Origin of the sequence: Streptomyces sp. NPDC057280, assembly GCF_042668605.1 — a bacterium.
Taxonomy (GTDB): domain Bacteria; phylum Actinomycetota; class Actinomycetes; order Streptomycetales; family Streptomycetaceae; genus Streptomyces.
In genome coordinates this window covers 224,587-280,180 of the sequence record NZ_JBHUYR010000009.1, presented here as the reverse complement: position 1 = coordinate 280,180, position 55,594 = coordinate 224,587, and the positions used below count along the sequence as shown (strand labels likewise).

At 70.6% G+C, this 55,594-nt stretch carries 54 protein-coding genes and 7 tRNA genes (2 of these 61 running past the window's edge); 20 read left to right on the top strand and 41 right to left on the bottom strand.

The features are described from left to right. Positions 1-74, bottom strand: the beginning of a protein-coding gene (locus ACFUO4_RS37530) for a vitamin K epoxide reductase family protein (protein WP_079311910.1). The gene continues 583 nt to the left of window position 1, outside the view; the window shows 74 of its 657 coding nt (coding positions 1-74); the start codon lies at positions 72-74; its stop codon lies beyond the left edge, outside the window. A gap of 146 nt (positions 75-220) precedes the next feature. Here ACFUO4_RS37530 and ACFUO4_RS37525 point away from each other — a divergent pair, with 146 nt between their 5' ends. From ACFUO4_RS37525 to ACFUO4_RS37510, 4 genes are read left to right on the top strand one after another with little or no spacing between them, the layout of a single operon-like run. Next, entirely contained in the window at positions 221-1,087 is an 867-nt protein-coding gene (locus ACFUO4_RS37525; RefSeq protein WP_383493372.1) for an ABC transporter ATP-binding protein, read from the top strand. Further along, positions 1,084-1,929, top strand: coding sequence for an ABC transporter permease (locus ACFUO4_RS37520; RefSeq protein WP_079311912.1), 846 nt, complete (start codon positions 1,084-1,086; stop codon positions 1,927-1,929). The genes ACFUO4_RS37525 and ACFUO4_RS37520 overlap by 4 nt, the downstream gene beginning before the upstream one ends. Next, positions 1,926-3,119 carry a sensor histidine kinase gene (locus ACFUO4_RS37515; protein ID WP_383493369.1) on the top strand — a complete coding sequence of 398 codons (1,194 nt, stop codon included), beginning with the start codon at positions 1,926-1,928 and terminating at the stop codon, positions 3,117-3,119. Before ACFUO4_RS37520 ends, ACFUO4_RS37515 begins: the two co-directional genes overlap by 4 nt. Next, complete coding sequence (locus ACFUO4_RS37510; protein ID WP_383493366.1) at positions 3,116-3,742, top strand: response regulator; 627 nt, start codon at positions 3,116-3,118, stop codon at positions 3,740-3,742. The genes ACFUO4_RS37515 and ACFUO4_RS37510 overlap by 4 nt, the downstream gene beginning before the upstream one ends. A 62-nt stretch (positions 3,743-3,804) precedes the next feature. On the opposite strand, the gene hisS is transcribed toward ACFUO4_RS37510, so the two are convergent. Together hisS and ACFUO4_RS37500 are read right to left on the bottom strand one after the other, a co-directional pair. Then, positions 3,805-5,067, bottom strand: coding sequence for a histidine--tRNA ligase (hisS, locus tag ACFUO4_RS37505; protein WP_383493363.1), 1,263 nt, complete (start codon positions 5,065-5,067; stop codon positions 3,805-3,807). An 11-nt stretch (positions 5,068-5,078) separates the two neighbouring features. Then, complete coding sequence (locus ACFUO4_RS37500; protein ID WP_079311915.1) at positions 5,079-5,789, bottom strand: MBL fold metallo-hydrolase; 711 nt, start codon at positions 5,787-5,789, stop codon at positions 5,079-5,081. Positions 5,790-5,989: 200 nt separating this feature from the next. Here ACFUO4_RS37500 and ACFUO4_RS37495 point away from each other — a divergent pair, with 200 nt between their 5' ends. Both ACFUO4_RS37495 and ACFUO4_RS37490 read left to right on the top strand, forming a co-directional pair. Further along, the gene (locus tag ACFUO4_RS37495; protein WP_383493359.1) at positions 5,990-6,823 is read left to right on the top strand and encodes a peptidylprolyl isomerase; all 834 of its coding nucleotides are present in this window, start codon (positions 5,990-5,992) and stop codon (positions 6,821-6,823) included. 135 nt (positions 6,824-6,958) lie between these two features. Beyond that, positions 6,959-8,188: a DUF349 domain-containing protein gene (locus ACFUO4_RS37490; protein WP_383493356.1), complete on the top strand. Its 1,230-nt coding sequence runs from the start codon at positions 6,959-6,961 to the stop codon at positions 8,186-8,188. Between the two features lie 90 nt (positions 8,189-8,278). Here the strand turns inward: ACFUO4_RS37490 and ACFUO4_RS37485 are convergent, their stop codons facing one another. The 15 genes from ACFUO4_RS37485 to pgsA all read right to left on the bottom strand — a co-directional run bounded on the left by ACFUO4_RS37485 (position 8,279) and on the right by pgsA (position 23,882). Next, positions 8,279-10,813: a RelA/SpoT family protein gene (locus ACFUO4_RS37485; protein ID WP_383493352.1), complete on the bottom strand. Its 2,535-nt coding sequence runs from the start codon at positions 10,811-10,813 to the stop codon at positions 8,279-8,281. Between the two features lie 236 nt (positions 10,814-11,049). Next, positions 11,050-11,589 carry an adenine phosphoribosyltransferase gene (locus ACFUO4_RS37480; protein WP_383493349.1) on the bottom strand — a complete coding sequence of 180 codons (540 nt, stop codon included), beginning with the start codon at positions 11,587-11,589 and terminating at the stop codon, positions 11,050-11,052. After that, positions 11,586-12,671, bottom strand: a complete 1,086-nt coding sequence (gene secF, locus ACFUO4_RS37475) for a protein translocase subunit SecF (protein ID WP_383493346.1) — start codon at positions 12,669-12,671, stop codon at positions 11,586-11,588. Before secF ends, ACFUO4_RS37480 begins: the two co-directional genes overlap by 4 nt. A 2-nt stretch (positions 12,672-12,673) precedes the next feature. Further along, on the bottom strand, positions 12,674-14,437 hold the full coding sequence (secD, locus tag ACFUO4_RS37470) for a protein translocase subunit SecD (protein WP_383493434.1): 1,764 nt from the start codon (positions 14,435-14,437) through the stop codon (positions 12,674-12,676). 129 nt (positions 14,438-14,566) lie between these two features. Continuing rightward, positions 14,567-15,082: a preprotein translocase subunit YajC gene (yajC, locus tag ACFUO4_RS37465; RefSeq protein WP_079311308.1), complete on the bottom strand. Its 516-nt coding sequence runs from the start codon at positions 15,080-15,082 to the stop codon at positions 14,567-14,569. A 198-nt stretch (positions 15,083-15,280) separates the two neighbouring features. Next, complete coding sequence (ruvB, locus tag ACFUO4_RS37460) at positions 15,281-16,354, bottom strand: Holliday junction branch migration DNA helicase RuvB (RefSeq protein WP_383493343.1); 1,074 nt, start codon at positions 16,352-16,354, stop codon at positions 15,281-15,283. 10 nt (positions 16,355-16,364) lie between these two features. Further along, positions 16,365-16,970: a Holliday junction branch migration protein RuvA gene (ruvA, locus tag ACFUO4_RS37455; protein ID WP_383493340.1), complete on the bottom strand. Its 606-nt coding sequence runs from the start codon at positions 16,968-16,970 to the stop codon at positions 16,365-16,367. After that, positions 16,967-17,533: a crossover junction endodeoxyribonuclease RuvC gene (gene ruvC, locus ACFUO4_RS37450; RefSeq protein ID WP_079311314.1), complete on the bottom strand. Its 567-nt coding sequence runs from the start codon at positions 17,531-17,533 to the stop codon at positions 16,967-16,969. The genes ruvA and ruvC overlap by 4 nt, the downstream gene beginning before the upstream one ends. A gap of 111 nt (positions 17,534-17,644) precedes the next feature. Beyond that, complete coding sequence (locus ACFUO4_RS37445; protein ID WP_079311305.1) at positions 17,645-18,397, bottom strand: YebC/PmpR family DNA-binding transcriptional regulator; 753 nt, start codon at positions 18,395-18,397, stop codon at positions 17,645-17,647. A 48-nt stretch (positions 18,398-18,445) separates the two neighbouring features. After that, positions 18,446-19,051, bottom strand: a complete 606-nt coding sequence (gene pdxT / locus ACFUO4_RS37440) for a pyridoxal 5'-phosphate synthase glutaminase subunit PdxT (RefSeq protein WP_383493336.1) — start codon at positions 19,049-19,051, stop codon at positions 18,446-18,448. Then, positions 19,051-19,899, bottom strand: coding sequence for a pyridoxal 5'-phosphate synthase lyase subunit PdxS (gene pdxS, locus ACFUO4_RS37435; RefSeq protein WP_228048579.1), 849 nt, complete (start codon positions 19,897-19,899; stop codon positions 19,051-19,053). Before pdxS ends, pdxT begins: the two co-directional genes overlap by 1 nt. 183 nt (positions 19,900-20,082) lie before the next feature. After that, positions 20,083-20,625 (bottom strand): hypothetical protein, encoded by a 543-nt coding sequence (locus ACFUO4_RS37430; RefSeq protein ID WP_079311313.1) that lies wholly within the window; start codon positions 20,623-20,625, stop codon positions 20,083-20,085. A 469-nt stretch (positions 20,626-21,094) separates the two neighbouring features. Continuing rightward, positions 21,095-22,264 (bottom strand): glycosyltransferase family 4 protein, encoded by a 1,170-nt coding sequence (locus ACFUO4_RS37425; protein WP_383493333.1) that lies wholly within the window; start codon positions 22,262-22,264, stop codon positions 21,095-21,097. After that, a complete protein-coding gene (locus ACFUO4_RS37420) occupies positions 22,261-23,169 on the bottom strand; it encodes a phosphatidylinositol mannoside acyltransferase (RefSeq protein WP_383493330.1) in 909 nt (302 codons plus the stop codon). Before ACFUO4_RS37420 ends, ACFUO4_RS37425 begins: the two co-directional genes overlap by 4 nt. Beyond that, positions 23,166-23,882 (bottom strand): phosphatidylinositol phosphate synthase, encoded by a 717-nt coding sequence (gene pgsA / locus ACFUO4_RS37415; RefSeq protein WP_079311302.1) that lies wholly within the window; start codon positions 23,880-23,882, stop codon positions 23,166-23,168. Before pgsA ends, ACFUO4_RS37420 begins: the two co-directional genes overlap by 4 nt. 216 nt (positions 23,883-24,098) lie before the next feature. Here pgsA and ACFUO4_RS37410 point away from each other — a divergent pair, with 216 nt between their 5' ends. Together ACFUO4_RS37410 and ACFUO4_RS37405 are read left to right on the top strand one after the other, a co-directional pair. Beyond that, entirely contained in the window at positions 24,099-26,294 is a 2,196-nt protein-coding gene (locus ACFUO4_RS37410) for an elongation factor G-like protein EF-G2 (RefSeq protein WP_383493327.1), read from the top strand. A 210-nt stretch (positions 26,295-26,504) separates the two neighbouring features. Then, positions 26,505-28,172 carry a hypothetical protein gene (locus ACFUO4_RS37405; RefSeq protein ID WP_079311300.1) on the top strand — a complete coding sequence of 556 codons (1,668 nt, stop codon included), beginning with the start codon at positions 26,505-26,507 and terminating at the stop codon, positions 28,170-28,172. 4 nt (positions 28,173-28,176) lie between these two features. On the opposite strand, the gene ACFUO4_RS37400 is transcribed toward ACFUO4_RS37405, so the two are convergent. Beyond that, complete coding sequence (locus ACFUO4_RS37400; RefSeq protein ID WP_059196410.1) at positions 28,177-28,740, bottom strand: HIT domain-containing protein; 564 nt, start codon at positions 28,738-28,740, stop codon at positions 28,177-28,179. A gap of 460 nt (positions 28,741-29,200) precedes the next feature. On the opposite strand from ACFUO4_RS37400, the gene ACFUO4_RS37395 reads away from it, so the two are divergent. Continuing rightward, positions 29,201-29,812: a potassium channel family protein gene (locus ACFUO4_RS37395; RefSeq protein WP_079311312.1), complete on the top strand. Its 612-nt coding sequence runs from the start codon at positions 29,201-29,203 to the stop codon at positions 29,810-29,812. Between the two features lie 33 nt (positions 29,813-29,845). On the opposite strand, the gene thrS is transcribed toward ACFUO4_RS37395, so the two are convergent. The 3 genes from thrS to ACFUO4_RS37380 form a co-directional block, all read right to left on the bottom strand. Then, positions 29,846-31,822, bottom strand: coding sequence for a threonine--tRNA ligase (gene thrS, locus ACFUO4_RS37390; RefSeq protein ID WP_079311299.1), 1,977 nt, complete (start codon positions 31,820-31,822; stop codon positions 29,846-29,848). A gap of 90 nt (positions 31,823-31,912) precedes the next feature. Then, a complete protein-coding gene (locus ACFUO4_RS37385) occupies positions 31,913-33,142 on the bottom strand; it encodes a hypothetical protein (RefSeq protein ID WP_383493323.1) in 1,230 nt (409 codons plus the stop codon). A 16-nt stretch (positions 33,143-33,158) separates the two neighbouring features. Beyond that, on the bottom strand, positions 33,159-33,725 hold the full coding sequence (locus ACFUO4_RS37380) for a DUF4365 domain-containing protein (RefSeq protein WP_383493320.1): 567 nt from the start codon (positions 33,723-33,725) through the stop codon (positions 33,159-33,161). 168 nt (positions 33,726-33,893) lie between these two features. Here ACFUO4_RS37380 and ACFUO4_RS37375 point away from each other — a divergent pair, with 168 nt between their 5' ends. Next, entirely contained in the window at positions 33,894-34,622 is a 729-nt protein-coding gene (locus ACFUO4_RS37375) for a 3'-5' exonuclease (RefSeq protein ID WP_383493317.1), read from the top strand. A 73-nt stretch (positions 34,623-34,695) separates the two neighbouring features. Here ACFUO4_RS37375 and ACFUO4_RS37370 read toward each other — a convergent pair. Then, positions 34,696-34,767 (bottom strand) — tRNA-Val (locus ACFUO4_RS37370). 39 nt (positions 34,768-34,806) lie between these two features. After that, positions 34,807-35,253: an SRPBCC family protein gene (locus ACFUO4_RS37365; protein WP_383493314.1), complete on the bottom strand. Its 447-nt coding sequence runs from the start codon at positions 35,251-35,253 to the stop codon at positions 34,807-34,809. An 86-nt stretch (positions 35,254-35,339) separates the two neighbouring features. On the opposite strand from ACFUO4_RS37365, the gene ACFUO4_RS37360 reads away from it, so the two are divergent. Next, positions 35,340-37,727, top strand: a complete 2,388-nt coding sequence (locus ACFUO4_RS37360; protein ID WP_383493312.1) for an SCO7613 C-terminal domain-containing membrane protein — start codon at positions 35,340-35,342, stop codon at positions 37,725-37,727. A gap of 63 nt (positions 37,728-37,790) precedes the next feature. Here ACFUO4_RS37360 and ACFUO4_RS37355 read toward each other — a convergent pair whose 3' ends face one another. The 7 genes from ACFUO4_RS37355 to ACFUO4_RS37325 all read right to left on the bottom strand — a co-directional run bounded on the left by ACFUO4_RS37355 (position 37,791) and on the right by ACFUO4_RS37325 (position 45,280). Then, positions 37,791-40,526 (bottom strand): Tat pathway signal sequence domain protein, encoded by a 2,736-nt coding sequence (locus tag ACFUO4_RS37355; protein WP_383493309.1) that lies wholly within the window; start codon positions 40,524-40,526, stop codon positions 37,791-37,793. Between the two features lie 107 nt (positions 40,527-40,633). Further along, on the bottom strand, positions 40,634-41,224 hold the full coding sequence (locus ACFUO4_RS37350; protein ID WP_383493306.1) for a hypothetical protein: 591 nt from the start codon (positions 41,222-41,224) through the stop codon (positions 40,634-40,636). 10 nt (positions 41,225-41,234) lie between these two features. Further along, positions 41,235-42,110, bottom strand: coding sequence for a carbohydrate ABC transporter permease (locus ACFUO4_RS37345; protein WP_383493303.1), 876 nt, complete (start codon positions 42,108-42,110; stop codon positions 41,235-41,237). Next, positions 42,107-43,063, bottom strand: coding sequence for a carbohydrate ABC transporter permease (locus ACFUO4_RS37340; RefSeq protein ID WP_383493300.1), 957 nt, complete (start codon positions 43,061-43,063; stop codon positions 42,107-42,109). Before ACFUO4_RS37340 ends, ACFUO4_RS37345 begins: the two co-directional genes overlap by 4 nt. 14 nt (positions 43,064-43,077) lie before the next feature. After that, complete coding sequence (locus ACFUO4_RS37335; protein WP_383493297.1) at positions 43,078-44,367, bottom strand: extracellular solute-binding protein; 1,290 nt, start codon at positions 44,365-44,367, stop codon at positions 43,078-43,080. A 325-nt stretch (positions 44,368-44,692) separates the two neighbouring features. Beyond that, a tRNA-Val gene (locus tag ACFUO4_RS37330) sits at positions 44,693-44,764 on the bottom strand. A gap of 63 nt (positions 44,765-44,827) precedes the next feature. Next, on the bottom strand, positions 44,828-45,280 hold the full coding sequence (locus ACFUO4_RS37325; protein ID WP_079311291.1) for a TIGR02611 family protein: 453 nt from the start codon (positions 45,278-45,280) through the stop codon (positions 44,828-44,830). Positions 45,281-45,471: 191 nt separating this feature from the next. Between ACFUO4_RS37325 and ACFUO4_RS37320 the strand changes: the two genes are divergently transcribed. Both ACFUO4_RS37320 and ACFUO4_RS37315 read left to right on the top strand, forming a co-directional pair. Beyond that, positions 45,472-45,885: an SsgA family sporulation/cell division regulator gene (locus tag ACFUO4_RS37320; protein WP_004002642.1), complete on the top strand. Its 414-nt coding sequence runs from the start codon at positions 45,472-45,474 to the stop codon at positions 45,883-45,885. A 254-nt stretch (positions 45,886-46,139) separates the two neighbouring features. Next, on the top strand, positions 46,140-46,700 hold the full coding sequence (locus ACFUO4_RS37315; protein ID WP_383493292.1) for a CGNR zinc finger domain-containing protein: 561 nt from the start codon (positions 46,140-46,142) through the stop codon (positions 46,698-46,700). A gap of 68 nt (positions 46,701-46,768) precedes the next feature. Here the strand turns inward: ACFUO4_RS37315 and ACFUO4_RS37310 are convergent, their stop codons facing one another. Both ACFUO4_RS37310 and ACFUO4_RS37305 read right to left on the bottom strand, forming a co-directional pair. Beyond that, positions 46,769-46,921 (bottom strand): hypothetical protein, encoded by a 153-nt coding sequence (locus ACFUO4_RS37310; protein ID WP_020138043.1) that lies wholly within the window; start codon positions 46,919-46,921, stop codon positions 46,769-46,771. A gap of 154 nt (positions 46,922-47,075) precedes the next feature. Then, complete coding sequence (locus tag ACFUO4_RS37305) at positions 47,076-47,519, bottom strand: hypothetical protein (protein WP_383493288.1); 444 nt, start codon at positions 47,517-47,519, stop codon at positions 47,076-47,078. Positions 47,520-47,740: 221 nt separating this feature from the next. On the opposite strand from ACFUO4_RS37305, the gene ACFUO4_RS37300 reads away from it, so the two are divergent. Then, positions 47,741-48,262, top strand: coding sequence for a DsbA family protein (locus ACFUO4_RS37300; protein WP_383493285.1), 522 nt, complete (start codon positions 47,741-47,743; stop codon positions 48,260-48,262). A gap of 32 nt (positions 48,263-48,294) precedes the next feature. On the opposite strand, the gene ACFUO4_RS37295 is transcribed toward ACFUO4_RS37300, so the two are convergent. From ACFUO4_RS37295 to ACFUO4_RS37285, 3 genes are all read right to left on the bottom strand, one after another. Next, entirely contained in the window at positions 48,295-49,119 is an 825-nt protein-coding gene (locus ACFUO4_RS37295; protein WP_383493283.1) for a GNAT family N-acetyltransferase, read from the bottom strand. 71 nt (positions 49,120-49,190) lie between these two features. After that, a complete protein-coding gene (locus ACFUO4_RS37290; protein ID WP_383493280.1) occupies positions 49,191-50,012 on the bottom strand; it encodes an aminotransferase class IV in 822 nt (273 codons plus the stop codon). Further along, on the bottom strand, positions 50,009-51,055 hold the full coding sequence (locus ACFUO4_RS37285) for a chorismate-binding protein (protein WP_383493277.1): 1,047 nt from the start codon (positions 51,053-51,055) through the stop codon (positions 50,009-50,011). The genes ACFUO4_RS37290 and ACFUO4_RS37285 overlap by 4 nt, the downstream gene beginning before the upstream one ends. A gap of 177 nt (positions 51,056-51,232) precedes the next feature. On the opposite strand from ACFUO4_RS37285, the gene ACFUO4_RS37280 reads away from it, so the two are divergent. The 5 genes from ACFUO4_RS37280 (at position 51,233) to ACFUO4_RS37260 (ending at position 51,700) form a co-directional block, all read left to right on the top strand. Next, positions 51,233-51,305, top strand: a tRNA-Gly gene (locus tag ACFUO4_RS37280). A gap of 41 nt (positions 51,306-51,346) precedes the next feature. After that, positions 51,347-51,420: transfer RNA gene (locus ACFUO4_RS37275), tRNA-Cys, on the top strand. Position 51,421: 1 nt separating this feature from the next. After that, positions 51,422-51,493: transfer RNA gene (locus tag ACFUO4_RS37270), tRNA-Val, on the top strand. Positions 51,494-51,524: 31 nt separating this feature from the next. Continuing rightward, a tRNA-Val gene (locus ACFUO4_RS37265) sits at positions 51,525-51,596 on the top strand. A 32-nt stretch (positions 51,597-51,628) separates the two neighbouring features. Beyond that, positions 51,629-51,700 (top strand) — tRNA-Val (locus ACFUO4_RS37260). Positions 51,701-51,762: 62 nt separating this feature from the next. Here ACFUO4_RS37260 and ACFUO4_RS37255 read toward each other — a convergent pair. The 4 genes from ACFUO4_RS37255 to ACFUO4_RS37240 all read right to left on the bottom strand — a co-directional run bounded on the left by ACFUO4_RS37255 (position 51,763) and on the right by ACFUO4_RS37240 (position 53,972). Beyond that, a complete protein-coding gene (locus ACFUO4_RS37255; RefSeq protein WP_126270797.1) occupies positions 51,763-52,056 on the bottom strand; it encodes a zf-TFIIB domain-containing protein in 294 nt (97 codons plus the stop codon). An 80-nt stretch (positions 52,057-52,136) separates the two neighbouring features. After that, positions 52,137-53,072 (bottom strand): phosphotransferase family protein, encoded by a 936-nt coding sequence (locus ACFUO4_RS37250; RefSeq protein WP_383493273.1) that lies wholly within the window; start codon positions 53,070-53,072, stop codon positions 52,137-52,139. A 229-nt stretch (positions 53,073-53,301) separates the two neighbouring features. Continuing rightward, positions 53,302-53,499 (bottom strand): hypothetical protein, encoded by a 198-nt coding sequence (locus ACFUO4_RS37245; RefSeq protein ID WP_383493270.1) that lies wholly within the window; start codon positions 53,497-53,499, stop codon positions 53,302-53,304. Positions 53,500-53,696: 197 nt separating this feature from the next. After that, a complete protein-coding gene (locus ACFUO4_RS37240) occupies positions 53,697-53,972 on the bottom strand; it encodes a hypothetical protein (protein WP_383493267.1) in 276 nt (91 codons plus the stop codon). 196 nt (positions 53,973-54,168) lie between these two features. Here ACFUO4_RS37240 and ACFUO4_RS37235 point away from each other — a divergent pair, with 196 nt between their 5' ends. Continuing rightward, entirely contained in the window at positions 54,169-55,575 is a 1,407-nt protein-coding gene (locus ACFUO4_RS37235; protein WP_383493429.1) for a protein kinase, read from the top strand. A gap of 9 nt (positions 55,576-55,584) precedes the next feature. On the opposite strand, the gene ACFUO4_RS37230 is transcribed toward ACFUO4_RS37235, so the two are convergent. After that, a protein-coding gene (locus tag ACFUO4_RS37230) for a TrmH family RNA methyltransferase (protein WP_383493264.1) crosses the window boundary here: on the bottom strand, positions 55,585-55,594 show its 3' end. 809 nt of this gene lie beyond the right edge of the window; only the last 10 of its 819 coding nucleotides appear in the window; the start codon falls outside the window, past its right edge; it ends in the stop codon at positions 55,585-55,587.

Sequence of the window (55,594 nt, the reverse complement as noted above, 5' to 3'; positions counted from 1 at the left end):
AGCGACCGTGGCCCGTCGGCCGCGCGGTCGGGCTCTGGCACGGTGGAGACGCTCTTGACTGTGGTCTTGCTCATCACGCCGATTCCGTCTGCTTGAGAGTTGGACCTTCTTCGGGCAGGGGCCATTGTGCCGTACACGAGCCCTTGTCCACCGTTCGGTGGACATAAGGAAGTACGCACGGTCGTCCCTGAACGTTCGGTTCCGGCCGAGCCTCGAAAACATGACAGCACACGCGAACGAACTCGCGGTCGACGTACGGGGGCTGCGCAAGCGGTACGGCGACGTGACCGCGGTCGACGGCATCGATCTCGGTATCGCCAGGGGCGAGGTGTTCGGCCTGCTGGGGCCCAATGGCGCGGGCAAGAGCACGACGGTGGAGATCCTCCAGGGCCATCGCGGCCGGGACGCGGGCGAGGTGTCCGTGCTCGGCACGGACCCCGCGAACGGCACGCGCGCGTGGGGGTCCCGGGTGGGAATCGTCTGGCAGGACGAATCGGCGCCCGCCGAGTTGACGGTCCGCGAGACCGTCCGTCATTTCGCCCGCTACTACCCGCGGCCACGCGACCCGGAGGAGGTCATCGGCCTGGTGGGTCTGGAGGCGAAGGCGGGCAGCCGCATCAAGGCCCTGTCGGGCGGCCAGCGCCGCCGTCTCGACGTGGCCCTGGGTGTGATCGGCGGCCCCGAACTCCTGCTCCTGGACGAGCCGACGACCGGCTTCGACCCGGCGGCCCGCCGCCAGTTCTGGGACCTGATCCGCACCCTCGCCGAGGAGGGCACGACGATCCTCCTCACCACGCACTACCTGCAGGAGGCCGAGGCCCTGGCCGACCGGCTGGCCGTGGTGACCGCGGGCCGGATCGTCGCCGAGGGCCCCCCGGCCGCCCTGCGGGAGCGGTACGGCACCGAGGCCACCGTCGAGTGGACCGAGCCGGACGGCACCCCGTGCAGCGAGCGCACGGACACCCCGACCCGCGCCGTCGCCGCGCTCATACGGCGCTTCGACGGCGAGATCCCGGGGCTGCGGGTGAGCCGCCCCACGCTGGAGGACGTCTACCTCCGGCTGATCGGCCAGGAGGACGCGCGATGACCACGACTGTCGTACGGACCCGCGCGGACGCGGTCGCCGAGCGGCTGCCCGGCGCCTTCGGCATCGGCGTCCAAAGGGGCGCCCTCGAACTCAAGCAGTTCTTCCGCCAGCGCGACCAGGTGGTGTTCACCTTCGCCTTCCCGGTGGTCTTCCTGTTCCTGTTCGCGTCGATCTTCAAGGACGACGTGGAGGGCGCCGGCATCACCGCCTCGCAGCTCTACGTCCCGGCGATGATGGCCGCGGGCATCATGTCGACCAGCTTCCAGTCCCTCGGCATCTCGATCGCCATCGAGCGCGACGAGAAGGTCCTGCGCCGGCTGCGCGGCACACCGATGCCCCCCGCCTCGTACTTCCTCGGCAAGATCTGGCTGGTTCTGGTCACCGGCCTGATGGAGACGGCGATCCTGCTCCTCGTCGGCACCACGCTGTACGACGTCGACCTGCCCTCGGACGCGGCCCACTGGTTCCGCTTCGCCTGGATCTTCGTCCTCGGTCTGACGGCGTGCGCGCTGCTCGGCATCGCGATCAGCTCGGTCCCGAAGTCGGGCAAGAGCGCCACCTCGGTCGTCGTCCTGCCCTTCCTGGTCCTGCAGTTCATCTCCGGGGTGTACATCGCGATCGACACCATTCCGGGCTGGATGCTGAACATCGGCGCCCTGTTCCCGCTGAAGTGGATGTGCCAGGGGCTGCGCGGGGTGTTCCTGCCGGACTCCGCCCGGGTCCTGGAACAGGCGGGCGACTGGGAGTTCGGGCGTATCGCCCTGGTCCTGGGCGCCTGGTGCGTCGGAGGATTGGCGCTGTGTCTGCTGACCTTCCGCTGGAAGAACCGGCGCGACGGATGAGGATCCCCGCGGGGCTCACCGGCGCGTACACCTGGGACCGGTCGTTCCGGCTCTGGGACACGTACTTCGCGCTCATCTGGTCGGCCACCCTGGTGTTCGCGCTCGTCGCGCGCTCCCCGGGGTGGCCGGTCCGGCTCACGGCCGCGGCGCTGCTCGTGCCCCTGATCCCGCTGTACGTCCTGGTCGGCCGCCCCGTTCTGTGCGGCAACCCGCCGGACGAACGGCGGGCGCTCGGCTATCTGGCGGCGGCACTGGCGCTGTTCCTGCCGTCGGCGGTGCTGGCCAGTGAGACGCAGCTCATCGCCTTCGCCCTGGTCCCCCAGTGCTTCATGACGCTGCGGCTGCGGTGGGCGCTCGTGGCGGTGGCCGTGATCAACCTGGCGCCGGTGCTCGGCTGGGCGCTGCTGTGGCGGCCCGGGGAGGAGGCGGTGTTCTACAACTCGGTGTTCTCGGTGGTCACCTTCGTCTTCTCCGTCGCCATCGGCAGCTGGATCATCCGGATCATCGAGCAGAGCCAGGAGCGGGCCGAACTGATCGCGGAGCTGGACGCGAGCCGGCACGAGGTGTCGCGGCTGTCGGCGGCGCACGGGGCACTGGCGGAGCGGGAACGGATGGCACGGGAGATCCACGACACCCTCGCCCAGGGCTTCACGAGCCTGCTGATGCTGACCCAGGCGGTGGAGGCCGAGCTGGAGACCGATGTCGCGCAGGCCCGCCGTCATCTGTCCCTGATGGACGAGACGGCCCGGCAGAACCTCGCCGAGGCGCGGGCGCTGGTCGCCGGCGGCGCCCCCGCCGACCTGGACGGCGCCTCATTGCCGGACGCGCTGCGCAGGCTGGCCGCCCGCCATGACGCCGCCCTGGAGGTGACCGGTCCCGTGCGTGCGCTGCCGGCCGGCCCCGAGGTCGTGGCCCTGCGCGCCTGCCAGGAGGCCCTGTCCAACGCCCGCAAGCACGCCGGGAGTTCGGCGGCGGCGGACATCGTGGTGACGTACGCCGAGGAGTCGCTCACCATATCCGTTCAGGACGACGGCGACGGCTTCGATCCGGCGTCCGTGAGCTACGGCTACGGTCTGGTGGGGCTGCGTGCGCGGGCCGCCGAGGTGGGCGGCACGACCGAGATACGCAGCGCGCCGGGCGCGGGCACCACGGTGACCGTCCGGCTGCCGGTCCTTGGGAGCACTTCATGATCCGGATCATCCTGGCCGACGACCATCCCGTCGTACGGGAGGGCCTGCGGGCGATGCTGAGCGCCGAACCGGACCTGGCCGTGGTCGCCGAGGCGGCCAGCGGTCCGCAGGCCGAGGCGCTGGCGGCGGAGCTCCGCCCGGACGTCGTGCTGATGGACCTGCGGATGCCGGGCGGCGGTGGCGTGGACTCGATCGAGCGGATGACGGCAGCCGGACTGCCCTGCCGGGTGCTCGTCCTGACGACGTACGAGACGGACCGGGACATCCTGCGGGCCGTCGAGGCGGGGGCGGCGGGCTATCTGCTCAAGGACCTGCCGCGCGGAGAACTGGCGGAGGCGGTACGAGCCGCGGCGCGGGGCGAGACGGTACTGGCCCCGTCGGTGGCGGCCCGCCTGGTCGACCGACTCCGCACCAAGCCGGAACGCCCCCGCCTGTCGGAGCGCGAGACGGCGGTGCTGCGCCTGGTGGCGGAGGGCTGCACGAACGCGGAGATCGGGCGCCGACTGTTCATAGGGGAGTCGACCGTGAAGACGCATCTGCTGCGCGTCTTCGGCAAGCTGGGCGTCGACGACCGGACGGCCGCCGTGACGAGCGCGATGCGGCAAGGGTTGCTGGACCCCTGAGAGGCGGGTCGCTGGCCCCATGGAAAAGGGCGCCGGGTCTCCCCGGCGCCCTCGCGTCTCGCTCAGCCCAGTCGGGACTCCAGCTCCGCCACGATCTCGTTCACGCCGATCGCCGTCTGCTCGCCGGACTCCATGTCCTTGAGCTGGACGACGCCCTCGGCGAGATCGCGCTCACCGGCGACGACCGTGTAGCGGGCGCCGCTGCGGTTGGCGTTCTTCATCGCGCCCTTGAGACCCTTCGCGCCGTACGAGAAGTCCGCCGCGATGCCCACCTTGCGCAGCTCGGTCACCTTGGCGAAGAGCACCCGGCGGGCATCCTCGCCGAGCGGCACCGCGAACACGCTGGTCGTGGAGGGGAGTTCGAGCTCGACGCCCTCCGCCTCCAGGGCGAGGACCGTGCGATCGACGCCGAGGGCCCAGCCCACGGACGGGAGCGCGGGTCCGCCGATCATCTCCGACAGGCCGTCGTAGCGCCCGCCGCCGCCCACCGCGGACTGCGAGCCCAGACCGTCGTGGACGAACTCGAAGGTCGTCCGCGTGTAGTAGTCCAGGCCGCGGACCAGCTTCGGGTCGTCCTCGAAGGCGACACCGGCGGCCGTGATCAGCTCGCGGACCTCCTCGTGGTACGCCTTGCAGGCGTCGCAGAGGTAGTCGCGCAGCAGCGGGGCGTCGCCGAGCTGCTTCTGCACGTCCGGACGCTTGTCGTCGAGGACGCGCAGCGGGTTGATGTCGGCCCGGCGCAGCGTCTCCTCGTCGAGGTCGAGGCCGCGCAGGAAGGTCTGCAGCGCCTCCCGGTACACCGGCCGGCACTCCTTGTCGCCCAGGCTGTTGAGGAGGATGCGGAAATTACGCAGCCCCAGGGAGCGGTACGCCTGGTCGGCCAGGATGATCAGCTCGGCGTCCAGCGCCGCGTCCTCGGCACCGATCGCCTCGGCGCCCACCTGGGAGAAGTGCCGGTAACGGCCCTTCTGCGGGCGCTCGTAGCGGTAGTACGAGCCCGAGTACCAGAGCTTGACGGGGAGGTTGCCCGCCTTGTGCAGGTTGGCCTCAAGGGCGGCGCGCAGGACAGAGGCCGTTCCCTCGGGGCGCAGGGCGAGCCGGTCCCCGCCCTTGGTCTCGAAGGCGTACATCTCCTTGGTCACGATGTCGGTGGACTCGCCGACACCGCGCGCGAAGAGCTCCACGTTCTCGAAGCCGGGCGTCTCGATGTAGCCGTAGCCGGAGTTGCGCAGCGGGGCGGCGATGGCCTCGCGGACCGCCAGGAACTTGGCGCTCTCCGGCGGGATCAGGTCGTACGTGCCCTTGGGGGCCTTGAAGGTGCTCACGGAAAGTCTCGTCACATTCCTCGTCGGGGAGCGTCGACATCCGCTCCCAGGCCGGCTGCCACCTGCCGCAGATACGGGTTGGTGGCACGCTCACGGCCGATGGTCGTCTGCTCGTTGTGGCCGGGCAGCACCACGGTCGAGTCGTCGAGCGGCAGGACCACGCGGGCCAGGGACTCGAGCATCTCGTCCATGGAGCCACCGGGGAAATCGGTGCGTCCGATGGAGCCGGCGAACAGCAGGTCGCCCGAGAAGAGGATCGGCGGGATGTCCGCCGCCTCGGGCAGGCCGAAGGTCACCGACCCCTTGGTATGGCCCGGCGCGTGCGAGACGGTGAGCTCGAGGCCCGCCAGCTCCAGCTTCGCCCCGTCCGTCAGCTCCTTGACGTCGTCGGGCTCCCCCACGGTCAGCTCGCCCAGGAGCGGCATCCCGATGGTGCGGCCGAGCGCCTTCTCGGGGTCGCTCATCATGAACCGGTCCTCAGGGTGGATCCACGCCGGCACGTCGTGCGCGCCGCAGACCGGGACGACCGAGGCCACATGGTCGATGTGGCCGTGGGTGAGGACGACCGCGACGGGCTTGAGCCGATGCTTCTTCAGCGTCTCCTCGACTCCCTGGGCGGCCTGGTGGCCCGGGTCGATGATCACGCACTCCTCACCGGCGGCGGGGGCGACGAGAAAACAGTTCGTCCCCCAGGCCCCGGCGGGGAACCCGGCAATGAGCACGATCGTCCTTCGTTGTGTCGATAAGTGCGGACTCTACGGACTGAGGGCGGGCTTAAAAAACAGCTGCGCCTGTGGTCAGAGCCTACCGGCGCTGCCGTTTCCTCAGCGAACCCATATACGGTACGGGGCACACGCAGGCGGTCGGCTCACAAGACGCACGCGTCCCAGTCGACGTACGAGACGCATGAGGAGAGAACCCGGTGGTCACCCAGGAACAGCGGAAGCGGCAGCTCGCCCGGGAGAAGTTTCTGCGGCAGCAGCAGCGGCGTACCGCCGCGCGGCGCAAGGCCCGCATGCGCAACTCCGTGATCGCGTCGGTGCTCGGCGTGATCCTGGTGGGCAGCCTGGCGCTCTACACGACCGGGGTCCTCAAGGACGACGGCGACGACAAGGCCAACGCGAGCGCGTCGGCGGACCCGACCCCCAGCGCGGTCTCCGACCCGTGCAAGAAGCCCGCCGAGGGCAAGGTCAAGACGGCGACCTGGAAGAAGGAGCCGGCCATGACGATCGACAAGTCGGCCAAGTACACGATGAAGCTGGCGACGACCTGCGGCGACATCGACATAGCGCTCAAGGCGTCCGCGGCCCCGCACACCGTCAACTCGTTCAATTTCCTGGCGTCGAAGGGCTACTTCGACCACACCAAGTGCCACCGGCTCACCACCAACGGCATCTACGTGCTCCAGTGCGGCGACCCGACGGCCGCCGGCACCGGCGGACCGGGCTACACGATCCCGGACGAGAACCTGAAGGACAAGTCGCTCAAGGGCCAGACCTACCCGGCCGGCACGGTCGCCATGGCGAACCAGTACAACGCCCAGACGGGCGAGGGCAAGAACAGCGGCGGCAGCCAGTTCTTCCTCGTGTACCAGGACAGTCCACTGCCGGCCAACTACACACCGTTCGGTACCGTGTCCGAATCCGGCATGACCGTCCTGAAGAAGATCGCCGCCGCAGGTGAGAACACCGGCCAGGGCGACGGCGCTCCGAACGCGACGGTCGTGATCAACAAGGCGACTGTCACCAAATCCTGACCGCCAACTGCGAAATTTCGGTCGCGCGGGATGCGGACAGGCAACCCGCCGGTCGCCTATGTTGGCCGTGACGAAACTGTGGACGATGCCCGGGGGAGCACAAGCCCCTCGCAGGCATCATGTGGAGGAGGCGCTGTGAGCAGCGACCCGTGGGGCCGCGTCGACGAGACGGGGACCGTGTACGTGCGTACGGCCGACGGCGAGCAGGTCGTCGGTTCCTGGCAGGCGGGCTCCCCTGAGGAGGCGCTGGCCTATTTCGAGCGCAAGTACGAGGGCCTGGTTGTCGAGATCGGCCTCCTCGAGAAGCGAGTGAAGACCACCGATCTGTCGGCGAAGGACGCGCAGGTCGCCATCGACCACATCCGCGAGCAGGTCGACGCCCACCACGCGGTCGGCGACCTGGACGCGCTGCGGACTCGGCTGGACAAGCTCGTGGAGACCGTCGACAAGCGCCGCGAGGAGCGCAAGCAGCAGCGCGCGAAGCAGTCCGACGAGGCGCGGCACGCCAAGGAGGCGCTGGTCGTCGAGGCGGAGGAGCTGGCCCAGTCCGACCAGTGGCGGGCGGCCGGTGAGCGGCTGCGGGCCCTGGTGGACACCTGGAAGGGTCTGCCGCGTCTGGACCGCAAGTCCGACGACGAACTGTGGCACCGCTTCTCGCACGCCCGGTCGGCGTTCTCCAAGCGTCGCAAGGCGCACTTCGCGTCGCTGGACGCGCAGCGCGAGGAGGCCCGCAAGACCAAGGAGCGGCTGGTCTCCGAGGCCGAGGCGCTGTCCAACTCCACCGACTGGGGTCCGACGGCCGCCCGCTACCGCGAGCTGATGGCGGAGTGGAAGGCCGCGGGCCGTGCCCAGCGCGAGCACGAGGACGACCTGTGGAACCGCTTCCGCGGCGCCCAGGACGTCTTCTTCGCCGCCCGCAGCTCGGTCTTCGCCGAGCGCGACGCCGAGCAGTCGGAGAACCTGAAGCTCAAGGAGGAGCTGGCCGAGGAGGCCGAGAAGATCCTCCCGGTCACCGACCTCAAGGCGGCGCGCGCCGCGTTCCGCTCGATCAACGAGCGCTGGGAGGCCATCGGCCACGTCCCGCGCGACGCCCGGCCGAAGGTCGAGGGCCGAATGCACGCGGTCGAGCGGGCCATCCAGGAGGCCGAGGAGGCCGAGTGGCGCCGCACCAACCCGGAGGCACGCGCGCGTGCCGCGGGTCTGACGGGCCAGCTCCAGGCCGCCGTGGACAAGCTCAAGGGCCAGATCGAGCAGGCGCGCGCGCAGGGCAACAACGCGCGCGCCGACAAGCTGGAGCGCGAGCTGGAAGGCCGCCAGGCGCTCCTGGACCAGGCCCTGAAGGGTCTGCAGGAGTTCGGCGGCTGACAGCCGGATGAGCTGATACGACGAGAAGGGCCCCGTACCTCGCGTACGGGGCCCTTCTCGTCGTCTGTGCTGTCTCGTCGTCAGTGCCGGCTACGAGCGGCTGCGCGCCGACGTCACGCGGTACACGTCGTAGACGCCCTCCACTCCCCTGACCGCCTTCAGGACGTGCCCGAGGTGCTTGGGGTCGCCCATCTCGAAGGTGAAGCGGGAGGTGGCGACGCGGTCGCGGGAGGTCTGGACGGCCGCGGAGAGGATGTTGACGTGCTGGTCGGACAGGACGCGGGTGACATCGGACAGGAGCCGGGAGCGGTCCAGGGCCTCGACCTGGATGGCGACCAGGAAGACCGAGGACTGGGTGGGCGCCCACTCGACGTCGAGGATGCGCTCGGGTTCGCGGGACAGTGACTCCACGTTGACGCAGTCGCTGCGGTGAACCGATACTCCGCTACCGCGCGTGACGAAACCGATGATGGGGTCGCCGGGTACCGGGGTGCAGCAGCGGGCGAGCTTGACCCACACGTCATCGACGCCCTTGACGACGACGCCCGGGTCGGCGCTGGAGCGGCGCTTGCGGCCGCGGGTGCGGGTCGGCGGGACCGACTCGTCGATCTCCTCGGTGGCCGCCTCCTCGCCGCCGAGCGCGGAGACGAGCTTCTGGACGACGTTCTGCGCGGAGACATGGCCCTCGCCGATCGCCGCGTACAGCGCGGAGATGTCGGGGTAGCGCATCTCGTGCGCGAGTGTGACGAGGGAGTCGCCGGTGAGGATGCGCTGGATCGGCAGGTTCTGCTTGCGCATCGCGCGGACGATGGCGTCCTTGCCCTGCTCGATCGCCTCGTCGCGGCGCTCCTTGGAGAACCAGGCACGGATCTTGTTGCGGGCCCGCGGCGACTTGACGAAGCCGAGCCAGTCACGGGAGGGGCCCGCGCCGGGTGCCTTGGAGGTGAAGACCTCGACCAGGTCGCCGTTGTCCAGGGTGGACTCGAGCGGGACGAGGCGACCGTTGACCCGTGCGCCTATCGTCCGGTGGCCGACCTCGGTGTGGACGGCGTACGAGAAGTCCACGGGCGTGGCGCCGGCGGGCAGCGCTATCACGTCGCCCTTGGGCGTGAAGACGAAGACCTCGTTGCGCGAGAGGTCGAAGCGCAGGGACTCCAGGAACTCGCCGGGGTCCTCGGTCTCCTTCTGCCAGTCGAGCAACTGGCGCAGCCACGCCATGTCGTTGAGGTGGTCGTCCTTGCCGGTGGACCGGGGCTGGTCCGAGCGCACCTTGGAGGCGCCGGCGACGGCCTCCTGCTTGTACTTCCAGTGCGCGGCGATGCCGTACTCGGCGCGGCGGTGCATGTCGAAGGTGCGGATCTGGAGCTCGACCGGCTTGCCGTTGGGCCCGATGACCGTGGTGTGCAGCGACTGGTACATGTTGAACTTGGGCATCGCGATGTAGTCCTTGAACCGCCCCGGAACCGGGTTCCAGCGGGCGTGGACGGTGCCCAGGGCCGCGTAGCAGTCCCGGACCGTGTCCACGAGGACTCGGATGCCGACCAGGTCGTAGATCTCCGCGAAGTCACGGCCGCGGACGATCATCTTCTGGTAGACGCTGTAGTAGTGCTTCGGGCGGCCGGTGACGGTCGCCTTGATGCGGGCCGCGCGCAGGTCCTGCTGCACCTCGTCGGTCACTATGGCGAGGTACTCGTCGCGCTTCGGCGCCCGCTCGGCCACCAGACGCACGATCTCGTCGTACATCTTGGGGTAGAGGATCGCGAAGGCGAGGTCCTCCAGCTCCCACTTGATGGTGTTCATGCCCAGGCGGTGGGCGAGCGGCGCGTAGATCTCGAGGGTCTCGCGCGCCTTCTTCTCCTGCTTCTCGCGCTTGAGATAGCGCATCGTGCGCATGTTGTGCAGGCGGTCGGCGAGCTTGATGACCAGGACGCGGGGGTCCTTGGCCATCGCGACGACCATCTTGCGCACGGTCTCGGCCTGGGCGGCCTCACCGAACTTGACCTTGTCGAGCTTGGTGACGCCGTCGACGAGCAGGGCGACGGAGTCGCCGAAGTCGCGGCGGAGCTGGTCGAGGCCGTACTCGGTGTCCTCGACGGTGTCGTGGAGGAGGCCCGCCATGAGGGTGGCCGGGTCCATGCCGAGCTCGGCGAGGATCGTGGTCACCGCGAGGGGGTGGGTGATGTACGGGTCGCCGCTCTTGCGCTTCTGGCCGCGGTGCCAGCGCTCGGCGACCTGGTAGGCCTTCTCGACCTGGCGGAGCGTCGCGGTCTCGATCTTCGGGTCGTTGCTGCGCACTATCCGCAGCAGGGGCTCCAGGACCGGGTTGTACGGGTTGGAGCGCTGGACGCCGAGACGTGCGAGGCGGGCGCGGACGCGGTTGGAGGAGCCGGAGCGGGCGGGCTGGCCGGCGGGCGGGCGGACCGCGGGGGGCGTGGACGCGGGCGCGGAGCGCTCGGGCGGGGCCGGCTTGGGGCGGGGCTCCTCGGCCGACTTGTCGACGGGCGCGGACTGGGCGTGCTCGACCGAGCCCTGCGCGGCGTTGTTCGCGCTCGGCGCGGGGGTGGCCGCGGGGGCCGAGGCGGACTCGGGCTTGGCGGCGGTCAGTGGCTGGGCCTCGTCTGGCAAGAGGACTCCTCGTGCGCGATCCGGGTCCCCCGGTCAGGCTCCGGAAACCCCATGGTAGCGATCCTGCGGCTCAGGATCGCCTTCAGGCCGATGTGAGGACCGTCTACCGGTGAAACGTGAGGGGTTGCCTTCGGCATTCCGGGACCGGTCCAGGGGCCCCCGCAGAGCGCGAAACGGCCGCCCCGGCTCTGACCAGGACGGCCGTTTCAACAAGCTGTCTCGAGCTGTATACGGTCTCAGACCACCAGCAGCGCTTCCAGCGGAGCGCCGTCCAGCGCCGATTCCAGGCGCGGGCGGCCCGCCAGGAAGCCGAGCTCCATGAGGACCGCGAGGCCGGACACCTGGGCTCCCGCCCTGCGGATCAGCTGGATCGCGGCTTCCGCCGTGCCACCCGTCGCCAGGACGTCGTCGACGATCAGGACGCGGTCGTCGGCGGACAGGTCCTCGGCGTGGACCTCGATCTCCGCCGAGCCGTACTCCAGGTCGTACGTCTGCCCCAGCGTCGCCCCGGGGAGCTTGCCCGCCTTGCGCACCGGGATGAAACCGAGCCCCGCGCGGACGGCGACCGGGGCGCCCAGGATGAAGCCGCGGGCCTCCAGGCCGACGACCTTGGTGGCGCCCGCGCGCTCCGCGATCTCCGCCAGCGCGTCCGTCAGCGCCGTGAACGCCGCCGGGTCCGCCAGGAGCGGGGTGATGTCCTTGAACATCACGCCCGGCTCCGGGTAGTCGGCCACATCACGGATGCGGCTGAGCAGCAGCTCCCTGATGTCGGTCATCGCCGCTTCCCCGAGGGGCGGCGCCGGGTGGCGCGCGGTCCGACGACGGCCGGGGTGGCGTCCTCGGGACCGTCCGCGGCGGTGCCGCGGGCCTCAGCCAGCTCTTCCTCGGCGGCGGCCTGGGCGCGCTTGGCCAGGACCCGCTTCCTGAGGGCCTTCATCTGCGGCTCGCGCTCCTTGAGGTCGGCGACGAGCGGCGTGGCGATGAAGATCGAGGAGTACGCACCGGCCGCGAGGCCGACGAACAGCGACAGCGAGATGTCGTTGAGCGTGCCCGCGCCGAGGAAGCCGCCACCGATGAACAGCAGGCCCGCGACGGGCAGCAGCGCGACCACCGTGGTGTTGATGGAGCGGACCAGTGTGCCGTTGATGGAGCGGTTGGCGATGTCGCTGTAGGTCCAGCGGGTCTGCTTGGTGATGTCCTTCGTCTGCTCCTTGAGGGAGTCGAAGACGACCACCGTGTCGTAGAGCGAGTAACCGAGGATCGTCAGCAGACCGATCACCGTGCCCGGCGTGACCTCGAAGCCGACGAGGGCGTAGATGCCGACGGTGATGGTGATGTCGTGGATCAGGGCGACGAGCGCCGCGATGGCCATGCGCCATTCGAAGGCGATCGCCAGATAGATCACGACGAGGACCATGAAGATCGCCAGACCCTGCCAGGCCTTGTTGGCGATCTGGTCACCCCAGCTGGGGCCGACGAGGTCGGCGCCGATCTTCTCCGGGTCGACCTTGAAGTCCGCGGCGAGCTTGTCCTTGATCTCGTCGGACTGCTGGGTGTCCATGCCGGCGATCTGGATGCGCAGCGTGCCGTTGCCGAGCTTCTGCACGACGGCCGTGTGGCCCGAGGCCTCTTCCGCGTAGGTCTCGGCCTGGGAGACGGAGACGGAGGTCTTCTCGGTGGTGAAGACCGCGCCGCCCTGGAAGTCGATGCCCATGTTCAGGCCGCGGACCGCGAGCCCCACGATCGCCGTGATGGTGATCAGGATCGAGATGCCGTACCAGATCTTGCGGTGACCGATGAAGTCGTAGCTGATCTCGCCACGGTGCAGTCGGGCGCCGAGGTTGCCGAGTTTCGACATGCTCACGCCTCCTTCGTCTCAACGGGGGCGGCGGGGCGGCGGGTGCGGCGCAGCGGCGGCTTGGCACCCAGGCTCTGCGGGTCGAGGCCGGACCACTTGCTGCCGCTCGCGAAGAACTTGCGGCGGGCCAGCAGCGTCATCAGCGGCTTGGTGAAGAAGAACACCACGACGACGTCGAGGACGGTGGTCAGACCCAGCGTGAACGCGAAGCCCTGGACCTTGCCGACGGTGACGATGAAGAGCACCGCGGCGGCGAGGAACGACACGAAGTCGGAGACCAGGATGGTGCGCCGGGCACGCGGCCAGGCCCGCTCGACGGCGGGGCGCAGGGAGCGGCCCTCGCGGATCTCGTCCCGGATGCGTTCGAAGTACACGATGAACGAGTCCGCGGTGATACCGATGGCGACGATCGCACCGCAGACGGCCGGGAGGTTCAGCGCGAAGCCGATGGCCGGGCCGAGCAGCGCCATGATCACGTAGGTGAGGATGCCGGAGACCAGCAGCGACGCCATGGCGACGACGGACAGACCGCGGTAGTAGAACACCAGGTAGAGGACGACCAGCCCGAGGCCGATCGCACCGGCGAGCAGACCGGCGTGCAGCTGGTCCGTGCCGAGTGCGGCGGTCACGGTGGTGACGCTCTGCTCCTGGAAGGAGAGCGGGAGCGCGCCGTACGACAGCATGTTGGCGAGGCTCTGGGCCTCTTCCTGCGTGAAGCTGCCGGAGATCTGGGCCTGGCCGCCGGAGATGGTCTCGTTGACGGTCGGGCTGGAGACGACCTCGCCGTCGAGGACGATGCCGAACTCGTTCAGCGGCTGGGTGTTCTGGGACAGCTTGGCGGTGACGTCGGCGAACTTCTTGGCACCGGACTTGTTGAAGTCCATCGTGACCTGCCAGCCGGCGGCGGTCTGCGTGTTGTAGACCGCCTTGGCCGTGTCGACCTCGGTGCCGGCGACGGCGGCGGGGCCGAGCAGGTACTTGTACCAGACGCCGCCCATCTCGCCGCAGCCCACGGTCGGGTCCTCCGGCTTGGCGCCCTCGCCGGCCTTGGTGCGGGCCGCCTTCTTGGAGCAGTCGAGGGCCGCGTACTGGGCCTGGAGCTTGGCGTCGGCGGTGTTGCCGGCGTCGCTGCTCGACGAGGCCGAGGGGCTCGGGGAGGACGAGGCGCTCGCGGAGGCCGACGGGCTCGCGTCGGCCTTCAGGGCGTCGGTCACGGCACGGCCCTGCGTGGTGGCAGAGGCGGACGGGGAGGAGGAGGTGGCCTTCTCACCCGAGGCGCCCGACTTGCTCGCGGAGGGGCTCGGCGAGGCGCTGGACGAACCGCTGGCGGACGGGCTCGGCGAGGCGCTCGGAGCGGCCGGGCCGGTGGCGTCCTGGGCCAGGACGGGACGGAAGTACAGCTTGGCGGTGGTGCCGACCTGGTCCCGGGCTTCCTTGGAGTTGGTGCCCTTGGGGATGTTGACGATGATGTTCTTGTCGCCCTGGGTCTGCACCTCCGCCTCGGAGACGCCCAGACCATTGACACGGCGGTTCATGATGTCGACCGCGGTGTCCATGTTGGCCTTGTTGATCGCCGAGCCTTGGTCGGCCTTCGCCTCGAGCGTGATGCTCGTACCGCCGGCCAGGTCGATGCCCAGGCGCGGGGTGGTGTGCCCGGAGAGGAACATTCCCCCGGTGAGCGCCACGATGGCGATCAGGATCAGGGCCAGCGAGCGCCCAGGCTTGCTCTGGGCGCTCGCGCTCCGGCCCTTCTTAGGTGCTGCCACCTTCTCGTACTCCCTCTCGGGCCGCTGCGCGCCGGGTCTGCGGGCGGGCGGCCATGACATGGTGTCGATCCCGTGCGAGCTGCGTACTGCCGAGGGCGCGCGGGTGTGGCCCGCGCGCCTCGGGTACGACTACTTCGCGTCGGAGTCGCCGTCGGTCTTCTTCGGCGCGTCGTCCGTCTTCGCCTCGGCGGCCTCGGAGGTCTCGGCCTCATCGGCGGAGGCGGCCTCGTCGGCGGGCTCGTCCTTCTTGCCGAGGTCGACGGGCTTGTCGTCGGAGGCGGCGGCAGCGTCGGCGGCGGACTCGTCGGTCTCGGTGAGGGAGGAGGCGTCGTCGGGGACGACGTCGGTCTTCAGGTCGTGCTCGATGCCGTGCACGATGCGGTTGTACTCGTCGTCGGAGAGGACGGCACCGATCGCGTTCTTCGCGAAGAGAAGTTCGACGCCGGGGCCGGCGTCGACGAGGACGGTGTCCTCGCCCACTTCCTTGACCGTGGCGTACATCCCCCCGATGGTGCGGATGCCGCTGCCGGGCTGCATCTGGTTCCGCATGTCGGCTGCCTGCTGCTGCTTCTTCTTCGCCGACCGGGTCATCAGGAACATGGCCCCGATGAGCACGATGAACGGGAGGAGGGTCACGAGACTCACGGGTCGGTACTTCCTTCACGCGACCGCGATGCTGAGCGGCCTGATGGTTGGGGGTTTGTGCGCCGCCGACAAAGGCGGCATCGGCGGAGTCTAAGCGAGTCCGCGCGCATGGAACAACGCTCAGCATGGCACCCGGGTTCCTGGCCCGGCCAATGCCCCGCCGTCACAAAGCCATCACGCCCGGCGCCGCGTCAGGCGTCACGTCCCGAACAGGTCCTGTTGTCCGTTTCCTGTGGCCGCCGAGCGCGGCGGGGTGAGGCCGAGATGCGCCCACGCGGCGGGGGTGGCGACCCGGCCGCGCGGGGTGCGGGCGAGCAGTCCCTCCCGGACGAGGAAGGGTTCGGCGACCTCCTCCACGGTCTCGCGCTCCTCCCCCACCGCGACGGCGAGCGTGGACAGGCCGACCGGGCCGCCGCCGAACAGCTTCAGCAGGGCTTCGAGGACGCCCCGGTCGAGCCGGTCGAGCCCGCGGGCGTCGACCTCGTAGACCTGGAGGGCGGCCGCGGCGATCTCGCGGGTGATCATGCCGTCGGCCTTGACCTGCGCGTAGTCCCGTACGCGGCGCAGCAGGCGGTTGGCGATGCGGGGCGTGCCGCGGGAGCGGCCGGCGATCTCGGCGGCGCCGCCGGTGTCGATCTCGACGTCGAGGAGGTTCGCCGAGCGGTGGATGACGCGCTGGAGCTCGGCGGGCTCGTAGAACTCCATGTGCGCGGTGAAACCGAAGCGGTCGCGCAGCGGGGGTGGCAGCAGGCCCGCGCGCGTGGTGGCGCCGACCAGGGTGAAGGGGGGCAGTTCGAGCGGGATCGCGGTGGCGCCCGGGCCCTTGCCGACGATGACGTCGACGCGGAAGTCCTCCATCGCCATGTACAGCATCTCCTCGGCGGGCCGGGACATGCGGTGGATCTCGTCGAGGAAGAGGACCTCGCCCTCCTGGAGGGAGGAGAGGATCGCGGCGAGGTCGCCGGCGTGCTGGATGGCGGGCCCGGACGTGATGCGGATCGGGGCGCCCATCTCGGCGGCGATGATCATCGACAGGGTGGTCTTGCCTAGGCCGGGGGCGCCGGAGAGCAGCACATGGTCGGCGGTGGCGCCCCGCGCGCGGGCGGCGCGCAGGACGAGGTCGAGCTGCTCGCGGACCTTCTCCTGGCCGATGAACTCGCCCAGGTCCTTGGGGCGCAGGGCGGCCTCGACGGCCTGGTCCTCACGGTCGGCGACGGAGGCCACCAGCCGTTCGTCGGCGGCGTCGGTGCCGGTCGTGTCGTCCCAGTTCACTGACGTTCTCCTAGCGGGCGCGGTTCAGGGTCTGCAGGGCGGCCTTCAGCAGCTGGCCCACCTGGGGCGTGCCGCCGGCGGCCTCGGCCTGCGGCGCCACGGCGGACACCGCCTCGTCGGCCTCGCGGGTCGCGTAGCCCAGGCCGATGAGGGCCGCGTGCAGCTGGTCGCGCCAGCCCTGGGTGACCGGGGCGCCGATCGCGGGGGACCCGACCGGTTCGCCGAGGCGGTCCTTCAGCTCCAGCAGCAGTTTCTGGGCGCCCTTCTTGCCGATGCCGGGGACGGCGGTGAGGGCCTTCTCGTCGCCGGTGGAGATCGCGCGGCGCAGGGCGTCCGGGGTGTGGACCGCGAGCATCGCCTGGGCGAGGCGGGGGCCGACGCCGCTCGCGGTCTGGAGCATCTCGAAGACCTGGCGTTCGTCGTCGTCCACGAAGCCGTAGAGGGTGAGCGAGTCCTCGCGGACGACGAGGGAGGTGGCGAGCTTGGCGGGCTTGCCGAGGCGGAGCGTGGACAGCGTGTTCGGCGTGCACTGCACGGCCATGCCGACGCCGCCGACCTCGACGACGGCGGTGTCGGGGGCGAGCGCGGCGACCGTGCCGCTGACGAAGGCGATCATGCCGTACGGCCTTTCGAGGTGACCCGTGCCGTGGGGGCGGCCGGTGCTTTCTTGGCGTGCAGGGCCACGGCCTGCTGGAGTCGGTTCTGGGCGGGGGCCCGCCAGATGTGGCAGATGGCGAGGGCGAGGGCGTCGGCGGCGTCGGCCGGTTTCGGGGGCGCGTCGAGCCGCAGCAGGCGGGTCACCATGGCGCCGACCTGGGCCTTGTCGGCGCGGCCGCTGCCGGTGACGGCGGCCTTGACCTCGCTGGGCGTGTGCAGGGCGACGGGGATGCCGCGGCGGGCGGCGCACAGCATGGCGACGGCACTGGCCTGGGCGGTGCCCATGACCGTACGGACGTTGTGCTGGCTGAACACCCGCTCCACGGCGACGAATTCGGGCCGGTGCTCGTCCAGCCACTGCTCGATGCCCTGCTCGATCGCGACGAGGCGGTGGCCCAACTCGGCGTCCGCGGGCGTCCGTACGACACCGACGCCGACCATCGTCAGCGGCCGCCCGGCGACTCCCTCGACGACACCGACACCGCATCGCGTGAGACCGGGGTCCACCCCGAGTACGCGCACCACGCCCCCTCCCGCTCGATCGCCTGTTTGTGCAGGCTATCGGGTGCCACCGACAATGCGACGGGCCGACGGGGTGTGTCCCGTCGGCCCGTTCGAATCCGGAGCGTCGGCTCAGGCGTCAACCTTTTCCATGACCTCGTCGCTCACGTCGAAGTTGGCGAAGACGTTCTGCACGTCGTCGCTGTCCTCCAGCGCGTCGATCAGCTTGAAGATCTTCTTGGCACCCTCCTCGTCCAGCTCGACCTGCATGGTCGGGACGAAGTTGGCCTCGGCGGAGTCGTAGTCGATGCCCGCGTCCTGGAGGGCGGTGCGGACCGCGACCAGGTCGGTGGCCTCGCTGAGCACCTCGAAGGACTCACCGAGGTCGTTGACCTCCTCGGCGCCCGCGTCGAGGACGACCTCGAGGACGTCGTCCTCGGACAGCTCGCCCTTGGGGACGATCACGACGCCCTTGCGGTTGAAGAGGTACGACACCGAGCCCGGGTCGGCCATGGAGCCGCCGTTGCGGGTCATGGCGACACGGACGTCGGAGGCGGCGCGGTTGCGGTTGTCGGTGAGGCACTCGATGAGCACCGCGACGCCGTTCGGGCCGTAGCCCTCGTACATGATCGTCTCGTAGTCGGCGCCGCCGGCCTCGAGACCGCCGCCGCGCTTGATCGCGGAGTCGATGTTCTTGTTCGGGACCGACTGCTTCTTGGCCTTCTGGACGGCGTCGTAGAGCGTCGGGTTGCCCTCGAGGTCGACGCCGCCCATGCGCGCCGCGACCTCGATGTTCTTGATCAGCTTCGCGAAGAGCTTGCCGCGCTTGGCGTCGATCACGGCCTTCTTGTGCTTCGTCGTAGCCCATTTAGAGTGGCCGGACATCTGCCTGTCTCCTTCGCGTAACCCTCTACATAACGAACGCCAGAGATCCTACAAGGACTCCGCCGTGCGGTTCGCGCGCACCATGTCGACGAACAGGGAGTGCACGCGGTGGTCGCCGGTCAGTTCGGGGTGGAACGACGTGGCGAGCGCGGCGCCCTGGCGGACCGCGACGATGTGGCCGTCGTGCTCGGCGAGCACCTCGACCTCGGCGCCCACGGACTCCACCCACGGGGCGCGGATGAAGACGCCCTCCACAGGATGGCCCGGAACGCCCCGCACGTCGACCTCGGCCTCGAAGGACTCGTTCTGACGTCCGAAGGCGTTGCGGCGCACGATCATGTCGATGCCGCCGATCGTCTCCTGGCCCGAGCGCGGGTCGAGGATCTTGTCGGCGAGCATGATCATGCCCGCACAGGTGCCGTAGACGGGCATACCGGCCCGCACGCGCGCGCGGAGGGGCTCCATCACGCCGAACAGGACGGCCAGCTTGGAGATGGTGGTGGACTCACCGCCGGGGACGACCAGGCCGTCCACCTCGGCGAGTTCCTCGGGGCGCCGGACCGGCCTGGCCACGGCGTCCGCCGCGGCCAGGGCGATCAGGTGCTCCCGTACGTCGCCCTGGAGTGCGAGCACTCCGATGACGGGATCGGTCATTACCAGCCTCGGTTCGCGTAACGCTCGGCCTCGGGGAGGGTGTCGCAGTTGATGCCGACCATGGCCTCGCCCAGGTTGCGGGACGCGTCGGCGATGATCTTCGGGTCGTCGTAGAAGGTGGTGGCCTTCACGATGGCGGCGGCGCGCTTGGCCGGGTCGCCGGACTTGAAGATGCCGGAGCCGACGAAGACGCCCTCGGCGCCGAGCTGGCGCATGAGCGCGGCGTCCGCGGGGGTGGCGACACCGCCGGCGGAGAACAGCACCACGGGGAGCTTGCCGAGCTCGGAGACTTCCTTGACGAGCTCGTACGGGGCGCGCAGCTCCTTGGCGGCGGCGTACAGCTCGTTGTTGTCGAAGCCGCGCAGCTTGGCGATCTCGTTCTTGATCTGGCGCAGGTGGCGGACGGCCTCGACGACGTTGCCGGTGCCGGCCTCGCCCTTGGAGCGGATCATGGCCGCGCCCTCGGCGATGCGGCGCAGGGCCTCACCGAGGTTGGTGGCGCCGCAGACGAAGGGGGTCGTGAAGGCCCACTTGTCGGAGTGGTTGACCTCGTCGGCCGGGGTGAGGACCTCGGACTCGTCGATGTAGTCGACGCCGAGGGACTGCAGGACCTGGGCCTCGACGAAGTGGCCGATGCGGGACTTGGCCATCACGGGGATGGAGACCGCGTCGATGATGCCCTCGATCATGTCCGGGTCGGACATCCGGGCCACGCCGCCGTCCTTGCGGATGTCGGCCGGGACCCGCTCCAGGGCCATGACGGCGACGGCGCCCGCGTCCTCGGCGATCTTCGCCTGCTCCGGGGTCACGACGTCCATGATCACGCCGCCCTTGAGCTGCTCGGCCATGCCGCGCTTCACGCGCGCGGTGCCGGTCTCGGGGGTCTGGTTCTCGGTGCTGGACACGGGTTGACCTCACTGATGTGAAAAGAGGATTTCTGCAGCACCGAGGAAACGTGAAGGGACCAGGCCACAGCAAGGGCCAATAGTCAGGCGGTGGATCGTTTTCCGGCCGGCGAGGGGCCGGAACCGCTATCCGGCCCGGTCCACCAGGGCCGCCGGAGGCTCGTCGTCCATCTCGAACGCCATGGGGAACGGGGCGTGACCGGCCAGCCGGAACCAGCGGACCTTGCGGTGCTCGCGCAGCCGACGGGCCCCGCCCACGGCGTCGTTGTGGAAGCGCCGGGCCATCGGAACCCGGCGTACCGCCTCGGTCAGCTCGTGGATCGCGGCCTCTCCCCCGGGTGCCTCCTTCACCGTCTCCACCTGCGCTGTCTCCGCGAACACGGCCCGCAGCGCCTGGCTCAGCTCGCTCTCGGCGACCTCCCGCTGCTCCTCCTCTGCCTGCCGGGCGGCATGGGCGGCCTCGTAGAGGACGATCGACGCGGCGGGGTCCAGAACGCCGGACGTCGCGAGCTCCTGGGCCACCGACGCACGGCGCAGCAACTGCGCGTCGAGCGCGGCGCGGGCGGCGTCGATCCGGGCGTGCAGACGGTCGAGCCGGCCTGCGGTCCAGCTCAAGTAGAGGCCGATCGCGACGAGAGCGACGAGGATCCAGATGAGGGTTGCGGTCACGGGCGGCAACACTACCGACGCCCACCCACAGCCCTACGCACCCCTCGGCTCACACCACCCCGGCCACACCACCGCCGCCCGCGCCTCAAGCTCACGCCGGCCCCGGTCGCGCCTCAAGCTCACGCCGGCCCCGGTCGCGCCCGAAATCCACGCCACCCCCGGCCGCCGCCCCAGGCCCACGTCGACCCCGGCCACGCCCGATGCTCACGCGCGCCCCAGCCACGCCCCCAAGCCCCCACCAATGCACTCGCGCCCCAAGCCCACGCCGGCCACGCCCGATGCTCACGCCCCCCGACCGCGCCCCCAAGCCCACGTCGGCCCCGGCACGCCCGATCCTCACGCACGCCCCGGCCACGCCCGAGATCCGCGCCCCCATCGCGCCCGAGACCCACGTCACCCCCAGCCGCACCCGAAGTCCACGCCGACCCCGGTCCGCCCAGAGGCCCACCCCGCAGCCCCGTCGGCCCCGTCAGTCCCGCGCCAAGCCCAACCGCGCCCGCAGTCCCGAGGCCCTGTCGTCGTCCGTCGCCGCCACCGCCGCCGCGCCCGCCGTGACCGTCTCGTAGACCGACAGGATGTCCGCCCCGACCGTCGACCAGTCGAAGCGCCGTACGTGCGCGCTGCCGCGCTCGCGCAGTTCCGCGAGCCGTTCCGGGTCCGACAGGAGGCGTACGGCCGCTTCCGCGAGGTCGTCCGCGTCCTCGTTGGTGAAGAGCTCGCCCGCCGCGCCCTGGTCGAGGACCTGGGCGAAGGCGTCGAGGTCGGAGGCGAGCACCGGGGCGCCCGCGGACATGGCCTCCACCAGGATGATGCCGAAGCTCTCGCCGCCGGTGTTGGGGGCGATGTACAGGTCGACGCTGCGCAGGAAGCGCGCCTTGTCCTCGTCGCTGATCATGCCGAGGAACTCGACGCGCGAGCGCAGCTCCGCCGGGAGCGACTCCACCGCCTCCTCCTCGTCACCGCGCCCCGCCACCAGCAGCCGGGTCTGCGGCCGCTCGGCGAGGATCTTCGGCAGGGCCCTCATCAGCACCGGCAGGCCCTTGCGGGGCTCGTCGATGCGGCCGATGAAGCCGATGGTGTCGCCCTGCCACTCGGGCTTGGGCTCGGCCTTGGCGAAGAAGTCGACGTCGACGCCGTTGGGGATCACGACCGCGTCGCCGCCAAGGTGCTCCACCAGCGTGCGCCGGGCGTACTCGCTCACCGCGATGCGCGCGCTGATCTTCTCCAGGGCGGCCTGGAGGATCGAGTACGCGGCGATCATCGCCTTGGAGCGCGGGTTGGAGGTGTGGAACGTGGCGACCAGCGGGCCCTGTGCCGCCCAGCAGGTCAGCAGTCCGAGGGACGGCGAGGACGGCTCGTGGATGTGGACGACGTCGAATTCGCCGTCGTGCAGCCAGCGCCGCACCCGTGCCGCCGACAGGAACCCGAAGTTCAGCCGGGCCACCGAGCCGTTGTACGGCACCGGCACCGCACGGCCCGCCGAGACGACGTACGGCGGCAGCGGGGTGTCGTCGTCGGCCGGCGCGAGGACGGAGACGTCATGGCCGAGGCGGATGAAGTACTCGGCCAGATCACGGATGTGGAACTGGACGCCGCCCGGCACGTCCCAGGAGTACGGGCAGACGATGCCGATCCTCACGAGGGCGCCCTACCGGGGTCGAGATCCTTGAGCCACAACCGCTGCAGCATGTGCCAGTCCTCCGGATGGTCGGCGATGCCCGAGGCGAAGGCATCGGCCAGCGCCTGTGCCATGACAGACGTCTTTTCCGCCCGCGTACCTGACTCGGGCACCTCGATCGGGGGATGCACCCTGCCCTGCATCACCGGCGAGTCGTCGTACCAGAGCGTCACGGGGAGCAGCAGCGCCCCCGTCTGCTGGGCGAGCAGCGCGGGCCCGGCGGGGATGCGGGTCGCCTCGCCGAAGAACTGGACCTCGACGCCGGACGACGACAGGTCGCGTTCGGCCACCAGACAGACCAGGCCGCCGTCGCGCAACCGCCGGGCCAGGGTGCCGAAGGCGGTGCCGCCGCTGTGCGGCAGGACCTCCATGCCGAGGCCCTCGCGATAGGCGACGAAACGGTCGTACAGCGTCTCCGGCTTGAGGCGCTCGGCCACGGTCGTGAAGGGCGTCTCCAGCTTGGTGGTGACCCAGGCGCCGGCGAGGTCCCAGTTGGCCATGTGCGGCAGCGCGAGGATCACGCCCCGGTCGGAGGCGATGCCGTCGGTGAGGTAGTGCACGTCCTTGGGGTCGAAGCCCGTCTTGACGCGCTCGGCGCTCCACGCGGGCAGCCGGAAGGACTCCATCCAGTAGCGCAGGTACGAGCGCATGCCCGCGCGGGACAGCTCGGCGAGCCGCTCGGGGCCCGCGTCGGGCACCACGCGCGCGTAGTTGCTCTCCAGCCGCTGGACGCCCTTGCCGCGCTTCTTCCAGGCGAGGTCGGCGATGGTCTGCCCGAGGCGCACGGCGACCGGCTCGGGGAGCTTCTTGACCGCTCCCCAACCGAGGCCGTACAGGGCGTCGGTCAACCGGTCCCGCGCGCTCACTTCGCCGCCTCCTGCGCGGCCGCCGCCTCATCGGCCTCCGCCGCCTCACGGCGGACCGTGACCACGCGCTGGATGAGCGTCACCAGACTGCCGACCGCGACGATCCACAGGGCGACGGGCAGCAGGTACTGGATGCCTGGCACGCCGAACTTGTGCAGACCCGCGAACCCGGCCGCGACCAGGGAGACGACGAGACGCTCGGCACGCTCCACGAGGCCGTTCACCGCGACCGGCAGCCCGATCGCCTCACCGCGGGCCTTGGTGTACGACACCACCTGGCCGCTCGCCAGGCAGAAGATCGAGACGGCGCACAGCGCGATGTCGTCGCCGCCACCGGCGTACCAGAGGGCGAAGCCGCCGAAGATCGCGCCGTCCGCCACCCGGTCGAGCGTGGAGTCCAGGAAGGCTCCCCAGCGGCTGGAGCGGCCGAGCTGGCGGGCCATGTTGCCGTCGACGAGGTCGGAGAACACGAAGAGCGTGATCACGACCGTGCCCCAGAAGAACTCGCCCATGGGGTAGAAGACCAGCGCGCCCGCGACCACCCCTGCGGTACCGAGGAGGGTCACCGTGTCGGGGCTGACGCCCCTGCGGATCAGAAACGCGGCGAACGGTGTGAGGACACGCGTGAAGAATGCACGCGCGTACTTGTTCAGCATGGCCTTCCCGAGGGTCGGTGTCGCCGCGCGGCCCCTGCTGGCCACCGGCTGGCCCATCGTAGCCACGCGCGCGCGTGTGCGACCGCCGGGCACCCGAGCCCCGTGTCACGTCCCCGTGGCGTACGGGTAACGGCGCGATCGCGTCCGCTGTATGGACGCACCGTGACGGGAGTGGAAAGCTCGAAGGACCGCGGGCGTCACCGGAGCCGCCATCGCACGCGGATCCGCATGTCCGCGCCCACAGTGACCTCACCGTGCACGGGAGGCAGGACCATGGGCGACAAGGCGAACGCACACCCCGGAGCCGCCGGAAGGGCAACAGCGGCCGACCACCCCGCGTCCATACGGAATGTGGTGCTGGTCGGCCACTCCGGATCGGGCAAGACGACACTGGTGGAAGCTCTCGCGCTGACCGCGGGGGCGGTGAACCGGGCGGGCCGTGTGGAGGACGGCGGCACCGTCTCCGACTACGACGAGATCGAGCACCGGCAGAATCGTTCGGTGCAGCTCTCCCTGGTGCCGGTCGAATGGGACGGCATCAAGGTCAATCTTCTGGACACCCCCGGATACGCCGACTTCGTCGGGGAACTCAGGGCCGGTCTGCGAGCCGCGGACGCGGCCCTTTTCGTCGTCTCCGCCTCGGACGGCGTGGACGGCTCGACCCGCATGGTGTGGGAGGAGTGCGCGGCCGTCGGCATGCCGCGCGCGATCGTGATCACACACCTGGAGGCCGCCCGCGCCGACTTCGAGGAGATGACCCGCACCTGCGCGGAGGCCTTCGGCGGCGACGACCCCGACGCCGTGCTGCCGCTCTATCTGCCGCTGCGCGGCCCCGAGGGCCCCGACGGGCACGCGCCCGTGACCGGTCTGACCGGACTGCTGTCGCAGAAGCTGTTCGACTACTCCTCCGGCGAGCGCAAGGAGTCCGAACCGGGCGAGGACCAGCTCCCGGAGCTGGAGGAGGCCCGCAACCGGCTGATCGAGGGGATCATCTCCGAGAGCGAGGACGAGACCCTCATGGACCGCTATCTCGGCGGTGAGCAGGTCGACGTCAAGACCCTGATCGAGGATCTCGAACGGGCCGTCGCGCGCGGGGTGTTCCACCCGGTGCTGGCCGCCGCTCCCGCCGCCGACGGCGGCAAACAGGGGCTCGGCACGGTCGAGGTGCTGGAGCTGATCACGCGCGGCTTCCCGACGCCGTTCGAGCACCCCACGCCCGGCGTCACGACCATCGACGGCAAGCCGCGCGAGATCAAGGCCTGCGACACCGAGGGCCCGCTGGTCGCGGAGGTCGTCAAGACGTCCTCCGACCCCTACGTGGGGCGGGTCTCCCTGGTCCGCGTCTTCTCCGGCACCCTGCGCCCCGACGAGACGGTCCACGTCTCCGGGCACGGGCTGGCCGACCGCGGCCACGAGGACCACGACGTCGACGAACGCGTCGGCGCCCTGTCCACGCCCTTCGGCAAGCAGCAGCGCCCGGTGACGCACGCCATCGCCGGCGACCTGGTGTGCGTGGCGAAGCTCAGCCGCGCGGAGACCGGCGACACCCTCTCGGCCAAGGACGACCCGCTGCTGATGGAGCCCTGGCAGATGCCCGACCCGCTGCTGCCGCTCGCCATCCAGGCGCACAGCAAGGCGGACGAGGACAAGCTCTCGCAGGGGCTGTCGCGGCTGGTCGCCGAGGACCCGACCATGCGCCTGGAGCAGAACCAGGACACCCACCAGGTGGTGCTGTGGTGCCTCGGCGAGGCCCACGCCGACGTCGCGCTGGAGCGGCTGCGCAGCCGCTACGGCGTCCAGGTCGACGTCGTACCCCACAAGGTCTCCCTGCGGGAGACGTTCGCCGGCAAGTCGGGCGGGCGCGGGCGGCATGTGAAGCAGTCCGGTGGGCACGGGCAGTACGCGATCTGCGAGATCGAGGTGGAGCCGCTGCCGGGCGGCTCGGGCATCGAGTTCGTGGACAAGGTCGTCGGCGGCGCGGTGCCGCGGCAGTTCATCCCGTCGGTCGAGAAGGGCGTAAGGGCCCAGGCCGCCAAGGGAGTTGCGGCCGGCTACCCGCTCATCGACGTGCGGATCACCCTGCTCGACGGCAAGGCGCACTCGGTCGACTCCTCCGACGCCGCCTTCCAGACGGCGGGCGCGCTGGCGCTGCGGGAGGCCGCGGCCGACGCGAAGATCCATCTGCTGGAACCGGTGGCCGAGGTGAGCATCCTGGTCGGCGACGACTACGTGGGCGCCGTGATGAGCGACCTGTCCGGGCGGCGCGGCCGGGTGCTGGGCACCGAGCAGACCAGCGGCAACCGCACCCTCGTCAAGGCCGAGGTGCCGGAGATCGAGATCGGCCGGTACGCGGTCGACCTGCGTTCCCTGTCGCACGGCACGGCTCGCTTCAACCGCTCCTACGCGCGGCACGAACCGATGCCGCCGCAGATCGCGGAAAGGATCCGTGAAGACGCCCGCGATTCCTAGCAGTTGGTACCGGGCACGCTTCAAGTGACCTTTGCGGGACGCTCCGAGCGACCTGTCCGGAACGCTTCCCTCCGAGTCGGCGGGCGGCTTCGGCCGTCCGCCGACGAATGTCGGTGGCTGCCGATACGCTGATCACCTGATCAACAGGTGTGCGAAGCAAGCAAGTCGGGAAGGCCGCAGGAGCGACCATGGCGGCGATCGGGGGCGGGAATGACCGTTGATGCCGGTTACGAAAGCGTCTTCGGACCACAGGTGCCCCGCACGGGGGACGAGAGCCAGACGGCGACCTTCGCCCTGGCCTCGGCGGCGTACCGGGACAACCTGGTCGACGACATCACGAAGGCCGACAACGAATGGCACAAGACGACGGTCAAGGACGGCCGAGCATGGGCCGGCGGCCTGTTCAAACCCAATCTCGGTGAAGCGTTCTCCCGGGCCGTGATCGACCGCATGATCGGCGAGGGCCGCAAGCCGCTCATCCAGTCCTTCGGCACCGAGCCCCAGGTCGTGGTCGACCACTGCCTGGCCGCCTACCGGCTGCGCCGCACGCGGGACCTCAGGCTGTCGACCGTCATGCTGCTGACCGGGGTGCTGTTCCTGCCCGGCCTGCTGACGTGGCTCCTGGTGTTCGTGATCCGCACCACCATCGACAAGAACACCAACAAGCGCGCCTCCGCCGCGGCCACCGCGCTCCTGGTCGGCGTCGGCGCCCTCGCCGTCCTCTTCCTGATCAAGATGCCCTTCGCGGGCTTCTGGGGCTGGTACGCGCGCGCGTGCGTCGTCGCGCCGGTCATCGGCTGGTTCTGGGCCAAGCAGATCTGCGACAGCGCCGCGAAGGACCTGCGCGCCCGCTGGGACGGACTGATCGCGGGCAGCAGTGTCGGCGCGCAGGTCCCCGAGGCGGTGCCGAGCAACCCGGGCGAGACCCAGGCCGAGCAGAAGCGCCAGTCCCTCGCCCGCCTCAGCGCCGAGCAGCAGTCCAACCACGTCTTCTACGCGGGCCCCAAGGGCATCCTCGGCATGGGCACCCGCTGGGGCAGCTGGCAGCTCGCCGAGGACCTCACCCCGGCCGACCCGTCCCGGGAGATCCACCCGTTCCGCAGCTGGGACGTCATCCGCAACATCGAGGCCCGGCTGCGGATGCTGGAGCGGAACACCATCAATACCGGCGGCTTCCCGAAGGCGTCCATACGCCACTGGATCGTCTCGCCGATCGGCGAGAACGCCAAGGCGGTGACCCGCACCGAGCAGTCGGCGGACATCGAGGCGTTCCAGCACCGCCAGCACTCGATACAGGACATCTGCAACAAGCAGCAGTTCGGCAGCGGCGACCGGCACTACCTCGGCGTGCAGTGGACACTGTGGGACGGCCAGCTGATCATCACGATGATGATCACCGTCACCGTGCTGCACGAGACGCTGCGCATCGAGGTGACCGGCCATGCGCTGGGCCCGGTGAACTCCCTGTTCACGGGCAAGTCCGAGGCCCCGACGAGGGAAGTCCCGAGGTCGTTCAGGCCATGGGAGAACCGCACGGTGAACCTCCCGCTGGTCCCCACGAACGAGGTCGTACGACTGGCCGTGCGCGCCCCGCTGACCTGGTACCCGCCCCTGCTGAACTGGCTCGGCGGGACCATCGTCCTGCCCGAGCCGTTCGGCCTGCGGCACGTCTGGGCCGATCAGCCCTGGCGTCACCGCTTCATGGCCGACGACGCCATGCGCGCCGCGACGCCGGTGCTCCGCGTGGTGCACGCTGCGGCGATCAAGGTCCTGGAGGAGAACGGCGTCGACACGGAGAAGTTCGGCACGAGGTCGGCGTTCCTCAGCACCGCGATCCAGGACCCGACGCCCAAGAAGGCCGACCTCTACGACGCGTGACGGGCTACGCGGACGCCGGCCAGGCGTCCGCCAGCATCTTGCGGGTGTCGGCGAGCAGCTGCGGCAGCACCTTCGTGTGGCCGACGACCGGCATGAAGTTCGTGTCGCCGCCCCAGCGGGGCACGATGTGCTGGTGCAGGTGGGCGGCGATACCGGCGCCCGCCACCGTGCCCTGGTTCATGCCGATGTTGAAGCCGTGCGCGCCGGACGCGGTGCGCAGGGCCGTCATCGCCTGCTTGGTCAGCGCGGCCAGCTCGACGGTCTCCGCGTCCGTGAGGTCGGTGTAGTCGGCCACGTGCCGGTAGGGCACGACCATCAGGTGACCGCCGTTGTACGGGTACAGATTCAGCACCGCGTACACCTGCTCGCCGCGGCGGACGATCAGACCGTCCTCGTCGGACTTGGCCGGGATGGAGCAGAAGGGACAGCCGTCGTCGGCGCCCGGGCCGGTCGGCTTGTTCTCGCCCTGGATGTAGGCCATCCGGTGGGGCGTCCACAGACGCTGGAACGCGTCCTGGGTCCCCACTCCCCACTGCTGCTCCGGCTCACTCGTCATGCAGGGAAGCATATGGCTTCGCCCGTTCGCGGCGTGTCGCCGGGGTTGCGGCGAAGCCGTCCCGGGCCAAGCTGGCCGGGTGGACGCCGACAGCCGCAAGGACCACGACCAGCCCCCCGCCGAGCCCCACCCCGAGACCGGCCGGGACCCCCTCACCAAGGCCGGCCGGGACCCGCTCACCGAGCCCAGCCGCAGTGAGCCGCTCACGGAAGCCGACCGCGAACCGCCCACGGAGGCCGACCACGAGCCGCGCACCGAAGCACCCCGGGACCCCCGCCCCGAGGCATCCCGGCCGACCACCCAGGCTCCCCCGGAGCCAGGAACCGAGGTTCCTGCGGAGCCGCACCCCGAGGCTCCCCCGCCGCCACGTACCGACGCTCCCCCAGAACCACACACCCAAGCTCTCCCGGAGCCACGAACCGAAGCTCTCTCGGAGCCGCGTCCCGAGGTTCGCTGGGAGCAGCGCACCGAGATCCCCCTCGCCGTGGCCTCGCTGCTGTTCCTCGCCGCGTACGCCACCAAGGTCCTGTGGCACGGCCTGGCGAGCGTCTGGCAGGACCTCTGCCTCGCCGTGCTGCTGGCCGCCTGGGCGCTGTTCGCGGTCGACTACGCGGTCCGCTGGCGGCTCAGCGGGCAGCGGCTGCGGTTCGTCCGGACGCACTGGCTGGACACGGTCGTGCTGGTGCTGCCGCTGCTGCGCCCGCTGCGGGTGGTCAAGGTGTACGAGGCGGTCCAGCGTCGGCACGGCCAGCCCCGCCTCGCGCTGCACGCGCGCGTGATCTTCTACGCCGGGATCTCGACCGTGCTGCTGGGCTTCGCCGGTGCCCTCGCCGTCTACCAGCAGGAGCGCGGGGCGCCGGGGGCGAGCATGCGGACCTTCGGGGACGCCATGTGGTGGACGTGCGCCACGCTCGCGACCGTGGGATACGGCGACGTCACCCCCGTCACCCCGGTCGGGCGGCTCATCGCGGTCGGGATCATGGCCGTAGGACTGGCCCTGCTGGGCGCGGTGACCGGCACGTTCGCCTCCTGGCTGCTCCAGGTGTTCTCGCGCGAGGACGACGAGAGGCCCCGGGGAAGCTGAGCCTCCCGAGGGCCTCCGCGTACCGCAGGACGATCAGACCTGCGCCCGCTCCTCGACGACCTTCGCGATCTTCGCGATGGCCTCGTCGAACGGGATGCCGTTCTCCTGCGAGCCGTCGCGGTAGCGGAAGGACACCGAGCCCGCCGACATGTCCTCGTCGCCCGCGATGACCATGAAGGGCACCTTCTGCTTCTGGGCGTTGCGGATCTTCTTCTGCATCCGGTCCGAGGAGGCGTCCACCTCGACCCGCAGCCCCTGCTTCTTCGCGGCGGCGGCGAACTTCTCCAGGTACTCGACGTGCGCGTCACCGATCGGGATGCCGATCGCCTGCACCGGCGCCAGCCATGCCGGGAAGGCGCCCGCGTAGTGCTCCAGGAGCACCGCGAAGAACCGCTCGATGGAGCCGAACAGCGCGCGGTGGATCATGACCGGACGCTGCTTGGAGCCGTCCGGGCCGGTGTACTCCAGGTCGAAGCGCTCGGGCAGGTTGAAGTCGAGCTGGATGGTCGACATCTGCCAGGTGCGGCCGATTGCGTCCTTGGTCTGCACGGAGATCTTCGGGCCGTAGAACGCGGCGCCGCCCGGGTCCGGGACCAGCGGCAGCCCCTGCTTCTCGGCGACCTGGCGGAGCGTCTCGGTCGCCTCCTCCCAGACCTCGTCCGAGCCGACGAACTTCTCCGGGTCCTTGGTGGACAGCTCCAGGTAGAAGTCGGTCAGACCGTAGTCCCGCAGCAGGCCGAGGACGAAGGTGAGCGTCTTGTCGAGCTCCTCCGACATCTGCTCGCGGGTGCAGTAGATGTGCGCGTCGTCCTGCGTGAAGCCCCGCGCGCGGGTCAGGCCGTGCACGACGCCCGACTTCTCGTACCGGTACACGGTCCCGAACTCGAAGAGGCGCAGCGGCAGTTCACGGTACGAGCGGCCGCGCGCGTCGAAGATCAGGTTGTGCATCGGGCAGTTCATGGGCTTGAGGTAGTAGTCCACGCCCTCGTCGAGCTGCATGGGCGGGTACATGCCGTCGGCGTACCAGTCCAGGTGCCCGGACGTCTCGAAGAGCTTCCCCTTCGTCGCGTGCGGGGTGTAGACGAACTCGTAGCCCTCCTCCTCGTGGCGGCGGCGCGAGTAGTCCTCCATGACCCGGCGGATGATGCCGCCCTTGGGGTGGAAGACGGCGAGGCCGGAGCCGATCTGCTCGGGGATCGAGAAGAGGTCCAGCTCGGAGCCGAGCTTGCGGTGGTCGCGCTTCTCGGCCTCGGCGAGGAAGTCGAGGTAGCCCTTCAGCTCGTCCTTGGTCGGCCAGGCGGTGCCGTAGATGCGCTGGAGCATGGGGTTCTTCTCGCTGCCGCGCCAGTAGGCGGCCGCGTTGCGCATCAGCTTGAACGCCGGGATGTTCCGGGTGGAGGGCAGGTGGGGACCGCGGCAGAGGTCCTTCCAGCACAGGTCGCCGGTCTTGGCGTCGAGGTTGTCGTAGATCGTCAGCTCACCGGCGCCGACCTCGACGTCCGCGCCGTCGTCGCTGGAAGCCGAGCCCTTGAGGCCGATCAGCTCCAGCTTGTACGGCTCGTCGGCCAGTTCCTCGCGGGCCGCCTCGTCGGTGACGACACGGCGGGAGAACTTCTGCCCGCGCTTCTGGATCTCCTGCATCTTCTTCTCGATGGCCTTGAGATCCTCGGGCGTGAACGGCTTCTCGACGTCGAAGTCGTAGTAGAAGCCGTCCTTGACCGGCGGGCCGATGCCCAGCTTGGCCTCGGGGAAGAGCTCCTGCACGGCCTGCGCCATGACGTGGGCGGTGGAGTGGCGCAGGATGTTGAGGCCGTCCTCGGAGGAGATCTCGACGCCCTCGACGGTCTCGCCGTCCTTGACCTCGTACGCCAGGTCCTTCAGCTCACCGGCCACCCGCGCGGCGATGATCGAGCGCTCGCCGGCGAAGAGCTCGGCGGCCGTAGTGCCCGTCGTCACCGTGCGCTCTTCCCGCTCGGAATCGCGTTGGATGATCACACGGACGTCTGACACCGGTCTCTCCTGACTGAAGGGGATGCGAGCGCCATACCGTGAGCGCGCGCAATAGGGGATCGTACCGACCCGCACCCACCGACCGCGAAATCAGTCCCCTGCCGAGGCCTCCCCGCAGGCCTCCTCGAAGAAGTCCAGGTTCTCCTGCAACGACTTCATCAGCCGGTCCCGCTCCGCCTCGTCCACCTGCACGGGTACGACACCGGAGGCGCCCGTCAGCCGGCGGAACCCGCCCCGGCTCTCCAGCCGCCCGTGCACCCGCACCGGCAGCCCGACGAGGTGGGCGTGCCCGGCGATGCGGTACGCCTCCTCGTCCAGGGTCAGCCGGATGTGCGGCACCTCGACGCCGGCGATCACCCGCAGCCGTACGCTGCCCTCGCCGCGCGGCCCCGACCTGCGCATCCGCACCACCGTCCCGGTGACCCGCACCGGCACGGACGGCTCCTCGCGCAGATAGCGGGCCCCGGCCTCGCGCAGCACGGGCAGGTCGCCCGGCGAGAACTCGACGGGCTCCCCGGAAGCGGCGCACCCCTCGGGCACCCCCGCGGCCGGTGCCCAGTCCACGGCGATGCGCGCGCCTTCGGTACCGCGCACGAGCGCGATGAGGGCCTCGGTGAGCTCGCGGCTGACGCCCGCCTCCACGGCCCCGTCGAAGGCGTCCATGCCGCCGGTGGCCCGCTGGTAGTCGATGGCCTCGCGGGCCGCGCACAGGGCCTGGTGGAGGCGTACGGCGAGCGGGCGGCCGGTGCCGACGGGCGCGAAGGCGGTGAGCCGGCCGTCGGTGGCGGCGCCGACGAGGACGTTCTCCAGCAGGGAAAGAGCGGCGCGGCGATGCCGGGCACCGTAGTAACCGGCCCGCGCGCGGGTGGCGAGCGCGCCGGCGAGGAGGGTCTGCCGGGCGGCGGCGCGCAACTGCTCTTCCACCGCCCAGGACGCTGCTCCCGCAGGGCCGGTCGGTACGTCCCGCCACCAGCGGATCTCGTCGCTGGGCACGGCGAGGCCGACGAGGACCTCGCGCGCGGAGGGGGTGCCGCTGCGGGCGAGGGCGACGAGCGCCTCGCCGAGCAGGTCGTCGCTGTCGGGGAAGGCGCGGCTCTCGGGGACGAGCAGGCTGGTGCCGCCGGTGCCGGGTCCCGGTGGGGTCCAGCGGCCGTAGCGTCCGGGGGCGCCGCCGCGGCGCTGCCAGCCGTGCCGGTGCAGCAGGGCGCTGAGGACGGCGGGGTCGACGTCGTCGGGCGCGGGGGCGCGGTTCCAGGCGGCGGCGTCGACGGGGTGCGGCCGGACCGGCCGCAGGGGTTCCTCGACGGGGCGGTGGGTCATGGTCGGCCTCCCGTCCTCATGGTCTGCCTCCCGTCCCGACCCGCGTCATGATCTCGCACAGTGCCCGGTCGTCGAAGATGCGTGCGGTCGGTATCCGTACGGTGGTCCGGGTCCGTCCGGTGATCGGGTGCCCGGCGAGGTTGACCCAGTAGCAGCAGTGCCTGAGGTCGAGGCGGTCGTGGCTGGCGCGCAGCCAGTCGTCCTGGGATCTCGGCACGAGCATGACCACGAGGATCTTGTGCACCGAGACGGGGGTGCGCGCGAGTTTGCGCAGATGGTCGTTGTCGAGCGTGAAGGAGAAGAACCGGCCGGGCGGGTTGGGCGCGACCTGGTAGGTGCACTTGAGCTGCACCTTGATGGTGACCTCGTCGTCGACGGTGTGCCCGGGCGAGCCGTGGCTGACGTGCCAGTCGATGCCGTTGTCGGGGAACGGCTGCGACAGCGAGCAGCCGGCCGCCGCGGCGACGGCGTGCAGATAGCCCACCTGCAGGGTTTCCATGCAGGCGGTGGTGGCGAGTGTGCCGCGAAGGGGGCCCGCACGTTCGGGCAGCAGCCCGCCCCGCTCGGGCTGCGCTATCGCCATGACCAACAGCCTTCCACGCTCGGTGAATCCGAACCTCGGGTCTCTGAACTGCAAAGACCGGTATTCCTGTTGTGTCCGCCCGGCGTACGGCGCAAACAGCCCGGGTATCACCAAAGCGGCAGAAGACGGTGCGTCAGCTGCCGTGGGTGAACGAGGGGTTGTGTAGGTATGACGTGCTGGTACGAGGGGCCCCTGGCCGCCTTCGACACGGAGACGACGGGCGTCGACGTGGAGACCGACCGGATCGTGTCGGCCGCCGTCGTCGTCCAGGACGCCCCGGGCACCCGGCCGCGGGTGAGCCGGTGGCTGGTGAACCCGGGTGTGCCGGTGCCCGAGGGCGCGACGGCGGTGCACGGGCTGACGGAGGAGCATCTGCAGCGCAACGGCCGCTGGCCGGCGCCGGTGATGTACGAGATAGCGGAACAGCTGGGCGAACAGGCGTCCGCGGGGCGGCCGTTGGTGGTGATGAACGCGCCGTTCGATCTGACGCTGCTGGACCGGGAGTTGCGCCGCCATCGCGCCTCGTCCCTGGACCGCTGGTTCGAGTCGTCGCCGTTGCTGGTCCTCGATCCGCGGGTCCTGGACAAGCATCTGGACCGCTACCGCAAGGGCCGCCGCACGCTGACCGACCTGTGCGCGCACTACGAGGTCACGCTGGACGGCGCGCACGACGCGGGCGCGGACGCGCTGGCCGCGCTGGAGGTGGTACGAGCGGTGGGGCGGCGCTTCGCGGCACGGCTGGAGCGGCTGTCCCCGAACGAGCTGCACCACCTCCAGGCGGGTTGGCACGCGGCACAGGCGCGGGGCCTGCAGGCGTGGTTCGCGCGCAGCGGCACCCCGGAGGCGGTGGACCCGGCGTGGCCACTGCGTCCGGAGCTGCCGGCGGCGGCCGCCTGAAGATCAGCGCGGCAATGAAAGAAGCGGCAATGAAAGAAGCCGGTCCGCGTGCTGCGGACCGGCTTTCTCGCGGTGGGCGATACTGGGTTCGAACCAGTGACCTCTTCGGTGTGAACGAAGCGCTCTCCCACTGAGCTAATCGCCCGGGAACGCACTGAACAATACAGGTCCCGGCGGCCTTCCTTCAAACCGCTTCCAAGTAGGCGGTCAGGCCCCGGCGTCCGGCCCGCATCATCAGCCGGTGGTTGGCCCGGAACACCGGCCGCCCCGGCACGGCGAGGCGCCGCAGCAGTGGTTTGTTCACGTCGACGACCTGGTCGTACACCGCGAGGGTGCCCGCGCCGTCCCCGCTGATCGTCCAGCGCGCCCAGCCCTCCAGGTCCCCGGTCATGGCGATCTCCAGCACCCCGCCGGCCCGGTCGCGCCGCACCTCCTTCGCGGTGAAGACGAGGTCGTAGGGCAGGGTGGCCCGGATCGTGATGACGCCGGTGGTGTCGTCGAGCCGTTCCACGGCACGGACCTGGGGCCACCACCGGGGGTAGTCCTCGGCCTGTTCCAGCACGTCGTAGACGGTGGCGGGCGACGCGGGCAGGGCCCACCGGGTGTGGAAGCGGTAATGGCTCCAGTCCATGCACAGAGTCTGCCCGCCCGCATCTGAGTATGTTCTGAGTACGCGCACTCATGCCGTACGACGTGACCCCGACCACACTCCAAGGCATGACGCACTTTCCGCCCCCGGCCGAGGAGTTGCGGCTCCTGGACGCGGAGCTGTTCCACCTCGACGCCCGCCGGACCCAGTTGCTCCGGCGCCGCGCCTGGCTGGTCACCGCCCTCCAGACACCGGTACCTCCCCCGCCGCGGTCCACCCCGGCCGCCCGCCCCGAGGCCACCGCGCCCCGGGTGCAGAACGTGCTGCTGATGCTCGGCGGTGTTCTGCTGGTCATCGCGGCGACGGCGTTCACCCTGGTCAACTGGGGGGACCTGGGGATCGCGGGGCGGGCCCTGGTGCTCGGCGCGGTCACCGCGGCGGCGCTCGCCACGCCGACGGCCCTGCTGAAGCGCGGCCTGCGCTCGACGGCCGAGTCGGTGGCGGGCCTGGGCCTGGCACTGACGGTCCTCGACGCGTACGCGCTGCACGAGACGGTCTTCACGCAGGCGGAGGGCGCGCCCTACACGGCGATCGCGTCGGCGCTGCTGGCCGGACTGTGGGCGGCGTACGGCCTGCTGCCGCCCCTGAAGGACCTGCGTCTGCCGCTGCCCGCGGCCCTCCTGGCGGCCCAACTGCCGCTCTTCTTCAGCGCGCTGGCGCTGGACGCCGACTCCTACGGCGTCACGGCGGCCGTGCTGCTGACGGCCGCGTTCGACACAGTTGTGGCGCTCCGAGCGACCGCCGGACCCGTACGTCTGCTCGCCGTCGTCGGCGCGTACGGCCTGGGCGGCTCGGGCGTATGGGCGGCCGGTTCGCTGTCCTGGACGGCCACCGGCCCGAGCGCCGCCGCCCGTGCGGCGGCGCTCCTCCTCCTCGCCGCGACGATCGCGCTGACGGTGGCGTGGCGCGGCGCGAGCGCACCGGGCACCGCGCCCTCCACCGACCTCCCGGCGTCCCAGAGCACCGCTCACGCCTTCGGTCTCTCGGTCGCCTCCGCCCTCCTGCTGGTCGCCGCGCTCGGTGGCATGGCGCGCTCCGCGCTTCCCGGCGCCTGGACGGTCCCGGTCCATCTCGCCTGCGGCATCGCCCTGTTGGCGGCGGTGCGACCGGAAGGGCTGCCGGAGACGGTGCGGCGCGGGTTCGCCGCGGCCTCCGGTGCCGTGCAGGCGCTGGCCGTGGTGTGGACGCTGCCCGTCGTGGCGGTGACCCTGCTGGGGCCGGTCGCGTGGGTGCCCCACGCCTGGTCGGGCGCGCCGGCGGACCTGCGCGAGGCGGTCACGGTGGACCTCCCCTGGCCGCCGCACGCGGCGACGGCTCCGCTGGTCCTGGTGGCCGTGGCGGCGGTACTGGCCCTGGCGGTACGGCACTCCGACTGGCGTCCGCGAGCCCTGACCGGTGCGCTGGTGCTGACGTGGGCGGCGGCGCTGACCCTCCCCGCCGTGCTCGAACTGCCGTACACGCTCGGCCTGTTGGTGCTGGGGTCGCTGACGGGCGTGATCCTGGCGTCGCCCTACGGTCAGCCGACCGCGACCGTCCTCGCCCTCGCCACCTCCGCGAACCTGGGCTTCGCCGCCCTCGCCTCCCAGTCGGCGACCCTCACCGCGCTCGGCGCCCTCACGGTGTTCTTCGCGGTGGTCTCCTGGCGGTTCACGGTCGTCACGGCCCCCGCGGCCCTCGCGTACGCCACCACGCTGGCCTGCGCGACCGGTGCGGCGGCGGACTGGCAGCCGCAGTACACGGCCCTGCTCGTGCTGGCGGTCCCGGTGTCCGCGGCCCTGCTGGCGGCACGGCTCAAGGAGCCCCGGGCGACGCCGGCGGTGGAGGTCACCGGCGCCGGCGCCGCGCTCCTGGCCCTCACCCTCGCCGCGACCGACCCGCCGATGCTGGCCCTGGTCCTGTCCCTGTGCGGAGTGATCGCCACGGGCACGGCACTCCGCCCCGACCGCCACGCGGTGGGCTACGCGGCCGCCGCCCTCTTCCTCCTGGCCACCTGGGTGCGCCTGGCGGCCTGGCAGGTCGGCACCCCCGAGGCGTACACGCTCCCGGTCACGATCCCGGCCCTGGTCGTCGGCTTCCTCCGCAGGCGGCGCGCCCCGGAGACCTCGTCCTGGACGGCGTACGGCCCGGGCCTGGCCGCCACGCTCCTGCCGAGCCTGGTGATGGCCTGGGGCGACCCGCACTGGACCCGCCCGCTGCTCCTGGGCCTGGCGGCCCTGTCCCTCACCCTGCTGGGCGGCGGCTACAGCCTCCAGGCCCCCTTGGTCCTCGGCGGCTCGGTCCTGACCCTGGACGCCCTCCATGAACTGGCCCCGTACATAGTCCAGGTGACGGACGCCCTCCCCCGCTGGGTGCCCCCGGCACTGGCGGGCCTGCTGCTCCTGGCCCTGGGAGCGACGTACGAGCGCCGCATCAGGGATGTCCGGAGAATGCGGAACCTCCTGGGAAGGATGAGCTGACCCCCTCAGGGGCGCGGGGAACTGCGCGACCAGCCACAACGGTCCGCAGTTCCCCACGAACCTTTACGGCATCTTGTCCCCTAGCAGCGCCAGGTTCTCAATGGCGGCAAGCCCGTACAGAGCGGTGTCGTTGGTGGAGATCCACGCCGCCTCACCACCCGCGACCAACGTCACCGGCCCGCTCAGCTCCTCCGTCCTCCAAGGCGCCGACTCCTTGTACCCGTCGGAGTTGTAGAACTTCTCCCAGGCCCGCTTGGCCAGCTTCTCGTCCCCCGTCTTGACGGCCGCATACGCGTCGAGCCGCGAATGCCCCTGGAACAGCAGCAGCGTCCCGAAGTTGGACCCGTACCGCGCCGCCTGCTCGGCCTTGGTGGCGTTGAAGTAGCGGCAGTAGTCGAAGTACGCCTCGTTGAAGGAGGGCATGTCGACGAGGTCGATGAGTTCGGCGCACAGCTCGTTGAGGCCGAACACGGCGGAGAGGTGCGAGACCCCGACCACCGGCGTCGACGCGACCGCGAACCTGCCCGTGTCGAGGTCGTAGAGTCCGCTCCCCTGTACGAAGCCGTTCGGCTGGGCGCCGATCGTCTCCATGGTGGACAGCACGCGGGCCTTGGCCTTCTCCCACTTCGGTCCCTTGCGCTCCCACTCGGTCAGCCACGCCGACACGAGCCCGCTCCAGTCCGTGCCGAAGCCGATCGACAGCGCGTGCCGGTCGGGCGTGTACGGCTCGGTACGGATCTTGCGGATGGGGTCGAGGACCAGGAAGGTCTCGTCGGAGTCGACGTTGGCGTGCATGAGGTCGCCGACCCGCTCGTCCGCGGTGAGGAAGTAGTAGTAGCGCCGGTAGGTGGTGTTGGCGATGCGCTGCTGCTTGGCGCTGTCGGCGTAGTGCTGCACACCGTGCCGGGTGCCGAGGCCGGCCCACTGTCCGAGGTGGTAGACGTCGACCTCCCCGGTGTGCCGGGTCATGGCCTCGGCGAACCGGAAGATGTCCGCACGGCCGGAGCGGAGGTACGCGAACCACAGCCAGAGGTCGGGCGAGAGCTCGGAGTTGTCCCAGGCGTAGCCGCCGATGTCGTACCGCCACTGGTGCCTGACGGTGTCATAGGTGTGCATGATGTCGCCGTAGTCCCAGAAGCCGTACCAACGGCGTTGCTCCACCTGGTCCTTGTAGTAGGTGAAGAGGAAGTCGAGGTGGTCCTCGATCTTCGCCTTGGCGGGCGTGGAGCGGTCGGGCTCGGAGTACAGGCCGGGTCCGAAGACCTTCGCCTTGATGAGCTGCTTGGGCGGCGCGGCGAGCTGCGGCAGCACCCGTACGGCTTGGACCTGCCGGGCAAGAGCTGCCGCCGACGGAGTCGACTCGTTGGCCCAGAAGAGCAGTTCCGAGGTGCGGGCGATGCCGTACGGCGTGCCGAACTCCGGCTCGTAGTCCTCGTAGGTGATGTTGAGGCCTTCGAGCTGTTCGGCGAAGGTGTCCTGGCCCATGCCGTCGTGGTAGAAGCGCAGGTCCATGGGCTGCGCCTCGGGCGACCAGAGCCAGAGGGTGACCTCGGCCTCGTCGGTGTGGGCCTCGCGGATGTCGAGCTGGGCGGGGAACTTCTCCCAGAAGTCCCGCAGGCCGAAGGAGAATCCGCCGCTGACGCCACCGACGTAACCGAACCCGGAGGCCCGCTTGCCGCCGCCCGCGCCGATCCAGCCGTGCCCCTTCTTCGTCCGCTTGCGCAGGGTGAAGCCGTCGGCGGAGAGCTGGGAGAGGGTGTAGTCGCCCCACTCGGGGATGTACTGCAGTCTCGTCGTCACCCGCTGGTCCCAGGTGGCGGGGTCGGGCAGTCTCTCGCCCGCGTACTGGGCGGCCTGGACGGCGGCCCCGGGGTCGCGGCGCAGGCCCGTGATGCCCTTGACGGCCTCGCGCAGCAGACCGGTGCCCTCGCCGCCGATGCGGATGTGGCGGTCGTACGACGGGTCGCGCATCGGCACGGTGAAGCGGACGCCGATGCCGCGGATGAAGTCGCCGCTCGCCTTGCCCGGTTCCTGGGTGCCATCGAAGGTGAGGGTGTGCACCATGCGGAAGGAGTCGGCGCCCGCGTAGAAGTACAGGCGGATGGAGAACGGCAGCCAACTCCGGTTGCCCCTGCGGTGCTTGCCGTCGATGCGGACGACCGCGCGGACCGGGCCCGCCTGCTCGACGGTCACGTCGGAGACGGCCCCGTCGAAGCGCTCGGTCTTGACCGTGCCCTGGTCCTCGTCCTCGATCTCGGGCTGGCGGATCAGGACGAGCTTGCCGTTCTTGGCGATCTCGGTGGAGCCGCGGGTGACCGACTTGATCAGCGTGGCGCCGGACTTGCCGATCTTTGCGGTGATGACACCGGTGGAGACGGTGATCGCGCCGCCGCTCGTGTCGACGGTGACCTTCTTGTCGGGGACGGCGGCCTCGCCCGCGGACAGGGTGAGCTTGCCGCTGCCGGAACTCACCGCGTGGGCGGTCCACTTGAGGGAGCCGTCCGGCCAGTAGGCGATCGGCCAGGACTGCACGGGCACGGACTTGCCGTCGGCGTCCGTGAGCGCGAAGGTCTGGTCCTCCTGGTGGACGCCTTTGGGCCAGGGCACGCCGAGGGTGGAGCCGGGAGCGGCGCCGAGTCCGCCGTCCTCCAGCCAGTCCAGGACGACCGGAGCGTCGTCGGCCCCGGCGGCTCTGGGCGCGGCCTGCGCGTCCTTCGCTCCTAGCGCCCAGCTGAACTGCGCGGCGGCGCCGGCGACGGCGGCTGCCTTGAGGAGGGACCTGCGGGGGATGGGAGACATGGTCATTCCTTTCCATGTACGACTGTGCGGCTGGTCAGGGGCATGACAGAGAGAGGTGCGGCGCCCGGGGCACCGACCTTGTGCGACGCAGGGGTACCGCCCGCCCATCAGCGGTGCCGGTACCGCTCCTCGACGGCGACGGCCGCCGCCGCGACGGCTCCCAGGACGGGGACCGCCAGCGGGGCGACGAACGTGGCGGACAGGGCTACCACGCCCAGCCCGCAGACGATCAGGAAGGACCCGGCGGGATCGAGCACGGTCCGCCGCCCGGCATCGGCCAGCAACGCCCGCCAGCTGTCACCGGGCGCCCAGACGGCGGCGGCCCGCAGCAGTGCCACGACGACACCGATCAGCGCGAAGACGCCGACGGCCCCGACGAGCGGTCCACCCGGCAGCCCGGCCCGCGCGGCCAGGACGTCCACCCAGACCACGGCGGCGACCACCCACCCGGCGAGCCCGACGGCCCAACCGCCGCGCAGGGCCGTACGGAAGTCCGCGACGAACTCCCCCAAGCCGCCGCCCTCGTGGCCGGTACGACGCCGAAGGTGCCGGGCGCCGGCGGCGAAGGCCGCCGGGTAGGTGACGACCCCGAGCGAGGCCACCGCGATCCACACTCCGGTGAGCAGACACTCGGCGAACACGGCGAACCGCTCGCCCCCGAAGGACAGCCGGCGGGCCTTCACCGGTGCTTGCGCCATGCTGACCGCCTCACTTCAGTCCGGACGTCGCCATGCCGTCGATGAGATACCGCTGGAAGGCCATGAAGAAGGCGATGACCGGCACGAGCGCCACCAGCGACATCGCGATCATGCTCCCGTAGTTGGAGATGCCCTCCTGGTCGCGGAACATCATCAGGCCGAGGGAGACGGTGTACTTGTCGGGGGTGTTGAGATAGATCAACGGCCCCATGAAGTCGTTCCAGGCGTTGATGAAGGTGAAGATGGCGCTGGTGATGAGGGCCGGGCGGGTCAGCGGCAGCACGACGGACCAGTAGGTCCGGAAGTGCCCGCAGCCGTCGAGCCTGGCGGCCTCGTCCAGCTCCCGCGGCAGTCCGCGCATGAACTGCACCATGAGGAAGACGAAGAACGCCTCGGTGGCCAGGAACTTGCCCGCCACGAGCGGCACCATGGTGTCCACGAGTTCCAGCTTGCGGAACATCACGTACTGCGGGATGAGCAGCACGTGGTACGGCAGCAGCAGCGTGCCGATCATCAGGGTGAACAGCAGGTTCCGCCCGGCGAACCCGATCTTGGCGAAGGCGTAGGCGGTCAGCGAGCTGGAGATCACGACACCGACGACGGCGAGCCCGGCGTAGGTCAGCGAGTTCAGGAAGAACGTGCTGATGGAGATGCCGGAGATACCGTCGGCGAGCCCCGAGAAGTTCGCCCAGACCGGCTTGGCCGGCAGCAGGTCGATGCTGGCGATGATGTCCTTGCTCGGCTTGAACGAGGCACCGAGCACCCAGATCACGGGGTACAGGACGACCGCGAGGACGGCGAGCGCGCCGACGTGCCAGGCGATCGACCCGGTGCGCCGCCGCTTGCTCGCGGAACGCACGACAGGAGTACTGCTGGCGCTGGTCACTTGGCGGCCTCCTCGTAGTGCACCCACTTCTTCTGCGACCAGAACAGGACCGCCGTGACGAGCGCCACCGCGACCACCAGCGTCCAGGCCATCGCGGAGGCGAAGCCCATCTGGGCCTCCTTGAAGCCCTTCTGGTAGAGGTAACAGGTGTAGACGAGGGTGGCGTCGGCCGGTCCGCACTGGGTGTTGGAGACGACGTACGCGGACCCGAACACCTGGAACGCGTGAATGGACTCCAGCAGCACGTTGAAGAACAGCACGGGGGAAATCATCGGCAGGGTGATGTTCCAGAACCGGCGCAGTGGTCCGGCGCCGTCCATCTCGGCGGCCTCGTACAGCTCCTGCGGGACCTGCTTGAGACCGGCCAGGAAGATGACCATCGGCGCACCGAACTGCCAGATGCTCAGCGCGACCAGCGCGTAGAGGACGTAGTCCGGGTTGCCGATCCAGCCGCCGACGTCGAGTCCGAAGACCTTCTGGGTACGGTCCACGATCGCGTCGTCCGAGAACAGCGCCCGCCACACGAAGCCCACGGAGACGCTGGCGCCGATGAGCGAGGGCATGTAGAACGCGGCCCGGTACAACCCCTGTCCGCGCCGCTTCTGCGCGAGCAGCAGCGCCACGCCGAGGGCCAGCAGCAGCTTGAGCGGGGTGGCCACGACGACGTACTTCAGGGTGACCTCGACCGACTTCTGCCAGCGCGGGTCCTGGAACATGGTCGTGAAGTTGTCGAGACCCACCCACTCCGGCGGGGTGAAGAGGTTGTAGCGGGTGAACGCGTAGTAGAGCGACGCGATCATCGGCCCCGCCGTGAGCACCAGGAACCCGGCGATCCACGGCGACATGAAGAGGTAACCGGCGATGTTCTCGCGGCGCCGCCCGCGCCGCCCGGCGGCAGGAGCGGCGGACCGCTTCTTCGCCGGGCGCACGGGCGCTTCCTTGACGAGCGTCATGGTGGTACGTCCCCTCAGCCCGCGAACGCGGCCTTGGCCTCGCTGAACAGTGCCTTCGCCGCGTCGGCGGGCTTGGTCTTGCCCTGGGACACCTCACCGGCGATGCGCAGGAACGCCGCCTCGACGACGTCGGCGCCGGACGGGTGCGGGGTGATCTTCCCCAGCACACCGGCCTTGGCGACCTCTTCCTCGTACGCCTTGACGCCCTTGTTCTGGTCGTCGGTGGGCACGAACGCGTCGTACTGCTCGGTCGTCGAGAGGATGCCGCGGTCGTAGCCCATGATCTTGCCGACCTCGGGGTCGTGGACCATGAAGGAGATGAACTGGGCGGCCTCCTTGGGGTGCTTGGTCCCGGAGAAGGCGCTGAGCATCAGCGAACCGAGGTACTGACCGGTGTCCTTGCCGTCCGTGGTGGGGATCGGCGCGAGCCCGTAGTCCGACTCGCCCTCGCCCTCGTAGCGGATGGAGAAGTTGTCCCAGGTGAACTCGGACGCGGCGAGCCCGGCCGACAGGCCCGACTTGGGCTGCACCTGCTCGATCTTCTTCGGGTCGGTGACGAGCCCGGACTTCACGCGCTTGTAGCCGTCCGCCCACCACTGCGTCAGGTCGTCCTCGGTGAAGCCGAGAGCGGAGTCGGTGAAGAACGCCTTGCCGTTCTGGCGGAGGTACAGGTCGTACAGGTACATGATGCCGAAGTAGCCGGTGTCGCCGGCGATCTTCAGCTTGTCCTGGATGGTCTGGAGGGCGTCGAAGTACTCGTCCCAGGTCCAGCCCATCTTCGCCTCGACGCCGGCCTTCTTGAAGGCCTTGAGGTCGATGACGAGCGCCATGGTGTTGGCGCCGACGGGGATGCCGAGCTGCTTGCCGTCGACCTGACCGTTCGCCAGAACGCCGTTGCGGAAGTTGTTCAGGTCCAGGTTCCCGGAGTCCGCCTGGGACTTGAGGTCCATCAGAACTCCGCGCTTGTCGTACTTGCGCAGGAATCCGACGGCATTCTGGAATACGTCCGGCGGATTTCCACCGGAGGCCTGCGTCTGGAACTTCTCCCAGAACGCCGCGTAATCGGTGAATTCGGGCTTGATCTTGATCTTCGGGTACTTCTTCTCGAAGACCGCGATCGCCTTCTTCATGGCAATGGTCCGCGGCTCGCCGCCCCACCAGGCATAACGGAGCGTCACATTCCCGTCGCCGGAGCCGCTGTCACCGCCCCCGCACGCCGCCGTCGTCGCCAGCCCCAACGTGGCCGCCGCTCCACCGGCCGCCTTCAGGATCGTACGCCTCTCAACATTCCTGCTGGTTCCCACAGTCGGGCCCTCCCCGCAGCGTCGTTGCCGCCTGCATGAATCGTTTCAAGTAAGCGCTTGCTGGCACAAGGTACGAAGCCCCTCGGGGGGCGTCAATGATTCGGACAGGAATTTCTTGCGGGACGGCTCGGCGAGTTGACGGCACAGCGGAGAACCGTGCCGCGGAACAGCGCGTGAAGTCGCAGGTGAGGCAGCCGAGTCCGACCGGCCGAACATGAACTGGCCGATCGCTCCCGGAGGTTGTCCGGCCTGAACTCGTCGGCCGGCCCGGAGCCGGGAACGCCGACGGCCCGCCTGCTGCTCGCAGGCGGGCCGTCGGTCCGGGTGGGCGATACTGGGTTCGAACCAGTGACCTCTTCGGTGTGAACGAAGCGCTCTCCCACTGAGCTAATCGCCCGGACGCAGGAAGAACATTACCCCATGTCAGGGGGTGCCTGAGCACCCCCCGCGCGGCCGGTGGTCACTGGTCCTTGATGTTCCAGGGCATCTCGAAGCCGAACTTGTAGACGTAGACCGCGACGATCGCGGCCACGATCACCAGGCCGATCGACGTCAGGATGATGTTGCGCCGGCGGACCTTGGGGTCGAGCGCCCGCTGTGCCGCCTCGGTCACCTTGCGTTTCGTCCAGCGCAGCACCAGCTGGGCCCAGACGAACTCGGTCGCCCAGATCGCCATGCCGCCGAAGATCACGACCCAGCCGGGTCCGGGCAGCGGAAGCATGATGATGCCCAGGACCACGACCGCGAGGCCGATGATGAAGATCCCGACCTGCCAGCTCAGGTGCAGCACACGGCGGGCCTTGATGAATTCCGGCGCTTTCGAGCCGAGCCCCTGCTCGCCCTGCGCCCCACTGGTCTGCGTCTCGTCCGATGCCACAGCCGCCTCGGCCCGCTCGTCACTCCCCGTGTTCATACAGCCAAACCCTACCGGAGAGAAACCAGTCACCGTAATGGTCGTACCTCGCGAACAGGTCCTCGGCCGGAAGAGTTACGTAAAGGCACGCAAAACACTCAGAGGGGTTTACAACGGCACCGTAGGTGGCATGTCGATTTCGCCGACGTGCGAATCCCCGAGCGCACACTGAGCGAAAGGCCCTGGCGCTTATGAACACCACGGTCAGCTGCGAGCTGCACCTGCGCCTCGTTGTGTCGAGCGAGTCCTCCCTGCCTGTCCCCGCAGGCCTGCGGTACGACACGGCCGACCCCTACGCCGTGCACGCCACCTTCCACACCGGAGCCGAGGAGACCGTCGAGTGGGTGTTCGCCCGCGACCTCCTCGCGGAGGGCCTCCACCGGCCCACCGGCACCGGCGACGTCCGAGTCTGGCCGTCGCGCAGTCACGGTCAGGGCGTCGTGTGCATCGCCCTGAGCTCCCCGGAGGGCGAAGCCCTGCTCGAGGCCCCGGCACGGGCCCTGGAGTCGTTCCTGAAGCGCACGGACGCTGCGGTGCCGCCCGGCACCGAGCACCGGCACTTCGATCTCGATCAGGAGCTCTCGCACATCCTGGCGGAAAGCTAGGGCGAGGCCTCACCAAGCCGCCCGGCGCCGTCGACTCGGGGTGACGGCTCGGGCCAAGACAACCGCATAGGTACGCACACCGGCGCTGTCACCGCGGATCCTCGCGGGGCGGCGCCGGTGTGCTGGTGCGGTCTCTCAGCCGCACGGTGGCGCGGGATCCGGGCGGCCGCGACCGGTACAGCCGCTCAGGAAGCCACTACGATCGGCCAGCATCGGGCGGGCACCCGCCCGACCCCCAGGCCAGGGAGCGAAATGTGCTGATCACCCATGACACCCGGTGCGCCCTCGATGCCGTGGTGGATCTGGTGAACACCGCACCGGAGGACACCACGACCCCGGACGGGCTGCCGGACGTCGTTGCTCTCGAGGATTTCGTACGAAAGCACGAGATCAGCGATGTCGGGGTGCTCTCCGAGTTCGACCTCTCCGCGGTGCGCAAGATCCGCGGGCGGTTCGCCGCGATCTTCTCGGCCGCGGACGCCCGGGTCGCCGCCGGGATGATCAACGAGCTGGTGGCCGCGGCGGGCACCACGCCCCGGCTCACGGATCACGACGGCTACGACTGGCACGTGCACTACTTCGCCCCGGGCGCCTCCGTCGCCGATCATCTGGCGGCGGACTGCGGGATGGCGCTGGCCTTCTTCGTGGTCGCCGGGGAGCAGGAGCGGCTGCGGCGCTGCGAGGCGCCCGACTGCCGGCGCGCCTTCGTCGACCTCTCCCGCAACCGGTCGCGGCGCTACTGCGACAGCCGCACCTGCGGGAACCGGCTGCACGTGGCCGCCTACCGGGCGCGCCGGAAGGAAGCGGCGGGCTGAGCGTCAGCGCTCCGCGGGAGTGCCGCCCGCGGTACCCGGCGGGTGGCGCCGGGTACCGCGGGAACGGCTCACAGCAACAGCAGATCGTGCAGCGCAGCCATGAGCAGCAGACACCCGATCACCGCAAGGAAGATCATCAGCGGTGGCTGGGAAAGGGCGAAAAGGCACCCGCGCGGCTCGTCCTGAGGCGGCGCGGCGTCGCTCTGTGTCGTGTCCAGCATCTCGCGGGCGATGATGACGCAGACAGCACCCTCGGCGTTACCAACACGCCCGGAAACGCAGGGTAGTTCGCCGGATCCCGTGATCCGCGGTCCAGAACGTTCACGGCGCGTTCGGATCGGTGCCGACTGTGTCGTTTCAGTCAGCCCGCGTCCGTCATATGCCGTGCTTCTTCAGGATGGCCTCGATGTCGCTGAAGTCGTCCGCCGCGGTCCCGGAGCGCGGCGTGGCGGCCGGGCGGGAGGCGGCCCGGGCGCTCGGGCCGAGGGAGGGGGCCGAGGCCGCCGGTGCGACCGCCTCACGCTGAGCCGACCGGGCCGCCTTGCGCTCCTTGCGGGTACCGCCGCGGCGGCGCTCCACCGCGCGCGTGGCGGAGAAGAGCAGCCAGGCGGCGCCGAGCACCCCGAAGCCCGCCCAGGCCGTGACGCTGAAGGCCGTGTCGGCCGCCCACTCCACGACGCCGGTCATCACCAGGCCGATCGGCACGAGCGAGTACGCCGCGATCCGGGCGGCCGCGAGGAAGCGCTTGCGGTACGCCGTGACCGCCGCGATGCCCAGGCCTGCCGCGGAGACGGCGGAACAGACGGTCTCGGCAATCATCCGGTCCTCCAGGCAGGGGTCGGTCGGCCAGTTCGTCCCTTCCATCCTGCACCGCCCGAACCCCCTGGGGCCATGCTCCGACAGGACATCAGGGACATCTCCGGGTCGGATCGTCCGCAGGTGCCGGTCGGGGCGGGTGCCGGCCGGGGGTGCGCCAAGCGGCCGTGCCGGCCCACCAGGGTCGATTCGGTCGTTCGCAGGGCGGCTGGGAGACTGGGGGTATGAGTGACTCCTCCCCCGTGCGTCCCGTCGTCCCCGTGCTCGACGTCTGGTGCGAACTCCAGTGCCCTGACTGCCGTGACGCCCTGGACGACATCCGGGCTCTGCGGGCCCGTTACGGCGACCGGCTGGAGGTGCGCCTGCGGCACTTCCCGCTGGAGAAGCACAAGCACGCCTTCGCCGCCGCGCAGGCCGCCGAGGAGGCCGCGGAGCAGGGCAGGGCGTGGGAGTACGTCGAGGCCGTGCTGGGGCGGGTCGAGGAGCTGGACCGTAAGGGAGAGCCCTTCCTGGTCGAGGTGGCCGGTGAACTGGGCCTCGACGCCGAGGAGTTCGACACCGCGCTGATCGACGGCCGGCACATCCTGATCGTGGACGCCGACCAGGCCGAGGGCAAGGCGATCGGCGTGACCGGCACCCCGACGTACGTGGTCGACGGTGAGCGTCTCGACGGCGGCAAGAGCCAGGAGGGCCTGCGCGAGCGCATCGAGGAGATCGTGGACCGGCTGCTGGCCGGGAACGCCTGACCCCCGCGGCTCCGGCGGCTCCTCGACGGCCGCTACAGCAGCGGCTTGTAGAAGGCGTACCGCGTCGTCTCGTATCCCAGTGACTCGTACAGGCGCTCGGCCGGGGTGTTACCCGCGAACACGTTGAGGCCCAGGGTGCTGCTGCCGAGGGCGTGTGCCTGGATCTCCGCCAGCAGCATCAGGGCGCGGCCGTGGCCGTGGCCGCGCCGGTCCGCGTCCACCTCGACGTCGTAGACGAAGGGCTTGCCGTCCCGCAGGGCGAGCCACAGGACGCCCACGCGCGTGCCCTCGTGTTCGAGGATGTGCAACCACGTGTCCTCGGTGGCGAAGCCCTGGGGCAGCAGGGTGTCGTGGTCGCGCCGGGACTTGGCGCGGGCCTCGGCCTCGGGCACGCCCCGGGCGATCCAGGTGCGCGCGTAGTCCTCGGTCTCGTGCATCAGCCAGGCGTCGAAGTCGGCCTCGGTCATGGGGCGCGCCCGGTAGCCGGCCGGCAGCGTGGGCGGGGTGTCGGCGAGCTGCTTCCGCATGCCGCGGTTGCGCAGGACGTAGCCGAGCGCCCGGACGAGCCGTAGCGCCGCCTCCTCGGTCGCGGCGACGCCGATCTCGATCTCCCGGCAGCCCCAGCCGCGCGCGACCTCCTCGGCGGCCAGCGCGGCCACCGTCCCCCGGCCCCGGCGCCGGTCGGGTTCCTCGATGCGCAGATCGTGGATGCACGCCACGGAGGCGCCGAAGGCGGGCGACGTGCCGAGGCGGACGGCGCCGACGGGACGGCTGTTCACGCACACCTGGTAGCGGCGTGAACGCGTGCCGTCGGCATGCTGCTGGAGCGGCTCGGTCGGCCGCAGGGTGGTGGTCATCAGGGGTGTTCTACCCGCTGCCGTGCTCCGAGGCAGCCCAATATTCGGAGCGCCTCGGGGACGGGGGCCTGTCACGGGTCGAGGTCGTTGCCCGCCCGCTCGTCGAAGATCCGCATGGCCTTCGCGGTCACCGGTCCCGGCGCACCGGGCAGTTCGCGGTCGTCGACGCGGTGCACGGCCTGTACGTCGCGCAGGGTGGAGGTGAGGAAGACCTCCTCTGCCCGCTCCAGGACGTCCAGCGGCAGGTCGGTCTCCTTGGCGCCGGTCCATTCGACCGTCAACGCGCGTGTAATGCCCGCGAGGCAGCCGGAGGCGAGCGGCGGAGTGTGGAGCTCGCCGTCCAGGACGACGAAGACGTTCGACCCGGTGCCCTCGCAGAGCTGTCCCACGGTGTTGGCGAACAGCGCCTCCGAGGCGCCCTGGGCGTGCGCGCGGGAGAGCGCGACGACGTTCTCGGCGTACGAGGTGGTCTTCAGACCGGCCAGGGCGCCGCGCTCGTTGCGCGTCCAGGGGACGGTGATCGCGGCCGTGGTGTCGGGGCGGCGCTTGGTCTCGCCGAGGGCGACGACCAGGGTCGGGCCGTGTTCCCCGCGGTCGGAGCCGAGGGGGCCGTGGCCGCCGGTGTAGGTGATGCGCAGCCGGCCGAGCGGCACGGGGTTGGCGTCGAGGACGGCGGCGCAGGCGCGGCGCACCTCGTCGAGGTCCGGGTCGGGCAGACCGAGACCACGGGCGGAGCGGGTCAGCCGGTCCAGGTGCCGGGTCAGGGCGAACGGGCGGCCGTCCACCGCCTTCACGGTCTCGAAGATGCCGTCGCCCACGGTCAGCCCGTGGTCGAAGACGGAGACGCGGGCGGACTCGCTGTCCTCAAGCCCGCCGTCGAGCCAGATCTTCACGTCGGTAGTCCCTCTCCACTCACCTCGTACGTTCCCGACGCTACCGCGAGCAGCCGGGCGGCCTTCAGCTCGGTCTCCCGCCACTCCCCGTCGGGGTCGGAACCCCAGGTGATCCCGGCGCCGGTGCCGAAGCGCAGCACGCCTTCGGCGCGGTCGATCCAGAAGGTGCGGATGCCGACGGCCAGCTCCCCGGTGCCCCGGTCGGCGTCGACCCAGCCGACGCCGCCGCAGTAGGGGCCGCGCGGCGCCGTCTCCAGGGCGTCGATGATCCGCAGGGCGCTGGACTTGGGCGCGCCGGTGACCGAGCCCGGCGGGAACGCGGCGGCCAGCAGCTCCGGCCAGCCGGCGCCGTCGCGCAGCTCACCGCGGACCGTCGAGACGAGGTGCACGAGGCCGGGGTGCTTCTCCACGGCGCACAGGTCGGGGACGGTGACGCTGCCGGTGGCGCAGACCTGCCCGATGTCGTTGCGGACCAGGTCGACGATCATGACGTTCTCGGCGTAGTCCTTCTCCAGGAGGTCCGCCTCGGTGCGTCCGGTGCCCTTGATCGGCCCGGACTCGACGACCCGGCCCTCGCGGCGCAGGAACAGCTCGGGTGAGGCGGTGGCCACCTCCACGCCGTGCTCCGGCAGCCGGATCGTTCCTGCGTATGGTGCCGGGTTGCCGCGGGCCAGCAGGGCCGTCAGCGCGTCCACGTCGGCGTCGGGCGCCACAGGCGCGCTCAGGACGCGGCAGAGGTTCGCCTGATAGACCTCGCCGGCCGCGATGTGCTCCCGTATGCGCCGCACGCCCGCCGTGTACCCGGCACGGTCCAGGGACGACGTCCAGTCGCCGACCGCCGGGCCGTGCCACGCCCCCGGCACCGGGGCGGGCACCGCCTCCTGTCGTACGTCCCGGAAACGGGCGCAGGTCAGACGGCCCTCGAAGTCGGCGCAGACGGCCCAGAAGCCACTGGAGTCCAGGGCAGCCGGGTCGCTGGTGACGTCGAGGAGACCGGTGGCGACACGGTCACCGAAGCGGGCGAGAGGAGCGAGGTCGAGCACGCGTCGAGTCTATGGCGGGTGTCCCGCGGGTGACCTGGTCATGTCCCTTCGGGGCCCCTGAGCAGGTGCGCGGGCAGACGCAGCGCAGCACGCTGCACAAACGCGTTTTTGTACTGGCCCAGGAATCCGCTAGAGTTCAACACGTCGCCGGGACGCGCAAGCCGAACGGAAAGACAGGCGAACGTAGCTCAGTTGGTAGAGCGCAACCTTGCCAAGGTTGAGGTCGCGAGTTCGAACCTCGTCGTTCGCTCGGAAGAGCAAGGGGGATCATCCCGAACCCCCGACACTCCTGGTGGAGTGGCCGAGAGGCGAGGCAACGGCCTGCAAAGCCGTCTACACGGGTTCAAATCCCGTCTCCACCTCCAAGGACGATTAGCTCAGCGGGAGAGCGCTTCCCTGACACGGAAGAGGTCACTGGTTCAATCCCAGTATCGTCCACTGGATCTTCGGTTGATCGAAGGTCTGACCCGCGCGATTAGCTCAGCGGGAGAGCGCTTCCCTGACACGGAAGAGGTCACTGGTTCAATCCCAGTATCGCGCACGCAAGATCCACAGTCTCGACTGTGATCCCGAGGACGATTAGCTCAGCGGGAGAGCGCTTCCCTGACACGGAAGAGGTCACTGGTTCAATCCCAGTATCGTCCACACACCGAAGCCCCCGGCCTTGTGCCGGGGGCTTCTTCGTGTGCGGTCGGCCGTCGGGCCGCTCAGCTGGAGAACAGCATGTGGCCGAAGCTCTTGTGCCGCTGGTGGTGGCCGTAGTGGCCGCCGTGGTGCCCGCCGTGCTGCGGGGCGCCCCAGGCGGGGGCCGCGGGGGCCGGGTAGGCCTGCGGGGCGGCTGGGGGCGGCGGGGCGGGCTGGCTCCACTGGGACTCCAGGCGGGTCAGCGCCTCCAGCTCGCCGTAGTCCAGGAAGATCCCGCGACAGCCACTGCACTGCTCGATCTGGACGCCGTTGCGGTTGTACGTGTGCATGGGGGCATGGCACTTGGGGCACTGCATGGTCGGCTCAACTCCTCGCCGGTCGGTCCTGCTTCGTGTTCCGCCAGGACAGACACTGTCCGGCTGCGGTCGGTTGCACCCTACTTCGCGAATGTCCCGGTCAACTCCGGTGGGGCGGAACCGATTCGGGCACAGGCGTCGATCAGCAACTGTTCGACCTCGTCCAGCGGGCGGTCCGCCGCGAGGGCCTTGGCGAGGAAGCGTGCGGCGGTCTGCACGGTCAGGGCGCGGGCCGGGACGTCCAGGGCGGGCCAGGGGTCGCCGTCGGGCGGTACGGCGGGGCCGCCCGCGGCGCGGTAGGCGTCGAGGAAGCGGGTCCACTCGTCGGGCGGGAGCAGCCCGCAGGCGTACCAGGCGGCCGGGCGGGCGAGGTCCCAGGCGGGTACGCCGGTGCCGAGGTCGTCGACGTCGATGAGGAGCCACGGTCCGTCGGGGGCGGGGTGGCGGACGAGCTGGCCGAGGTGGAGGTCGCCGTGGCAGAGGGTGCGGGTGTCCGGCATGGGCGCCTCAGCGCGGGCCCAGGCGGGGAGGGTGGCCCAGGCTTCGAGGACGGGGCGGCTGGCGGGGTGCGGTGGTGCCGCGCGGAGGCGGTCGACCGCGTGGGCCGCCTTGGCCGGGCCGCGCATCGCGGGGAGGTCCGGGGCGGCCGGGGTGCGGTGCAGACGGGCGAGAAGGGTCGCCGCCTCCTGCCAGGGGGCCGCGTCCGGTTTCTGCGGGTCCACGGGGGTGCCGTACGGCCAGAACGTGACGAGGCGGTCGTGGAGGGCGGCCGGGGTGGGGGCGAGCGGGGGGAGGAGGATGCCCGGGAGACGGGTGGCCGTGGCGAGGCGGGGGGTCAGCTCCGCGAGGGGGGTGCCCGGGGCGTGGGCCTTGGCGACCGTGTCGGCGTGGCGGACGACGGTGGCGTCGGGGCGGTCGGCGAGGGTGCTGGTGCCGCAGACGCAGGACGCGGTTCGGGCATGGGCCGTGACCTTGGCCCGGGTGGTGAGCTCGGCGAGCAGGGCGGTGGCGGTCACGGGGCTCCCTCGGGCGGTGCACGGTCAGGCTGTGAGGGTACGGCGCCCGCATCGGCCGGGGCAGAGCCGTTCGCGACGACCGCGTCGCGGAAAAGTCGCGGAAAAAGCAATGCCGGCGCAGCTCCCCAGCTGCGCCGGCATTTGTGCCGTCCGCCGCACCCCCGTCCCCACGGGGTTTCATGGGTGGATGTCCCCGCCCGGACCGCTCTTCCGGGCCTGGGGTCGCCGCTCAGCGCCCCAGCATCACGCCCACGGACGACGCCTGTGTGGCCACCGTCTCCCAGCCTCCGAAGAGGAGGAAGAGCAGGACCGCAGGAGGAAGGGCCATCAGCGTCGCCACCAAGGGGTGACGGCGGCCCGTGCGGCGGGGGCGGAACGTGGTGCGCTCCTGTGTGCGGATCATCGTCCGCGGTGCCGTGTGGGCCATGGTCCCTCTCCTGACCGTTTCCGTTGTCGTTGGCAGCGGCGGGTGTCTGACCTCGGGGGACGAGTGCTGCACCCGCCGCTTGACCTCAAATCTAGGCGGACGGCGAGCGCCGCACGTCATGCCCTCGTACCGATTGCCGGGCCTCCCGGAGGATGAGCCATGACCTGCGGAGTACTCCCCTGGGTGGAGACGGAGACCTAGGTCTCCGGGTCTTCCCGGAGGGGGCGCCCGCTTGGCCCCGGTTTCTCCGAGCTGTCCTCGCGCGGCACCGGCTGCTCGACCAGCGCCAGGACCCGCGTCGCCATGAAGCGGGCCGTCCGGACGACGGAGCCGCTGCGGGTGACTTCGCTCACTTCCACCACACCTCGGCGGACCGCTGTCTCCACTCGGCGGCCCGCTCTGCTCGCCACCACCTCGTACGTGCGCGTCGTGTCCCCTGCGTCCACGACTATCTCCACGCGATCACCCTTCACGGGTTCAATCCCCCTTCTGCGACGGATGGTTGGGAGAGCGCGCGCGTCAAAGCCCCGCGGTGCGCGCGCTCCCTGACCACCTCTCAATTCTCCCACCGGGCACTGACAATCCATCGGGACGAGAGGGCGCGGCCTCTGCGCGCGGGCGGCCGCATAAACGTAAGCTGTGGCTCGTCACACGGACCGGGCAGCGGGGATGAACATGGCGATGATGCGCCTGAGGCGCGAGGACCCGCGCGTCGTCGGCTCGTTCAGGCTTCACAGACGGCTCGGCGCGGGCGGTATGGGCGTCGTCTACCTGGGCTCCGACAAGAAGGGGCAGCGGGTCGCACTGAAGGTGATCCGGCCCGATCTGGCGGAGGACCAGGAGTTCCGTTCGCGGTTCGCGCGTGAGGTCTCGGCGGCCCGGCGGATCAGGGGTGGTTGCACGGCACGGCTCGTGGCGGCCGATCTGGAGGCCGAGCGGCCGTGGTTCGCCACCCAGTACGTGCCCGGCCCCTCCCTGCACGACAAGGTCGCCGACGAGGGTTCCCTGGTCGCGGCCGAGGTCGCCGCGATCGGTGCGGCGCTGTCGGAAGGGCTGGTGGCGGTGCACGAGGCCGGTGTGGTGCACCGGGATCTGAAGCCGTCCAACATCCTGCTCTCCCCCAAGGGGCCGCGGATCATCGACTTCGGCATCGCCTGGGCGACGGGGGCCTCGACGCTCACGCATGTCGGCACCGCCGTCGGCTCGCCCGGTTTCCTCGCGCCGGAGCAGGTGCGCGGCGCGGCCGTCACTCCGGCCACCGACGTGTTCTCGCTCGGTGCGACCCTGGCGTACGCCTCGATGGGCGACTCGCCCTTCGGGCACGGCAGTTCCGAGGTGATGCTGTACCGGGTCGTGCACGAGGAGGCGCAGCTGCACGGCGTACCGGACGCTCTTGCTCCGCTCGTGCGTGCCTGTCTCGCCAAGGACCCCGAGGAACGGCCGAGCACCCTCCAACTGTCGCTGCGGCTCAAGGAGATCGCCGCGCGGGAGGCGCAGGGGCTGGCCGACGTACGGCCGCCCGCGCCGCGCGGCGCCGATGTCGACCGGCCCGCAGGGCGGGTCACCGAGAGCTATTCCGACCCGCAGCGGCTTCAGCAGCGGCGGCCTCCGGGGGCGCAGCCGGGGCCCACGCAGCGCACTCCGGCGCCGCGCGGCGGTACGCCGTCGTCCTCGCGCGGGCCCGCTCCCTCGCGCAACGGCACGCCGTCGCGGGGTGGCGGTCCCACGTCCCGGTCCGGTGCCCGGCCGACGCCGGCCTCGCGGAACACGACCCGTTCGGGGGGCGGGAACCGTCCCGCGCCGCGCAGTGGTACGGGGCGTCCGGCGCCCAGGACCACGGGGACGGGCCGGCGGCCCGCCAATCCGCGGCTGCTGCGGCAGCGGCTGTTCGTGTTCGTGGTCGTGACCCTGCTGGTGGCTCTCGGCATCGCCGCGGCGCAGGGGTGCCAGGGCCCGGCGCGGGGCATCGGCGACGAGCGTGACGGCGTACGGCAGCAGCAGGTGCACTATCCGCCGCTGGACAAGGGGAAGTTGATGTCCGAGCGGTTCGAGTCGACGTTGGAGACGTTCGACTGAGGCGCGGGCTTACAGCTCG

Coding starts and splice junctions, on each gene's coding strand:
- ACFUO4_RS37525 (WP_383493372.1), top strand. CDS start 221: ATGACAGCACACGCGAACGAACTCGCGGTCGACGTACGGGGGCTGCGC.
- ACFUO4_RS37520 (WP_079311912.1), top strand. CDS start 1,084: ATGACCACGACTGTCGTACGGACCCGCGCGGACGCGGTCGCCGAGCGG.
- ACFUO4_RS37515 (WP_383493369.1), top strand. CDS start 1,926: ATGAGGATCCCCGCGGGGCTCACCGGCGCGTACACCTGGGACCGGTCG.
- ACFUO4_RS37510 (WP_383493366.1), top strand. CDS start 3,116: ATGATCCGGATCATCCTGGCCGACGACCATCCCGTCGTACGGGAGGGC.
- ACFUO4_RS37480 (WP_383493349.1), bottom strand. CDS start 11,589: ATGACCGACATCAGGGAGCTGCTGCTCAGCCGCATCCGTGATGTGGCC.
- secF (WP_383493346.1), bottom strand. CDS start 12,671: ATGTCGAAACTCGGCAACCTCGGCGCCCGACTGCACCGTGGCGAGATC.
- ruvA (WP_383493340.1), bottom strand. CDS start 16,970: ATGATCGCCTTCGTCAGCGGCACGGTCGCCGCGCTCGCCCCCGACACC.
- ACFUO4_RS37445 (WP_079311305.1), bottom strand. CDS start 18,397: ATGTCCGGCCACTCTAAATGGGCTACGACGAAGCACAAGAAGGCCGTG.
- pdxT (WP_383493336.1), bottom strand. CDS start 19,051: ATGACCGATCCCGTCATCGGAGTGCTCGCACTCCAGGGCGACGTACGG.
- pdxS (WP_228048579.1), bottom strand. CDS start 19,899: ATGGCCGAGCAGCTCAAGGGCGGCGTGATCATGGACGTCGTGACCCCG.
- pgsA (WP_079311302.1), bottom strand. CDS start 23,882: ATGGGCCAGCCGGTGGCCAGCAGGGGCCGCGCGGCGACACCGACCCTC.
- ACFUO4_RS37410 (WP_383493327.1), top strand. CDS start 24,099: ATGGGCGACAAGGCGAACGCACACCCCGGAGCCGCCGGAAGGGCAACA.
- ACFUO4_RS37405 (WP_079311300.1), top strand. CDS start 26,505: ATGACCGTTGATGCCGGTTACGAAAGCGTCTTCGGACCACAGGTGCCC.
- ACFUO4_RS37400 (WP_059196410.1), bottom strand. CDS start 28,740: ATGCTTCCCTGCATGACGAGTGAGCCGGAGCAGCAGTGGGGAGTGGGG.
- ACFUO4_RS37385 (WP_383493323.1), bottom strand. CDS start 33,142: ATGACCCACCGCCCCGTCGAGGAACCCCTGCGGCCGGTCCGGCCGCAC.
- ACFUO4_RS37380 (WP_383493320.1), bottom strand. CDS start 33,725: ATGGCGATAGCGCAGCCCGAGCGGGGCGGGCTGCTGCCCGAACGTGCG.
- ACFUO4_RS37375 (WP_383493317.1), top strand. CDS start 33,894: ATGACGTGCTGGTACGAGGGGCCCCTGGCCGCCTTCGACACGGAGACG.
- ACFUO4_RS37365 (WP_383493314.1), bottom strand. CDS start 35,253: ATGGACTGGAGCCATTACCGCTTCCACACCCGGTGGGCCCTGCCCGCG.
- ACFUO4_RS37360 (WP_383493312.1), top strand. CDS start 35,340: ATGACGCACTTTCCGCCCCCGGCCGAGGAGTTGCGGCTCCTGGACGCG.
- ACFUO4_RS37355 (WP_383493309.1), bottom strand. CDS start 40,526: ATGTCTCCCATCCCCCGCAGGTCCCTCCTCAAGGCAGCCGCCGTCGCC.
- ACFUO4_RS37350 (WP_383493306.1), bottom strand. CDS start 41,224: ATGGCGCAAGCACCGGTGAAGGCCCGCCGGCTGTCCTTCGGGGGCGAG.
- ACFUO4_RS37340 (WP_383493300.1), bottom strand. CDS start 43,063: ATGACGCTCGTCAAGGAAGCGCCCGTGCGCCCGGCGAAGAAGCGGTCC.
- ACFUO4_RS37325 (WP_079311291.1), bottom strand. CDS start 45,280: ATGAACACGGGGAGTGACGAGCGGGCCGAGGCGGCTGTGGCATCGGAC.
- ACFUO4_RS37320 (WP_004002642.1), top strand. CDS start 45,472: ATGAACACCACGGTCAGCTGCGAGCTGCACCTGCGCCTCGTTGTGTCG.
- ACFUO4_RS37310 (WP_020138043.1), bottom strand. CDS start 46,921: ATGCTGGACACGACACAGAGCGACGCCGCGCCGCCTCAGGACGAGCCG.
- ACFUO4_RS37305 (WP_383493288.1), bottom strand. CDS start 47,519: ATGATTGCCGAGACCGTCTGTTCCGCCGTCTCCGCGGCAGGCCTGGGC.
- ACFUO4_RS37300 (WP_383493285.1), top strand. CDS start 47,741: ATGAGTGACTCCTCCCCCGTGCGTCCCGTCGTCCCCGTGCTCGACGTC.
- ACFUO4_RS37295 (WP_383493283.1), bottom strand. CDS start 49,119: ATGACCACCACCCTGCGGCCGACCGAGCCGCTCCAGCAGCATGCCGAC.
- ACFUO4_RS37255 (WP_126270797.1), bottom strand. CDS start 52,056: ATGCAGTGCCCCAAGTGCCATGCCCCCATGCACACGTACAACCGCAAC.
- ACFUO4_RS37245 (WP_383493270.1), bottom strand. CDS start 53,499: ATGGCCCACACGGCACCGCGGACGATGATCCGCACACAGGAGCGCACC.
- ACFUO4_RS37235 (WP_383493429.1), top strand. CDS start 54,169: ATGAACATGGCGATGATGCGCCTGAGGCGCGAGGACCCGCGCGTCGTC.